The sequence below is a fragment of the Streptomyces sp. NPDC002125 genome, from assembly GCF_053593715.1.
In genome coordinates this window covers 172517-229668 of the sequence record NZ_JBSFDD010000010.1, presented here as the reverse complement: position 1 = coordinate 229668, position 57152 = coordinate 172517, and the positions used below count along the sequence as shown (strand labels likewise).

Annotated in this window: 48 protein-coding genes and 1 tRNA gene (2 of these 49 running past the window's edge); 26 read left to right on the top strand and 23 right to left on the bottom strand. The window is 71.0% G+C overall.

The genetic code is table 11. The annotated features are described in order from the left end of the window. Together ACWCQM_RS19755 and ACWCQM_RS19750 are read left to right on the top strand one after the other, a co-directional pair. A protein-coding gene (locus ACWCQM_RS19755) for a maleylpyruvate isomerase family mycothiol-dependent enzyme (RefSeq protein ID WP_450916462.1) crosses the window boundary here: on the top strand, positions 1–157 show its final stretch. The gene continues 533 nt to the left of window position 1, outside the view; the window shows 157 of its 690 coding nt (coding positions 534–690); its start codon lies beyond the left edge, outside the window; its stop codon occupies positions 155–157. A 10-nt stretch (positions 158–167) separates the two neighbouring features. Next, a complete protein-coding gene (locus ACWCQM_RS19750; protein WP_450916461.1) occupies positions 168–824 on the top strand; it encodes an MBL fold metallo-hydrolase in 657 nt (218 codons plus the stop codon). A 67-nt stretch (positions 825–891) separates the two neighbouring features. Here the strand turns inward: ACWCQM_RS19750 and ACWCQM_RS19745 are convergent, their stop codons facing one another. The 5 genes from ACWCQM_RS19745 to ACWCQM_RS19725 all read right to left on the bottom strand — a co-directional run bounded on the left by ACWCQM_RS19745 (position 892) and on the right by ACWCQM_RS19725 (position 7979). Next, complete coding sequence (locus tag ACWCQM_RS19745; protein ID WP_450916460.1) at positions 892–1899, bottom strand: TerC/Alx family metal homeostasis membrane protein; 1008 nt, start codon at positions 1897–1899, stop codon at positions 892–894. Positions 1900–2165: 266 nt separating this feature from the next. After that, positions 2166–4109: a TerD family protein gene (locus ACWCQM_RS19740; protein ID WP_450916459.1), complete on the bottom strand. Its 1944-nt coding sequence runs from the start codon at positions 4107–4109 to the stop codon at positions 2166–2168. A 121-nt stretch (positions 4110–4230) separates the two neighbouring features. Beyond that, entirely contained in the window at positions 4231–4809 is a 579-nt protein-coding gene (locus tag ACWCQM_RS19735; protein ID WP_104789925.1) for a TerD family protein, read from the bottom strand. A gap of 131 nt (positions 4810–4940) precedes the next feature. After that, on the bottom strand, positions 4941–7070 hold the full coding sequence (gene uvrB / locus ACWCQM_RS19730; RefSeq protein ID WP_450916458.1) for an excinuclease ABC subunit UvrB: 2130 nt from the start codon (positions 7068–7070) through the stop codon (positions 4941–4943). A gap of 39 nt (positions 7071–7109) precedes the next feature. Then, complete coding sequence (locus tag ACWCQM_RS19725; RefSeq protein ID WP_450916457.1) at positions 7110–7979, bottom strand: MHYT domain-containing protein; 870 nt, start codon at positions 7977–7979, stop codon at positions 7110–7112. Positions 7980–8193: 214 nt separating this feature from the next. Between ACWCQM_RS19725 and ACWCQM_RS19720 the strand changes: the two genes are divergently transcribed. The 4 genes from ACWCQM_RS19720 to ACWCQM_RS19705 all read left to right on the top strand — a co-directional run bounded on the left by ACWCQM_RS19720 (position 8194) and on the right by ACWCQM_RS19705 (position 11765). Continuing rightward, entirely contained in the window at positions 8194–9066 is an 873-nt protein-coding gene (locus ACWCQM_RS19720; RefSeq protein ID WP_450916456.1) for a glycerophosphodiester phosphodiesterase, read from the top strand. 47 nt (positions 9067–9113) lie between these two features. Then, complete coding sequence (locus ACWCQM_RS19715; protein ID WP_450916455.1) at positions 9114–9659, top strand: methylated-DNA--[protein]-cysteine S-methyltransferase; 546 nt, start codon at positions 9114–9116, stop codon at positions 9657–9659. A 208-nt stretch (positions 9660–9867) separates the two neighbouring features. Then, the gene (locus ACWCQM_RS19710; RefSeq protein ID WP_450916454.1) at positions 9868–10815 is read left to right on the top strand and encodes a pseudouridine-5'-phosphate glycosidase; all 948 of its coding nucleotides are present in this window, start codon (positions 9868–9870) and stop codon (positions 10813–10815) included. Next, the gene (locus ACWCQM_RS19705; RefSeq protein WP_450916453.1) at positions 10812–11765 is read left to right on the top strand and encodes a carbohydrate kinase family protein; all 954 of its coding nucleotides are present in this window, start codon (positions 10812–10814) and stop codon (positions 11763–11765) included. Before ACWCQM_RS19710 ends, ACWCQM_RS19705 begins: the two co-directional genes overlap by 4 nt. A 43-nt stretch (positions 11766–11808) precedes the next feature. Here the strand turns inward: ACWCQM_RS19705 and ACWCQM_RS19700 are convergent, their stop codons facing one another. Then, positions 11809–12453, bottom strand: coding sequence for a uridine kinase (locus ACWCQM_RS19700; protein ID WP_450916452.1), 645 nt, complete (start codon positions 12451–12453; stop codon positions 11809–11811). Between the two features lie 34 nt (positions 12454–12487). On the opposite strand from ACWCQM_RS19700, the gene ACWCQM_RS19695 reads away from it, so the two are divergent. Then, a complete protein-coding gene (locus ACWCQM_RS19695; RefSeq protein ID WP_450916451.1) occupies positions 12488–12853 on the top strand; it encodes a nuclear transport factor 2 family protein in 366 nt (121 codons plus the stop codon). Between the two features lie 13 nt (positions 12854–12866). Here the strand turns inward: ACWCQM_RS19695 and ACWCQM_RS19690 are convergent, their stop codons facing one another. Together ACWCQM_RS19690 and ACWCQM_RS19685 are read right to left on the bottom strand one after the other, a co-directional pair. Continuing rightward, positions 12867–13397: a cupin domain-containing protein gene (locus ACWCQM_RS19690; protein WP_450916450.1), complete on the bottom strand. Its 531-nt coding sequence runs from the start codon at positions 13395–13397 to the stop codon at positions 12867–12869. Positions 13398–13464: 67 nt separating this feature from the next. Continuing rightward, positions 13465–14145 carry a winged helix-turn-helix transcriptional regulator gene (locus ACWCQM_RS19685; protein WP_450916449.1) on the bottom strand — a complete coding sequence of 227 codons (681 nt, stop codon included), beginning with the start codon at positions 14143–14145 and terminating at the stop codon, positions 13465–13467. 86 nt (positions 14146–14231) lie between these two features. Here ACWCQM_RS19685 and ACWCQM_RS19680 point away from each other — a divergent pair, with 86 nt between their 5' ends. The 3 genes from ACWCQM_RS19680 to ACWCQM_RS19670 all read left to right on the top strand — a co-directional run bounded on the left by ACWCQM_RS19680 (position 14232) and on the right by ACWCQM_RS19670 (position 16725). Beyond that, positions 14232–15443, top strand: a complete 1212-nt coding sequence (locus ACWCQM_RS19680; protein ID WP_450916448.1) for a pyridoxal phosphate-dependent aminotransferase — start codon at positions 14232–14234, stop codon at positions 15441–15443. Then, positions 15440–16063, top strand: a complete 624-nt coding sequence (locus ACWCQM_RS19675) for a peptidase (RefSeq protein WP_450916447.1) — start codon at positions 15440–15442, stop codon at positions 16061–16063. Before ACWCQM_RS19680 ends, ACWCQM_RS19675 begins: the two co-directional genes overlap by 4 nt. Positions 16064–16224: 161 nt before the next feature. Further along, complete coding sequence (locus ACWCQM_RS19670; RefSeq protein WP_450916446.1) at positions 16225–16725, top strand: DUF3574 domain-containing protein; 501 nt, start codon at positions 16225–16227, stop codon at positions 16723–16725. A 138-nt stretch (positions 16726–16863) separates the two neighbouring features. Here ACWCQM_RS19670 and ACWCQM_RS19665 read toward each other — a convergent pair whose 3' ends face one another. The 3 genes from ACWCQM_RS19665 to ACWCQM_RS19655 form a co-directional block, all read right to left on the bottom strand. Then, positions 16864–18141: an SWIM zinc finger family protein gene (locus ACWCQM_RS19665; RefSeq protein WP_450916445.1), complete on the bottom strand. Its 1278-nt coding sequence runs from the start codon at positions 18139–18141 to the stop codon at positions 16864–16866. Further along, a complete protein-coding gene (locus ACWCQM_RS19660; RefSeq protein ID WP_450916444.1) occupies positions 18138–21131 on the bottom strand; it encodes an SNF2-related protein in 2994 nt (997 codons plus the stop codon). Before ACWCQM_RS19660 ends, ACWCQM_RS19665 begins: the two co-directional genes overlap by 4 nt. 122 nt (positions 21132–21253) lie before the next feature. Next, the gene (locus ACWCQM_RS19655) at positions 21254–22297 is read right to left on the bottom strand and encodes a slipin family protein (RefSeq protein WP_450916483.1); all 1044 of its coding nucleotides are present in this window, start codon (positions 22295–22297) and stop codon (positions 21254–21256) included. A 222-nt stretch (positions 22298–22519) separates the two neighbouring features. Between ACWCQM_RS19655 and ACWCQM_RS19650 the strand changes: the two genes are divergently transcribed. After that, positions 22520–22876 carry a hypothetical protein gene (locus tag ACWCQM_RS19650; protein WP_450916443.1) on the top strand — a complete coding sequence of 119 codons (357 nt, stop codon included), beginning with the start codon at positions 22520–22522 and terminating at the stop codon, positions 22874–22876. Positions 22877–22942: 66 nt separating this feature from the next. Here the strand turns inward: ACWCQM_RS19650 and ACWCQM_RS19645 are convergent, their stop codons facing one another. Both ACWCQM_RS19645 and ACWCQM_RS19640 read right to left on the bottom strand, forming a co-directional pair. Continuing rightward, a complete protein-coding gene (locus ACWCQM_RS19645; protein ID WP_450916442.1) occupies positions 22943–23641 on the bottom strand; it encodes a class I SAM-dependent methyltransferase in 699 nt (232 codons plus the stop codon). 37 nt (positions 23642–23678) lie between these two features. Beyond that, positions 23679–24830 carry an ADP-ribosylglycohydrolase family protein gene (locus ACWCQM_RS19640; RefSeq protein WP_450916441.1) on the bottom strand — a complete coding sequence of 384 codons (1152 nt, stop codon included), beginning with the start codon at positions 24828–24830 and terminating at the stop codon, positions 23679–23681. Between ACWCQM_RS19640 and ACWCQM_RS19635 the strand changes: the two genes are divergently transcribed. Further along, on the top strand, positions 24785–25243 hold the full coding sequence (locus ACWCQM_RS19635) for a DUF6343 family protein (protein WP_450916440.1): 459 nt from the start codon (positions 24785–24787) through the stop codon (positions 25241–25243). The genes ACWCQM_RS19640 and ACWCQM_RS19635 overlap by 46 nt on opposite strands. Positions 25244–25374: 131 nt before the next feature. On the opposite strand, the gene ACWCQM_RS19630 is transcribed toward ACWCQM_RS19635, so the two are convergent. The 4 genes from ACWCQM_RS19630 to ACWCQM_RS19615 form a co-directional block, all read right to left on the bottom strand. Further along, positions 25375–25743 (bottom strand): tetratricopeptide repeat protein, encoded by a 369-nt coding sequence (locus tag ACWCQM_RS19630; protein ID WP_073747787.1) that lies wholly within the window; start codon positions 25741–25743, stop codon positions 25375–25377. Between the two features lie 72 nt (positions 25744–25815). Next, positions 25816–26418, bottom strand: a complete 603-nt coding sequence (gene coaE / locus ACWCQM_RS19625; protein ID WP_450916439.1) for a dephospho-CoA kinase — start codon at positions 26416–26418, stop codon at positions 25816–25818. 38 nt (positions 26419–26456) lie between these two features. After that, on the bottom strand, positions 26457–27395 hold the full coding sequence (locus tag ACWCQM_RS19620; RefSeq protein WP_073747785.1) for a PAC2 family protein: 939 nt from the start codon (positions 27393–27395) through the stop codon (positions 26457–26459). Between the two features lie 82 nt (positions 27396–27477). Beyond that, the gene (locus tag ACWCQM_RS19615) at positions 27478–29001 is read right to left on the bottom strand and encodes a flavin monoamine oxidase family protein (protein ID WP_450916482.1); all 1524 of its coding nucleotides are present in this window, start codon (positions 28999–29001) and stop codon (positions 27478–27480) included. Between the two features lie 390 nt (positions 29002–29391). On the opposite strand from ACWCQM_RS19615, the gene ACWCQM_RS19610 reads away from it, so the two are divergent. Then, entirely contained in the window at positions 29392–30351 is a 960-nt protein-coding gene (locus ACWCQM_RS19610; RefSeq protein WP_450916438.1) for a right-handed parallel beta-helix repeat-containing protein, read from the top strand. A gap of 97 nt (positions 30352–30448) precedes the next feature. Here the strand turns inward: ACWCQM_RS19610 and rpsA are convergent, their stop codons facing one another. Then, positions 30449–31960 carry a 30S ribosomal protein S1 gene (gene rpsA / locus ACWCQM_RS19605; RefSeq protein WP_014156844.1) on the bottom strand — a complete coding sequence of 504 codons (1512 nt, stop codon included), beginning with the start codon at positions 31958–31960 and terminating at the stop codon, positions 30449–30451. A gap of 397 nt (positions 31961–32357) precedes the next feature. Here rpsA and ACWCQM_RS19600 point away from each other — a divergent pair, with 397 nt between their 5' ends. Continuing rightward, the gene (locus ACWCQM_RS19600; protein ID WP_450916437.1) at positions 32358–33182 is read left to right on the top strand and encodes a class I SAM-dependent methyltransferase; all 825 of its coding nucleotides are present in this window, start codon (positions 32358–32360) and stop codon (positions 33180–33182) included. A 46-nt stretch (positions 33183–33228) separates the two neighbouring features. Continuing rightward, complete coding sequence (gene hrpB / locus ACWCQM_RS19595; RefSeq protein WP_450916436.1) at positions 33229–35793, top strand: ATP-dependent helicase HrpB; 2565 nt, start codon at positions 33229–33231, stop codon at positions 35791–35793. Between the two features lie 142 nt (positions 35794–35935). Here hrpB and ACWCQM_RS19590 read toward each other — a convergent pair whose 3' ends face one another. Further along, positions 35936–37624: a lytic transglycosylase domain-containing protein gene (locus tag ACWCQM_RS19590; RefSeq protein WP_450916435.1), complete on the bottom strand. Its 1689-nt coding sequence runs from the start codon at positions 37622–37624 to the stop codon at positions 35936–35938. 184 nt (positions 37625–37808) lie between these two features. On the opposite strand from ACWCQM_RS19590, the gene ACWCQM_RS19585 reads away from it, so the two are divergent. Further along, the gene (locus ACWCQM_RS19585; protein ID WP_450916434.1) at positions 37809–38684 is read left to right on the top strand and encodes a DUF4184 family protein; all 876 of its coding nucleotides are present in this window, start codon (positions 37809–37811) and stop codon (positions 38682–38684) included. Positions 38685–38806: 122 nt separating this feature from the next. On the opposite strand, the gene polA is transcribed toward ACWCQM_RS19585, so the two are convergent. After that, complete coding sequence (polA, locus tag ACWCQM_RS19580; protein WP_450916433.1) at positions 38807–41518, bottom strand: DNA polymerase I; 2712 nt, start codon at positions 41516–41518, stop codon at positions 38807–38809. 230 nt (positions 41519–41748) lie between these two features. Between polA and ACWCQM_RS19575 the strand changes: the two genes are divergently transcribed. From ACWCQM_RS19575 to ACWCQM_RS19545, 7 genes are all read left to right on the top strand, one after another. Then, positions 41749–44019, top strand: a complete 2271-nt coding sequence (locus tag ACWCQM_RS19575) for an FdhF/YdeP family oxidoreductase (protein ID WP_450916432.1) — start codon at positions 41749–41751, stop codon at positions 44017–44019. 88 nt (positions 44020–44107) lie between these two features. Then, positions 44108–44578: a PaaI family thioesterase gene (locus tag ACWCQM_RS19570; RefSeq protein ID WP_450916431.1), complete on the top strand. Its 471-nt coding sequence runs from the start codon at positions 44108–44110 to the stop codon at positions 44576–44578. A gap of 608 nt (positions 44579–45186) precedes the next feature. Next, a complete protein-coding gene (locus tag ACWCQM_RS19565) occupies positions 45187–46392 on the top strand; it encodes a branched-chain amino acid ABC transporter substrate-binding protein (RefSeq protein ID WP_450916481.1) in 1206 nt (401 codons plus the stop codon). Between the two features lie 104 nt (positions 46393–46496). Then, positions 46497–47426, top strand: a complete 930-nt coding sequence (locus ACWCQM_RS19560) for a branched-chain amino acid ABC transporter permease (protein WP_450916430.1) — start codon at positions 46497–46499, stop codon at positions 47424–47426. Positions 47427–47431: 5 nt separating this feature from the next. Beyond that, positions 47432–49216 carry a branched-chain amino acid ABC transporter permease gene (locus ACWCQM_RS19555; RefSeq protein ID WP_450916429.1) on the top strand — a complete coding sequence of 595 codons (1785 nt, stop codon included), beginning with the start codon at positions 47432–47434 and terminating at the stop codon, positions 49214–49216. A 5-nt stretch (positions 49217–49221) separates the two neighbouring features. Beyond that, positions 49222–50178 (top strand): ABC transporter ATP-binding protein, encoded by a 957-nt coding sequence (locus tag ACWCQM_RS19550; RefSeq protein WP_450916428.1) that lies wholly within the window; start codon positions 49222–49224, stop codon positions 50176–50178. Then, on the top strand, positions 50175–50891 hold the full coding sequence (locus tag ACWCQM_RS19545) for an ABC transporter ATP-binding protein (protein ID WP_450916427.1): 717 nt from the start codon (positions 50175–50177) through the stop codon (positions 50889–50891). The genes ACWCQM_RS19550 and ACWCQM_RS19545 overlap by 4 nt, the downstream gene beginning before the upstream one ends. Before the next feature lie 78 nt (positions 50892–50969). Here the strand turns inward: ACWCQM_RS19545 and ACWCQM_RS19540 are convergent, their stop codons facing one another. After that, the gene (locus ACWCQM_RS19540) at positions 50970–51626 is read right to left on the bottom strand and encodes an ANTAR domain-containing response regulator (RefSeq protein ID WP_104789892.1); all 657 of its coding nucleotides are present in this window, start codon (positions 51624–51626) and stop codon (positions 50970–50972) included. Between the two features lie 95 nt (positions 51627–51721). Between ACWCQM_RS19540 and ACWCQM_RS19535 the strand changes: the two genes are divergently transcribed. Both ACWCQM_RS19535 and ACWCQM_RS19530 read left to right on the top strand, forming a co-directional pair. After that, positions 51722–51804, top strand: a tRNA-Leu gene (locus tag ACWCQM_RS19535). 85 nt (positions 51805–51889) lie between these two features. Next, positions 51890–52678 (top strand): helix-turn-helix domain-containing protein, encoded by a 789-nt coding sequence (locus ACWCQM_RS19530; RefSeq protein ID WP_450916426.1) that lies wholly within the window; start codon positions 51890–51892, stop codon positions 52676–52678. Positions 52679–52688: 10 nt separating this feature from the next. Here the strand turns inward: ACWCQM_RS19530 and pyk are convergent, their stop codons facing one another. Further along, on the bottom strand, positions 52689–54122 hold the full coding sequence (gene pyk / locus ACWCQM_RS19525; RefSeq protein ID WP_450916425.1) for a pyruvate kinase: 1434 nt from the start codon (positions 54120–54122) through the stop codon (positions 52689–52691). Positions 54123–54392: 270 nt separating this feature from the next. Here pyk and ACWCQM_RS19520 point away from each other — a divergent pair, with 270 nt between their 5' ends. After that, the gene (locus tag ACWCQM_RS19520; RefSeq protein WP_450916424.1) at positions 54393–56204 is read left to right on the top strand and encodes a bifunctional metallophosphatase/5'-nucleotidase; all 1812 of its coding nucleotides are present in this window, start codon (positions 54393–54395) and stop codon (positions 56202–56204) included. Between the two features lie 116 nt (positions 56205–56320). On the opposite strand, the gene ACWCQM_RS19515 is transcribed toward ACWCQM_RS19520, so the two are convergent. Then, positions 56321–57152, bottom strand: partial view of a lysine N(6)-hydroxylase/L-ornithine N(5)-oxygenase family protein gene (locus ACWCQM_RS19515; RefSeq protein ID WP_450916423.1) — the 3' portion only. Its footprint extends 602 nt past the window's final position; the window shows 832 of its 1434 coding nt (coding positions 603–1434); the start codon falls outside the window, past its right edge; the stop codon is at positions 56321–56323.

Here is a 57152-nt window from a genome sequence, read left to right as displayed (position 1 = left end):
GGACGGCCGGATCTGGACCACGGGAGGCGGCTCCGACGGCCCTCCGGTCACCGTCCGGGGCACGGCCACCGACATCCTCGGCTGGCTCTGCGGCCGCCGTGACGGCTCCGGGCTCACCGCGGAAGGCGGCATCCTCCCCACGCTTCCCCCGCTATAGGCTGCGCGGCATGACGTACAGCGGAACGGTCAAGGTCGGCGGCCCTGCGGATGTGCACGAGCTGACGGATCTGATGATCTCCAAGGTCGCCGTCGGCCAGATGAACAACAACGCGTACCTGCTGCGCTGCCGGGCGACCGGCGAGCAGCTCCTGATCGACGCGGCCGCCGAGGCCGGGGTCCTGCTGCGGCTGATCGGCGAGGACGGCATCGCGTCCGTCGTCACGACGCACCGGCACGGCGACCACTGGCAGGCACTCGGCGAGGTCGTGGCGGCCACCGGGGCACGGACGTATGCCGGGAGGTACGACGCCGAGGGCATCCCGGTCCCCACCGACGAGCTCGTGGAGGACAACGGCACGATCCGGGTGGGGCGGGTCTCGCTGACCGCCCGGCATCTGACCGGGCACACCCCGGGGTCGATCGCCCTGGTCTACGACGACCCGCACGGAGCGCCGCACCTGTTCACCGGGGACTGCCTCTTCCCCGGCGGCGTAGGCAATACGCACAAGGACCCGGAGGCTTTCGCGAGCCTGATCCACGACGTGGAGACCAAGCTCTTCGACGAGCTGCCGGACGAGACGTGGGTCTACCCGGGCCACGGTCACGACACCACGCTCGGCGCCGAGCGTCCCCATCTGCCCCAGTGGCGCGAGCGCGGCTGGTGAACCGGTGAGACGCCCGACGGCCGGGTGCCCCTCCTGGGGCCCCGGCCGTCGGTGTGTCGGTCCTGCGCTACTTCTCCGCGCCGACGTTCTCGCTGTCGTCCTTCTGCTCGCCCTTCGCCGCGGCCTCCGCCGCCGCCGTCTTCTTGTTGGCGACGAGGCTGGTGATCGTGGTGACCACCAGGACCGCGCAGATGAAGGAGAGGGAGAACGCGATGCTGATCTCCGGGACGTGCACCCCGGACTCGTGCAGCGCGTGCAGCACCAGCTTGACGCCGATGAACCCGAGGATCACCGAGAGCCCGTAGCTGAGGTGGACCAGCTTCTTCAGCAGACCGCCGATGAGGAAGTACAGCTGACGCAGGCCCATCAGGGCGAAGGCGTTCGCGGTGAAGACGATGTACGGGTCCTGGGTCAGGCCGAAGATCGCCGGGATCGAGTCCAGCGCGAACAGGATGTCGGTGGTGCCGATGGCGAGCATGACCACCATCAGGGGGGTCATGACGCGCTTGCCGTTGTTCCGGATGAAGAGCTTGGTTCCGTGGTAACGGTCGGCGACACCGAAGCGGTGCTCGATCGACTTGAGGAGGCGGTTCTCCTCCCAGTCGTCCTCGTCCTCGTCGGCCCGTGCCTCCTGGATGAGCTTCCAGGCGGTGAAGATCAGGAACGCGCCGAAGATGTAGAAGATCCACGAGAAGTTGGCGATGACCGCGGCACCGGCGGCGATGAAGATCGCACGCAGTACCAGGGCGATCAGCACGCCGATGAGCAGAACCCTCTGCTGCAGGTGCGAGGGCACCGAGAACTTCGCCATGATCAGGATGAAGACGAAGAGGTTGTCGACACTGAGCGACTTCTCGGTGATGAATCCGGCGAAGAACTCGCCCGATGCCTGGCTCTCGCCGAACAGCAGCAGGCCGAGCCCGAAGAGGCCGGCCAGCGCGATCCAGACGATGGTCCAGATTCCGGCTTCCTTGGTCGAGACGTCATGGGGCTTGCGCCCGATGAAGAAGTCGACGGCGATAAGGGCGATGAGACCAAGAATGGTCAACACCCAGACAGTCCATGAAACGTCCACTGCGCCTCCGGCAGTTCGCTACGGCTATAGATCAGCGTCGTCGCTGCCGGAGGTCTCTTCCACCCGGGAGCGCGGGATGCGCGCCGGGCCGACGCCCCGGGACCGGTCACAGTCCGTACTGACGGGAACGCCGCGATCGGGAGTACTCCCCTCCGCACCAAGAACAGTACCCGAAGCACCAAGAAAAGGTAAAGTCATCCCCAAGGCGTGATCAAAATGCCTGGTCGGAGGCTATGCGACAGGTATCTGACCACCGTCGTCCTCGCTCAGCGGTAGCCGGCCCGCCGGGCCGCGGCCACCAGCGCGAGGACCTGTTCCAGGACCCGGCTGCCCTGCGGTGCCCTCAGCGGCTCGTACGTCCAGGCCTGGCCCACCCAGGGGTCGGCGAGGTGGTCGTCGGCGACGGGGGTGATCCGCAGGAGGGAACGCCACAGCGGGTCGAGGACCGGGCCGTAGGCGCTCGCGTCCTCTCGGTCGGCCACCATCAGCAGGTGTACGCCCACGGAGGGACCCTCGTCGGCCAGATACCGCAACTGGGTGACGGCCCGGTCGTCGAAGCCGTGCGGGAAGTCGTTGACGATCAGCAGCTGCTCGCCCGTGTCGAGGTCCGGGGGCAGCGAGTCCGCGGCGCCGGCCCGGATCGCCATCTGCACCAGGTCGACGCGGCGGGTCAGCCGGGCCAGGACCGTGGAGACGCCCGCGGCCCCCGCGGCGGGCGGAGCGGCGAGGGCCCCGGAGCTCACCAGCGGGGAGAGCGCGGCGGCGGCCGAGCCGGCCGGGTCGATGACGTGCACCGAGAACTCGTTCGCGGGATAGACCGCCAGCAGCCTCGCGGCCAGCGCGACCGCCGTCTCCATGGCCAGCCTGCGCAGCTGGTCCCCGTGCGTCGAGGCGGCCGCCTCGGAGGCCGTACGGCCGCTGTCGACCCAGATTCCCCGCTCCAGGGGCAGCCGCACCAGCAGCGGGATGCGCAGATCGGTGCGCTCGGGCAGATGGAGGTCTCCGATGCGCAGGGCCATCGGGATCTCCATCGGGACGCGGTAGGCGTGCCAGACGGGGTTGTCCCAGCCCGCGTACGAGGCGGGGAGGGCCGGTTCGACGACCGCGGACTCGGCGGCCAGCTGGGCGAGGTCGCGGTCGAGCGCCTCGCGCGCCCGGCCGGTCAGCTCGTCGCGCTTGGCCCTGGCCTCCTCACGGACCCGGTCGCCCGTGCCCCCGATGCGGCTGCGCGGGTCGGAGAGGGCCCGGTCGAGCTCCTGGTCCATCCGGGAGTCGGCGAAGTCGACGGCGCTGCGGTAGGCGGCCACGGCGCGCGCGAGGTCCTCGAACATGCCCCAGATCTGGTTGTAGAGCCGCTCGTCCATGGACCAGCCCGTGGCGTCACCGGCGACGGGCCGCGCGGGCTGCCCCGGCTCGGCGGGCGGGGCCGTGGGAGGCGGCGGGGGCGGCGCCGAGGTCTGGCGCCTGGGGTGCGCGTAGTCGATGGGCCCGCCGGGCGCGGTGGCCGGGGGCGGCGGTGTGCCGTCGCCCAGCGGTTCGGGGGCGGGCGCCGGGGCGGGCGGCTGTCCGCCGCCTCCGGACGTCGTGGGGCCGGCGGAGTGCCGGACCCGCTCCCCCTCGGGGGTGCGGGGCGGCGGCGGGGGCGCCACGGAGCGGGCGAGGCCCGAGGCCACGGCCTCCTGTATGGAGGCGGCAAGCTCCGCCGCCTCCGCCACGCCCTGGTCGGCGAGCATCTCGGCGAGACCCGCGGAGTATCCCTGGCCGACCGCGCGGACCTTCCAGACGCCCTGGCGGCGGTAGAGCTCCAAGGCGGACACGGCGGACTCGGTGTCCAGGCCGGTGAGCGTGAACGTGGCGATCTCGGTGCCGTCGAGTCCGGTGACCGCGACGAACGGCGCGGCGACCGCGCCGAACCTGCCCGGCCGGCCGGGCCCGGTGGGCAGGGCGAGGAGCACGGTGACGCGGTGCACCGCGTCGGGCAGGGCGTCCAGGTCCACGGCCAGCCGGTGGTCGGCCGCCGCCTGCCGGGAGACCTCCAGCCCGGGCAGCCGGGGCGAGCCGGGATGGGCGATCCACTCGGCTCCGCGGACCGTGCCCCGCTCGTCCCCGAGCGTGGCCCCGGCCACGACGGGAGAGCCCGCCGACACCCTGATCTCCAGACGTGTCTGGGGCAAGGTGTGGTTCTGCCCCCGGACCAGCTCGGCCGTCATGCCCTGTCCCCTCGACGTTCGGTGTGGTGCCCTGCCATGGGCGCAGCTCCCGGCGGCAGGTGCCTCCGGGAGCTGCTCGTACGGATCTGCGGGCCGGGTCGGGCCCGTGGCGCCGCCTCGCCTACAGGTGCGGCAGGATCGCCGGCATCAGGTCCTGGAAGGTCCGGCCGTTGGCCGGGTTGCCCAGGGCGGTCATCTGCCATCCGCTGCCCGCGCGGTGCACCTTCGCCATGATCTGCGCCGTGTACTGGCCGCCACCGTCCAGCGTGTAGCGGGCGAGCTCCTGGCCGTTGGTCTCGTCGACGATGCGGCAGAAGGCGTTCTGCACCTCCTGGAACGTCTGGCCGGTGAACGAGTTCACCGTGAAGACGATCTGGTCGATGTGGACCGGGACCCGCTGCAGGTCGACCAGGATCGCCTCGTCGTCCCCGCCCGAGCCCGCGCCGCCGACGAGGTTGTCGCCGGTGTGCTTGACCGAGCCGTCGTCACTGACGAGGTGGCGGAAGAACACGACGTCCACGGGCTGCTTGTCGGCGAAGAGAACCGCCGAGGCGTCCAGGTCGATCTCCCGGGTGCGCGAGCCGAAAAGCCCGCGGCGCGGGGCCGCCTGCCAGCCGAGCCCCATCCGTACCGCGGTCAGGGTCCCCCCGTCGCTCTTCTGCAGGCTGATGGCCTGGCCCTTGGTCATGTTGACCGTCACGCGCTGTCCCCTCTCCGCTTGCCCCGCAACCGTCGGTGTGCGGTTTCCCCGCACCCTACGCAGTCCCCGGGGGCGGGAAGGAGTGATGGGCCGTTTTTGTGTCGGTCCTGCAACACTGCGGGTCCCACCGGTCAGGCGAGTCCCGCCTCCCTCATCTGACGCAGCTCCTTCTTCAACTCCCCCACCTCGTCACGGAGTCGCGCGGCGACCTCGAACTGCAGGTCGGCGGCGGCCGCGCGCATCCGGTCCGTCATCTCCTCGATGATCCCCGCGAGCTCCGTGGCGGGCCGGTCGGTGACCGCCGCGGCTTCGCCCTTCCTGCCCTTCGCCTTGGCACCGGGCGCTGTCTGCGTGCCGAGGGTGGGCACCGGGGCCTTGGCTCCCTTGGCCTGCCGGTAGCCCGTGCCGAGGAGCTGCTCGGTGTCGACCTCCTCGCGGGCGATGGACGCCACGATGTCGTTGATCTTCTTGCGGAGCGGCTGCGGATCGACGCCCCGCTCGGTGTTGTAGGCGATCTGCTTCTCGCGGCGGCGGTTGGTCTCGTCGATCGCCTGGGCCATCGCGGGGGTGACCTTGTCGGCGTACATGTGGACCTGCCCGGAGACGTTACGGGCGGCACGGCCGATGGTCTGGATCAGTGAGGTGCCCGAACGCAGGAAGCCCTGCTTGTCCGCGTCGAGGATGGCCACGAGCGACACCTCGGGGAGGTCGAGCCCCTCACGCAGGAGGTTGATGCCGACCAGGACGTCGAATTCGCCGGAGCGCAGCTCGCGCAGCAGCTCGATGCGGCGCAGGGTGTCGACGTCGCTGTGGAGGTAGCGGACCTGGATGCCGAGCTCCAGGAAGTAGTCCGTGAGGTCCTCGGACATCTTCTTGGTGAGGGTGGTGACCAGGACGCGCTCGTCCTTCTCGGTCCGCTTGCGGATCTCGTGCACCAGGTCGTCGATCTGGCCCTCGGTCGGCTTGACGACGACCTCCGGGTCGACGAGCCCGGTGGGGCGGATGATCTGCTCGACGTAACCGTCGCCGCGGGACATCTCGTACTTCCCGGGGGTGGCCGAGAGATAGACCGTCTGGTCGATCCGGCCCAGGAACTCCTCCCACTTCAGCGGGCGGTTGTCCAGGGCGGAGGGCAGCCGGAAGCCGTGGTCGACGAGCGTCCGCTTGCGGGAGGCGTCGCCCTCGTACATCGCGCCGATCTGCGGGACGGTGACGTGCGACTCGTCCAGGACGAGGAGGAAGTCCTCCGGGAAGTAGTCGAGGAGGGTGTTGGGGGCGGTGCCGGGCGAGCGGCCGTCGAAGTGCATCGAGTAGTTCTCGACGCCGGAGCAGGTGCCGATCTGGCGGAGCATCTCGATGTCGTACGTCGTGCGCATCCGCAGCCGCTGGGCCTCCAGCATCTTGCCCTGCTTCTCCAGCTCGGCGAGGCGCTCCCCCAGCTCCTGCTCGATACCGCTCACCGCCTTCTCCATGCGCTCGGGTCCCGCGACGTAGTGGCTGGCGGGGAAGACGTGGAGCGAGGCGTCCTCGCTGATCACCTCGCCGGTGAGCGGATGGAGCGTGGAGAGCGCCTCGATCTCGTCGCCGAACATCTCGATGCGGACGGCGAGCTCCTCGTACACCGGGAAGATCTCGATGGTGTCGCCCCGCACCCGGAAGGTGCCGCGGGTGAACGCCAGGTCGTTGCGGGTGTACTGGATCTCGACGAAGCGGCGCAGCAGCTGGTCGCGGTCGATCTCGTCGCCGACCTTGAGCTGGACCATCCGGTCGACGTACTCCTGCGGGGTACCCAGGCCGTAGATGCAGGAGACGGAGGCGACCACGACGACATCGCGCCGGGTGAGCAGCGAGTTCGTCGCGGAGTGCCGCAGCCGCTCGACCTCCTCGTTGATCGAGGAGTCCTTCTCGATGTAGGTGTCCGACTGCGGGACGTACGCCTCGGGCTGGTAGTAGTCGTAGTACGAGACGAAGTACTCCACGGCGTTGTTCGGCAGGAGCTCGCGGAACTCGTTGGCCAGCTGGGCGGCAAGGGTCTTGTTCGGTGCCATCACCAGGGTGGGGCGCTGCAGCTTCTCGATCATCCAGGCGGTCGTCGCCGACTTTCCGGTGCCGGTCGCGCCGAGCAGGACGACGTCCTTCTCACCGGCGCGGATGCGCCGGTCCAGCTCGGCGATGGCCGCGGGCTGGTCACCGCTTGGCTGGTAGGGACTGACGACCTCGAAAGGCGCCACCGAACGTTCGATCTTCGAAACTGGCCGCATGCAACCACCGTACGACCCCCCACTGACAACGGCCGGGGATCAGCGGTTCCGCTGCTGCCGGTACTCCTTGCGGACGGCCGTGGCGTACGGCCGGCGCCCGCGCTGGACCGGGATGGCGGCCATCTGCCCGCCACGCCGCACGGTGAGGTTCCGCCGCCGCACCGGGCCCGCGGGAGCGCCCGTCACCACCAGCGGGTCGATCATCACGACCACCGCGGCGAGCAGCAGGAAGCAGCCAGGCCCGATCATCATCGGCAGGAGCAGCGAGGTGGGTGCCTCACCGGGCGGGACCGGCACGGCGTCGGCGTGCAGGTGCACCCGGAGCGCGGCCATTCCCGTGTAGTGCATCCCGCTCACCGCCACCCCCATGACCACACTCGCGCCGAGGCTGGGCAGGAAGCCGTGGATGGAGACGGTCGCCCACAGGGCCGCCGTCGCCGCCACCACGGCGATGACGACGGAGAGCGAGACGGTGAGCGTGTCGTATTCGAACACTCCGTCGAAGGTCATGCCTGCCATGCCGAGGTAGTGCATGGAGGCGACACCGAGGCCCGTTATCGTCCCGCCCGTGACCAGCGCCATGGGGGTGGCGCCCCGGTAGCCGACGAGGAAGATGCCGATCCCCACCATCAGGATCGCCACGGCGAGGCTGGCGAAGGTGAGGGGCCTGTCGTAGCTGACCGGCGCCTCACGGACGCTGAAGCCCAGCATCGCGATGAAGTGCATCGTCCAGATGCCCGAGCCGATGGAGGTCGCCCCGAGGGCCAGCCAGCCCGCTCTGGACGAGCCGCGGGTGCGCAGGGAGCGGTTGGTGCAGCGAAGACCCAGAGCCGCGCCGAGGCAGGCCATGACGAACGCCGCGACCGGCGTGACGAGGCCGTAGGTGAATCCGTCAACTGTGCCCTGCATGCTGGTACGCCCTTCGCGGTGGCCCGGGTTCGGGGGTGACCCTAAAGGGCAAGGCCCGGCAAGCAAACGTAAGAACGGCATTTTATCCGCTTCTGGAGGGGACCGGGATCCGGTACCCGACAATCCGTTCACATCATGGCCACCATCGTCCTGCCGTCCGTTGGGTAACGGCTGAGAGTCTCTGCATGTCGCCACCCCGATGCGAGGAGTACACGTGTCCGTACGCACAGCCACCACGTCCGCCGCCGTCACCGCCCTGCTCGGCACCTGCGTCCTGCTGCCCGCCACCCAGGCGCAGGCCACGGGCAGCCAGGACAGCCCGGTCGTCTACGCCCACCGCGGAGCCTCCGCGTACGCCCCGGAGAACACCCTGGCGGCCGTGGACGCGGCCGACGATCTGGGCATCGCGTGGGTGGAGAACGACGTGCAGCTCACCAAGGACGGTGTGCTGGTCGTCGTGCACGACACCACCCTGAACAGGACCACCGACGCCGAGGAGGTCTACCCCGACCGCGCTCCCTGGGCGGTCAAGGACTTCACCGCCGCGGAGATCGCGAAACTTGACGCGGGCAGCTGGTTCGGCGCCGGTTTCGAGGGGGCCCGGGTGCCGACGCTGGAGCAGTATCTGCACCGAGTCGAGCGCAACCGCCAGAAGCTGCTCCTGGAGATCAAGAGCCCGGAGACCTACCCGGGGATCGAGAAGGAGACCCTGCGCGTCCTGCGTGAGGAGGGGTGGCTCGACCTCTCCCACGTCAAGCAGCGGCTGGTCATCCAGAGCTTCGGTGCAGAGAGTGTGAAAACTGTCCACGCCCAGCGTCCGGACGTCGTCACCGGCTTCCTCGGCACCCCGGCGGTGGCCGATCTGCCGTCCTACGCGGCGTTCACCGACCAGATCAATCCGTCGTACACGTCGATCGGTGCCGACTACGTCGCCGCGGTGCAGAAGCTGAAGGGCGCCCACGGCAAGCCGCTGCGCGTCAACACCTGGACGGTGAACGACGCGGCGAAGGCGGCGGAGATGGCCGGCTTCGGCGTGGACGGCATCATCACGAACAACCCGGACGTGGTGCGGGACGCCACCCGCTGACCTCCGGCCCCGGGGGCATTGTCGGTGGCGGGCCGTACGGTGGTCGCATGGAGAGCAGCGAGCAGGTCGTGGAGTGGTCCGTCGTGCCGAGCGGCATCGGGCCGCTGCTGCTCGCCGCGACCCGCGCGGGCCTGGTGACCGTGGTCTTCCACGCGCGCCCCGACGTCCGGGAGAAGGCCATCGGACAGTTGCGGACACGCCTGGGCGCGGAGCCGGTGGAGTCCCTCGGTTCCGCGCTGCTGGCCGGGCCCGTCCGGCAGCTCACGGCGTATTTCGACGGAGAGCTGCGGGAGTTCTCGCTCGACCTCGACTGGTCACTGACCTCCGGTTTCCACCGCGAGGTGCTCCAGGAGCTGGCCGCGGGCGTGCCCTACGGGACAGTCGTGGGCTACGGCGACCTGGCGGCCCGGGTCGGCCAGCCTGGCGGGGCCCAGGCCGTGGGGGCGGCCATGGGATCCAACCCCCTCCCGGTGGTGGTGCCGTGCCACCGGGTGGTGGAGAGCGACGGGGGCCTCGGCGGGTTCGGCGGCGGGCTGGAGACGAAGCGGCAGCTGCTGGCACTGGAGGGGATACTTCCGCAGCCCCTGTTCTGAGGGGCTGCCTTCCGAGGGCTGTGTTCCGACGGCTGTGGTCCGCGAGGAAGCGGCCCGGGGGTCTTCGGCCCGAAGGGCCGTGGTCCAGGAGTCCTCGAACCGGGGGTCTCGGTCCGAGGAGCTGTGACCCGGGACTCTGTGGCCGGGCCCCGGCGAAAGACTCCGATGCCCGGGTTTGCGGCCACGGCGGCTGCGACAGGGATGGGGCATGCCTCAGAATCCAGCACTCCCCTCGCAGGAAACCGGCCACCACGCGTCCGTGCTCTCCGAGGAGGTGCGGGAGGCCCTCGGTGAGCGGCGGCCCGTCGTCGCCCTGGAGTCGACGATCATCGCGCACGGTCTGCCGCGTCCCCGCAATCTCCAGGTCGCCCAGGAGCTGGAGGAGACCGTACGGAAGGCGGGCGCCGTGCCCGCCACCGTCGCCGTGCTGGACGGCCGGGCCCATGTGGGCCTGTCGACCGGTCAGTTGGAGCGGATCGCCGGGGACCCCGCCGTGCGGAAGCTGGGTCACCGCGACCTCGCGCCCGCCCTCGCCCAGAAGGCGAGCGGGGCGACCACCGTCTCCGCGACCGCCTTCCTCGCGGCGCGGGCGGGGCTCGGCGTCTTCGCGACCGGCGGGCTCGGCGGCGTACACCGGGAGTGGGCGCTGACGCAGGACGAGTCCGCTGACCTGCGGCTGCTCGCCCGGACCGGGATCACGGTGGTGTGCGCGGGCGTGAAGTCGATCCTGGACGTGCCCGCCACGCTCCAGCGGCTGGAGACGCTCGGCGTCGGGGTGCTCGGTTACGGCACGGAGTATTTCCCCGGCTTCTATCTGAGCAGTTCGGGCGAGCCGGTCGACTGGACCGTGCGTACGCCGCAGGAGGTCGCCGACGTGATGCGGGCCCGGGAGGAGCTCGGCGGCCCGCCCGCGGCGCTGATCGTGGCCAACCCCGTGCCGGAGGAGGAGCAGTTGGACCCCGCCGTGCACGACCGGGTGCTCGCCGGGGCCCTGGAGGCCTGCCGGGAGCGCGGGATCACCGGGCAGGCCGTCACCCCGTTCCTCCTGGAGTATCTGATGCGGGAGACCGGGGGCGCGTCCCTGGAGGCCAATCTCGCCGCCGTACGCGGAAACGTGGCGCTGGCGGCCCGGATCGCCGTGGCGGCGGCGCGATGAGCGGCGGCGCGGTGAGCGGCGGCGCGGTGAGCGGGGGCGCGGTGAGCGGGGGCGCGGTGAGCGGGGGCGCTCTGCTCGTCGTCGGGGAGGTGGTCACGGATGTGGTCGTCCGGCACGGTTCCGCGCCGCTCCACGGCACGGACACGCCGGCGCGGATCACCACGCTGCCGGGCGGTTCGGGGGCCAACGTGGCCTGCTGGGCGGCGCGTTCGGGCTGCCGGGACGTACGGCTGCTCGCCCGGGCCGGGGCCGGGTCCGCCGTCTGGCACCGGGACGCGCTGCTGCGGGCGGGGGTGCGTCCCGTCCTGGCGGTCGACGAGGAGGTCCCGACCGGCACGGTGGTGGCGCTGGTCGACCCGTCGGCCGAGCGCACCTTCCTCACCGACAGCGGGGCGGTCGTGCGCCTCTCCCCCGGCGACTGGGACGCGTCGCTGCTCGACGGTGCGGCCCGGCTCCATGTGTCCGGCTATCTCCTCTTCGCGGCGACGAGCAGGGCGACGGCGGCCCTCGCGCTGGCGGAGGCGCGGCGGCGGGGCGTACCGGTCAGCGTGGACCCGGCCTCGGCAGGCTTCCTGGCCGGTCTGGGCGCCGGGGCGTTCCTCGGCCTGGTAGAAGGCGTGGACCTGCTGCTGCCCAACGCCGACGAGGCACGGGAGCTGACGGGGCTGCCCGATCCCGCCGACGCGGCGGCCAAGCTGAGCCACCACGTCGGCCGGGTCGCCGTCACGCTCGGGGACCGGGGCGTCCTGCTGGCGACGGGAGGCACGGTGACCACGCGCGTACCGGCGGCGGCGCTCCGCGCCCGGGTCGACTCGACGGGCGCGGGTGACGCCTTCACCGGCGGCTTCCTCGCCGCGCTCATCGCCGGGGCTGACGATGCCTCGGCCGCCGCGGCGGGCTGCCGGGCGGGAGCGGAGGCGGTCGCCACGGTCGGGGGTCGCCCGGCCTGAGCCGGACGCGCCGGCCTCGCCGGGGCGAAGGCCCGGACCGCCTTCAGGCAGTGGCGAGCCCGGTCCAGGCCGGGTGGTGCGGGTCATCGGCCCGGACCACCGTGTCCGCTCGTTCCGCGGGGCCCACCTCGTCCTCGTAGCGGGCGAAGGCGGGCAGCGTCCACCGCTCGCCCTCCTCCGTACGCCGCCGCAGCGCGCCCGGCGACAGGCTCAGGTGGATGCCGAGGTCGAAGGGGAACCAGTGCCCGAGGAGCAGCGGGCCGTGGAGGACCAGCACGCCGCCTTCGGGCAGTTCCTGGTACGGGCTGCGGGTGGCCCGGTCCGTCACGGGGTTCCACAGGTCGGGCAGTACGCGTCCGCTGCCGCCGGCCTCCAGCGGGCGGAAGACCTCGCGCCACAGCGCACCGGTGTCGAACCAGCTGTCGGCATAGGAGTCCGGGTCCTCCTTGCCGTACTCGTAGCGCAGGCTGGCCGGGCGCAGGAAGCCGCTCGTGGAGACGGTAAGAACGGGCCGCCCGCGGGCCCGCAGCGCCTCGGCGAGCCGCTCGGCGGGCTCTTCGGGGCGGGCGGCGGGAGCGCCGTCGACGCCGATCCGCAGCCAGGACCCGCCGTCGGCGGGTTCGAGTCCGTCGGCGTGGACGGCGAGGGCCCGGGCCAGCCGCGCCCAGGTGATGGGTTCGAATCGCACACGTCCATCATCGCTCTGCGCCATGATGATCAGTATGGATCTCGACTTCGCCCGCCGGTTCGCCGCCCAGTGGCAGGACGACTGGAACTCCCACGACCTGGACCGCGTCCTGGCGCACTACCACGAGGACGTGACCTTCAGTTCGCCCATGATCGCCCGGCTGACGGGCGACAGCGCCGGGACCGTGCACGGCAAGGAGGCCCTGCGCGCGTACTGGGCGGCCGGCCTGGAGCGCATCCCGGACCTGCGGTTCGAGGTGATGGACGTCCGGGCGAGCGTCGACGCGCTGGTGATCGACTATCTCAACCAGATCGGCGGCAGGGTGAGTGAGGTGCTGACCTTCCGTGACGGCCTGGTCGTGGCGGGCTTCGGCGCGTACGGCGAGACGCCCGCCAACTGACCCGGCCTCCGGGCTACTTCTCCCCCGGGCAGTCCGCCGCTTCGGCGTCGTAGGAGAGTTCGCTTCCTTCGGGGAGCAGATAGGTCACCCACAGGACCACGGGTTCCGTCCCCAGGTTGCGCCCGATGTGCCGGTGGCCGGCCCCGGCCGGTTCGATGAAGGACGTTCCTGCGGGCGTCACCTCGACCGAGCAGTCGTCGAGGGTCCGGGTGAGCGTCCCGGCCTTGACGACGGCGATCAGCTGCCCGCTGTGGGTGTGCCAGCCGGTGGAGCCGCCCGGCTGCACGGTGATCTCCCGGAAGGTCACGTCCGTGGGGCCGTTCGGGGGCTTGATCTTGAGCTTGGACTCGGAGGTGCCCTTGGCGACGACGGTGCCGCTCACCCCGCTGCCCGGTGTGGCGACGGCAGCAGCGGGCACCAGGCCGAGCGCCGCGACGCAGACCCCCACCAGCGCGGCGTTGCGCAGCGCCCCCCGCTTCCTCGGGCCCTTCCCGCTCCCGCCGCTCCTCGCGCTCCTGACACCGACCATGCCGCCGAACCTCATGAAGGACTCCCTCAGCACCGGGGACCGATGAACGCCCCTACGCTACCGGCGGGTTGACCGCCCGGGGTCAATGACGCGGCTGTTGGCCGCCACGGAGTTCCACGGCGAGCGGCCCCTCGCCGAGCACCTCGGCCCGGCCGTCCCCGACCGCCTCGGCCAGGGTGCATTCACCGCGCCCGAGCGCGAGGGCGACGTCCGTGCCGAGCACGAGGCACGCGTCGGGGCGATCCGCCGGACCGTATCCGTACGCCTCCGCCCCGGCGGCCACAACCCCCGTGCGCATGTGGAACTCGCCCTCGGCCAGACGGACTTCGACCACCCCCGCGTGGGTGAGACCGTCCAGGGCGCGCAGCAGCGGCAGCGCGAACCAGTGGGCCCTGACCGCGTCCGTGGGGCGGCGCTCGTCGAGCGCGGGCGCGCCCCAGCCCGCGAGCGCGGTCAGGACCGGGAGCAAACCCCGGCCGTGCTCGGTCAGTTCGTAGACCGAGGCGGCGGCGGGAGGCGGGAGCCGGCGCCGCACGGCCAGGCCGCCCTGCTCCATGTCCTTCAGCCGGGAGGCCAGCACATCGGTGCTGACACCGGGCAGATCGGCGAGCAGATCCGTGTAGCGGCGGGGGCCTGCCAGCAGTTCACGGACGATCAGCAGCGTCCACCGGTCGCCGACGGAGTCGAGGGCACGGGCGGTGGCGCAGAACTGGTCGTAGCTCCGGCGGCGGGCTGGGCGTGCGGGCTGCTGCTGACGTGGCATGCGACGCAGTCTAGACATGTTGTTGGACTTTCCAAGCCCAAGCTTGGTAAAACCAAGTATCGCAATTCGGGTCGGGGAGGCACCGCATGGAGTTCCGGCAGTCCAGCAAGCTCAACGAGGTCTGTTACGAGATCCGGGGCCCGGTCATCGAGCAGGCGAACGCCCTGGAGGAGGCGGGCCACAGCGTGCTCCGTCTCAACACGGGCAATCCGGCGCTCTTCGGCTTCGAGGCGCCGGAGGAGATCGTCCAGGACATGATCCGGATGCTCCCCCAGGCCCATGGCTACACCGACTCGCGCGGCATCCTGTCCGCCCGCCGCGCCGTGGCGCAGCGCTATCAGGCGATGGGCATGACCGAGGTCGGCGTGGACGACATCTTCCTCGGCAACGGGGTGTCCGAGCTGATCTCCATGGCCGTGCAGGGACTCCTGGAGGACGGCGACGAGATCCTGATCCCGAGCCCGGACTATCCGCTGTGGACCGCCGTGACCACGCTCGCGGGCGGGAAGGCCGTGCACTACGTGTGCGACGAGGGGGCGGACTGGAACCCCGACCTCGCCGACATGGCCTCGAAGATCACCGACCGCACCCGCGCCATGGTGATCATCAACCCGAACAACCCGACGGGTGCCGTCTACTCCCGCGAGGTCCTGGACGGCATGCTCGACCTGGCGCGCAGGCACGGCCTGATGGTGTTCGCCGACGAGATCTACGACCAGATCCTCTACGACGACGCGGAGCACCACAGTGTGGGCGTCCTGGCGCCGGATCTGCTCTGCCTGACCTTCAGCGGGCTCTCCAAGACCTACCGTGTCGCCGGTTTCCGCTCCGGCTGGATGGTGGTCTCCGGCCCGCGGCAGCACGCCCGCAGCTATCTGGAGGGGCTCACCATGCTCGCCTCCATGCGGCTGTGCCCCAACGCCCCGGCGCAGTACGCGATCCAGGCGGCGCTCGGCGGCCGGCAGTCGATCCACCAGCTCACCGCCCCCGGCGGCAGGCTGCACGAGCAGCGCAACCGGGCCTGGGAGCGGCTGAACGAGATCCCCGGGGTGTCGTGCGTGAAGCCGAAGGGCGCGCTGTACGCCTTCCCGCGCATCGATCCGAAGGTCCATGACATCGTCGACGACGAGCGCTTCGTCCTGGACCTGCTGCTGCGGGAGAAGATCCAGGTGGTGCAGGGCACCGGCTTCAACTGGCCGCGCCCGGACCACTTCCGCATCCTCACCCTCCCGCACGCCGACGACCTGGACGCCGCGATCAGCCGCATCGGACGCTTCCTGAACGGATACCGCCAGTGACCTGCCCGGCCTGCCGCTTCCCCGCGCACACACAGTTCGCCTCGCCGGATCTGGTGGGGGCGATCGTGGAGGGCGGTCTCGATCCGGCCGACGACCCCGGCTGGGCGGACTCGGGTGCGGCGTCACCGGCGGAGTACGCGCGCTGGGCGGGCCATCTGTGCGGGATGACCTGTCTGCGCATGGCGCTCGGGGCCGGCGCGCCGTCCCTGTTCGCGCTGCGGGACGGTGCGCTGGCCTACGACGCGTACACCGAGGACGCCGAGGGGGTCATCAAGGGCCTGGTCTACGCCCCCTTCGCCCGGTACGCCGCCGAGGTCCACGGCCTGGACGCGGTCGTCCACCGGGAGCTCACCCCCGCCGGAATCCTGGATCTGGTGGACGGGGGCAGGACGGTGATGGCCTCGGTGCACTACGGCATCCGGCACCCGGACCGGCCCGCTCCGGGGCGCGGTGGCCATCTGGTGCTGGTGACCTCGCGTACGGCGGACGGCGCGGGCGTGCACTTCCACAACCCGTCCGGGACGACGGCCCGGACGCGTACGGCCGCCCTCCCCGTGCCCGTCTTCGAGCAATTCTTCGCGGGCCGCGGGGTGTCCCTGCCCGCCCCGGCACAGGCGTAGCCGGGCGCCCGGGCGCGGGCGTGGTCGGCTCCCCGGCGCAGGTTTAGTGGCTCATCATTACGGGTGGGTCCGGGCGTGATCCGGATGTCCCGGCACACGGGCGCGGGGCTCCCGTGCCACGGTGGGCGCCGACCTCGTCCGACCGCACCCGGGAGACCATCATGCCGCGTCCGCGCACACTGACCGACCCGCGTCCCGAGCGTTCCGGGCGGCGCACCGCGGTCATGGCCGCCGTCGCGGCCTGCGCCGTACTCGCCGCCGGTACGCCCCTCGCGTACGCCACCCTCGGCGACACCGCGCCCCGGAGCACCGCGGCTCCCGCCGCGCGCGGCACCGCCTACGTCGAGACCCGTCTCTTCTTCGGCACCGAACGGCCGGACGGCGGTGCCGATGTGACGGATGCGCAGTTCCAGTCGTTCATCGACCGCGAGGTCACCCCGAGTTTCCCCAGCGGCCTGACGGTCCAGGAGGGCCGGGGGCAGTGGCGCGACTCCAACGGGGTGATCGAGCGGGAGCGTTCGTACGAACTCATCCTGCTGTACCCGGCGTCGGAGGCCCGTCCGCGGGACCCGCAGATCGAACGGATCCGCGCCGCGTACGAGACGGCCTACGCCCAGGACTCGGTGGCCCGGCTGGACGAGCGCACCCTCGCCGACTTCTGAGCCGCTGAACGAGCGCACTCGCCGGCTTCTGAGCCGGGGGACGGTCGCACCCTCGCCGACTTCTGAGCCGCTGAACGAGCGCACTCACGGGACGGCCGCGGCGTCATCGGGAGGCCGGCGCCGGCGGGCCGGGCGGCGTCAGCTCCGCAGGCCGGCGAGCGCGGCGACCGGGTCCGGGTCCGGTGCGGCTCTGGGCCACCAGTCGTCCTCGCCCGGGTCGGACTCGTAGCCGTACCACCGGCTGTCGTGGCCGAAGCGGAGCTGGAGGGTGCCCCCGGCGTTGGTGAGGTGGTTGCGCCACGGCTGGAAGCGCGGGAAGTCGGCGGCGGCGAGAGCGGGACGGGCCCGGTCGAAGGGGCCGGCCGGCGGGTCCCACGGATTCTCCAGGACGTCGAGGCCCTCCGCGCCGCCCTGCCGCCAGGCCGCGACGGCGCGGGCCAGGTCGGTGGTGGTGCGGCCGGTGGCGAAGGCCAGCTCGCGGTAGAGGGCCCTGGTCGTGGCGGTGAGGCCGGCGGTGGGGCGGGACGCGGCGATCCGGACGGCGTCCTGCCAGGTGCTGAGCCCGGCGAGCGGGTCCTCTCCGGTGGTGAGCATCGCGTGGGCGCGGGCCGCCGCGTCCGTGGCGAGGTGGTCGAGGCCCAGCGGGTCACGGGCGCCGGACAGCTCGGGGTAGGACGGGGGCTCGCCGGGATACGGCGGCACCGGCAGCGGCGGGGGCAGCGGCGGCAGGAAACGCTCGGCGAGGGCCTCGGCCGCCGGGACCGAGGGCATGGCGGCGGTCTCCGGGCGCTCACGCGCGGAGTGCTCCGCGTTGCGGCGGCCGAGCTCGTCGAGGAGTTCGCGCTCGCCCCGGCCGCGCATCAGCAGGAGGACGAACGGGTCGCTGTCCAGGAGCCGTGCCGTCTGGTAGCAGAGGGCGGCCACGTGCTTGCAGGGCCAGCCCCGGTCGGGGCAGGAGCAGTCCGGGTCCAGGTCGCCGGCGGCGGGCAGCAGCCGGATGCCGGTCTCGCCCGCCGTGTCCACCAGGGAGTGCGGCATCTCCTTGTCGAGCAGGGCGGACAGGTGCCCCGGCCTGGCGGCCACGGCGTCCAGGAAGGTGTCCCAGTCGGCGGCCGAGAACGAACGCAGGCGCAGCTCCGCGCGGTAGGGGCGGGGGCGGCTGCCGTGGACGTAGGCGATGACCCGGCCGGGGGTGACGGTGATCGCGGCGACCTGGCCGCCGTCGGCGTACGAACGGCCGCGGGCGAGGCGTCCCTCGTCCATCGACAGGGACTCCAGGGCGTCCACCCAGGCCCGGCCCCACCAGCTGTCGGCGAAGGGGCCGTCGGCGTCGGTGGCCCGCGCGGGCACCGCTTCGAACGTACGCCGCAGATCGTCGGGGCCGGGGCGGGCCGCGGGGCTCCCACCGGGGCTCATGACGTCCTCCGGAGCGAGACGAGGTCGGCCAGGTCACGGTCGCTGAGCTCGGTCAGGGCGGCCTCGCCGGACCCGAGCACCGCGTCGGCGAGGACCCGCTTGGACGCCAGGAGTTCGCTGATCCGGTCCTCGACCGTGCCCTCGGCGATCAGCCGGTGCACCTGCACCGGCTGGGTCTGCCCGATGCGGTACGCCCGGTCGGTGGCCTGCTCCTCGACCGCGGGGTTCCACCACCGGTCGTAGTGGATGACATGGGCGGCCCGGGTGAGGTTCAGTCCCGTGCCGGCCGCCTTGAGGGAGAGCAGGAAGACGGGGACCTCGCCGGACTGGAAGCGGTCCACCATCCGCTCGCGCTCGGGCACCGGCGTGCCGCCGTGCAGCAGTTGGGAGGGGATGGCGCGGGAGGCGAGGTGGGCGGAGAGGAGCCGGGCCATCGAGACGTACTGGGTGAAGATCAGGACGGAGCCGTCTTCGGACAGGATCGTGTCGAGGAGCTCGTCGAGCAGGGCGAGCTTGCCGGAGCGCCCGGTCAGCCGGGTCGGCTCCTCCTTCAGATACTGCGCGGGGTGGTTGCAGATCTGCTTGAGCGAGCCCAGCAGCTTCATGATCAGCCCGCGTCGCGCGATGCCCTCCGACTGCTCGATGAACGCCATGGTCTCGCGGACCGCGGCCTCGTAGAGCGTGGCCTGCTCGCGGGTGAGGAAGACGGGGTGGTCGGTCTCGGTCTTGGGCGGCAGCTCGGGCGCGATGCCGGGGTCGGACTTCTTGCGGCGCAGCAGGAAGGGGCGGACCAGCCGGGAGAGCCGTTCGACCGCCTCCTCGTTGCCCAGGCCGGCGGCGGTGCCGGTGTTCTCCACGATCCGGGCGTGCCGGGCACGGAACGCCTTGAGCGGTCCGAGCAGACCGGGGGTGGTCCAGTCGAGCAGCGCCCAGAGCTCGGAGAGGTTGTTCTCCACGGGCGTGCCGGTCAGGGCGACCCGCGCCGGGGCGGGGATGGTGCGCAGGGCCCTGGCCGTGGAGGAGTGCGGATTCTTCACGTGCTGCGCCTCGTCGGCGACGACCAGGCCCCAGGTGTGCGCGGCGAGCTGCTCCGCGCTGGAGCGCATCGTGCCGTACGTCGTGAGGACGAAGCCGCCGTCCGCGCCCGTGAGGCTGCGGTCGGTGCCGTGGAAGCGGCGCACGGGGACTCCGGGGGCGAAGCGGTTGATCTCGCGGTGCCAGTTGCCGAGGAGGGAGGCGGGGCAGACGACGAGGGTGGGGGCGGCGTGGGCGCGGTGCAGGTGGAGCGCGATGACCGTGATCGTCTTGCCCAGGCCCATGTCGTCGGCGAGGCAGCCGCCGAGGCCGAGCGAGGTCATCCGGTCCAGCCAGGCCAGGCCGCGGAGCTGGTAGTCGCGGAGGGTCGCGTCGAGGCCGGGCGGCGCGGGGAGGGTGGTGTCCTCGTCCAGGATGCGCGCGCGGAGCGCGGCGAGGGCTCCGGCGGGCACGGCCTCGACCTGCTCGCCGTCGACCTCGGCGGTGCCGGTCAGGGCGACGGCGAGGGCGTCCACGGGGTCCAGGAGGCCGAGCTCCCGCTTGCGCGCCTTGCGGACGAGCGCGGGATCGACGACGACCCACTGGTCACGCAGACGCACCACGGGGCGGTGCGCCTCGGCGAGCGTGTCCATCTCCGCCTCGGTGAGGTGGTCGTCGCCGAGGGAGAGCTGCCAGTTGAACGCGAAGAGCTGCTCGGCGTCGAAGAACGAGGTGCCGTCGGTGGCCGAACCGGGCGCGGGCCGGACGACGGCCGCCGCGGTGAGCGAGCGCGCGAGCTCCCGGGGCCAGTGGACCGCGACCCCGGCCGCCGCGAGCCGCGCTCCTGCCTCGCCGATCAGTTCGTAGAGCTCGTCCTCGGTGACAGCGAGGACGTCGGGGACGGGCTGGTCCAGCAGGCGCTCCAGGGGCGGCCAGACGCGGGCGGCGCGGCGCAGCGCGAGTACGGCGTCGATCCTCGCCCTCGGCCCGAAGGGCTCGCCCGCGCCGCCGGCCCACAGGGTGGCCGCGTCGGTGACGTACGTCGGGTCGGCGAGGCTGTGCACCTGGGTGATGGCGGCGGCGGCATGGCGCGCGGCGGACGGAGCGGCCCGCACGTCCTCGCTTCCGGCGGCCTCCGCACCATCGCCGGTGCTGTCGCCGTCGCCGGTGCTGTCGTCGCCGCTGTCGAAGAGGTCGTACGCCGACAGGTCGAGCCGGAGCGACACACGCACCCCGGCGTCGAGTCCGGCGGCCACCTCGACGGCCCAGGCACGGGCGTCCGGCAGATGCTGTGCCTCGCGGGCGGCGAAGGGCGCCCCCATCGCGTGGGCGGCGGCGGGCGTCCGGGGAAGGACGTCGGCGACGGCATCGAGGAAGGCGCCGATCAGCGCCCTGGGTTCGGGAACCCGCAGGGGTGTGCCGTCCAACGGGACCGCGTGTCCCTCGGGCGGCATCGAGGCGGCTACGGCTCTCAGATGCGCGATGTCCTCGGCGTCGCGCGGCCCCGCGCGCCAGGCGTCGTGGTCGTCGGCCGTGAGCCCGGGCAGCAGTCTTCCGCGTGCGACGAGGGTCAGCGCGTGCACGGCCGCCGCGCCCCAGGCGCGGGTCGCGGGGTGGGCCACGGCGCGGTGGCGGGCGCGGGCGAGCAGCGGCACCGCGTCCTCGACGGGAAGCACCACGGCGGGCACCGTGCGGGAGCGGACGCCGTCCGTGCCCGTGCTGCCCGTACCGGCGTGGCGCCCGACGACCGTGAGCCCGGTCAGGGCGTACGCGGACTCCCCGGGGGACTCGCCCGCGGGCTCTCCCGCAGCCGGAAACGCCCCGCCGGGCGACGCCGTGCCGGAGCCGCCGAGACCGGCGCTCCCGTCCGGGTCCCAGAAGGCGATCCGGCCGTCCCGGGGCAGTGCGCCCGGCAGGAACACCGCGGCGCACCGGAGCAGCCGCTCGTAGGCCCCGTCCCGCGTCTGCCGCGCCATGCCACTGCCCCCTTCCGCCTCGGTCCTGTCACGTCTCCCCCCGCCCTGGTGAGTCTAGGCGGGGGGTGTGACAGCGCCCGCCCCGGCCGTGTTTCCACAGGTGGGACGGGCTGAGGAGGGGGTCAGTGACGGGTGAGGGGCTTGGCGTGGGTCCCGTCGGTCAGCTGCTCGGGGTCGAACTCCGGCAGCCCGTCCGGATCGAACTCCGGCACCGGCCCGGACCCGGTCAGCGCCTGACCCCGAACGGGCCGCTCCGGGACGGACTCCTCCACGACGGACTTCTCCGCGACGGGCTCCTCCGGGACCGGTTCGTCCGCCGCGGCCTCGCCCGGCGCGGGACGCTCCTCCACCGCACGCTGCTCGGCCGACGCGTTCTGCGGCTCGCCCGCGCCTGCCGGCTGCGGCCCCTGCTGGGCGCGCTCGAGGAAGCGGAGCAGCTCCACGGGGAAGGGCAGCACCAGCGTGGAGTTCTTCTCGGCCGCGACCGCGACCACCGTCTGCAGCAGTCGTAGCTGGAGCGCCGCCGGCTGGGTCGACATCTCGCTGGCGGCCTGGGCGAGCTTCTTCGACGCCTGGAGCTCCGCGTCGGCGTTGATGACCCGGGCGCGCCGCTCACGGTCGGCCTCGGCCTGCCGGGCCATCGAGCGCTTCATCGTCTCCGGCAGCGACACGTCCTTGATCTCCACCCGGTCGATCTGCACGCCCCAGCCCACGGCGGGGCTGTCGATCATCAGCTCCAGGCCCTGGTTGAGCTTCTCGCGGTCGGACAGCAGATCGTCCAGGTCGCTCTTGCCGATGATCGACCGCAGCGAGGTCTGCGCCATCTGGGAGACCGCGAACCGGTAGTCCTCCACCTGGATCACGGCGCTCGCCGGGTCCACGACCTTGAAGTAGATGACGGCGTCCACACGCACCGTCACGTTGTCCCGCGTGATGCCGTCCTGGGCGGGGACGGGCATCGTCACGATCTGCATGTTGACCTTACGAAGCCGGTCGACACCCGGGACGATCATGGTGAAGCCCGGGGCGCGCACCTGGTCGTGCAGCCTGCCGAGCCGGAGCACCACGCCCCGCTCGTACTGTTTGACCACCCGCGCCGCGGCCAGGGCGTACAACAGGCAGCACGACACCACGGCCACCAACGCGACCACCAGCTCCTGGACCATCACGGCCCCCTGCGTCCGGGAATGCGTCACCGCACCCACTCGCCATGCCTCTATTACCACGATATGCCCGATCCGCCCACCTTCGAACCTCTGTCCGGGTGTCCATGGCCCCGGCCGGCCGCGCACCGGATGCCGGTGCCCGGGGGAACGGGCAGGGTGGCCAGCGCCAGCACGTCTCTGTGACGTACCGATGAGCCGGACGAGCAGACGAGGACCCCGCCCATGTCCGTCACCGCGCCCCCCACCGTTCTCCGCCGACGTATCCGCACCGCCGCCGGTGCGGCCCTGCTCACCCTGGCCGTCACCGGCTGTTCCGGCCTGGGGCGCACCGCGGTGGGGCCGGTCTCCTACACCACCGAGCGGGAGAAGGTCATCACCGTGCACAGCCCATCGGTGAAGGGCTGTCACCGGATGGCTCCGGCCGGGGCGAACAAGGTCGCCAACGAGACCCTGATCGACATGATCCTGTACCGCACCGTCGACTGCACCGGGGGCGGCACCACCTACGTGGCCACCACGTTCACCGACGAAAACTCCCCGCGCAGCCTGCCCTGGCGCAGCTACCGGTTCGTCCACTGACCGGCGCGGGGTGCCCGGCCCCGCCCCCGCAGCAGGCCTGCCCGCTCCGCCGCCCGCTCCTGCTGCTCAGGGCTTCCCGGGACGCGCGAGCACCCAGACGCCGTCCGGGGTGAGAGAACGGTCGACGGCGAGCCCGGCCTTCCCCAGATACGTCTCGAAGCGCTCCGCGGAGAGTGCGCGGGAGCGGAAGGTCTGGGTCCAGCGGGCGTCCTCGAAGACGTACTCGGCGCGCACCTCGTCCACCCCGTCGCCCAGCGGCTCCGCCGAGAGGATGCGTATGGTGCAGCCTGCCTGCCGGTCCTCCCGCTCGCGGGGCAGGTCCGAGTGGTAGTCGGCGCCCTCGCGCTGGATGAGCACGACCCCGTCGTCCTTCACATGCCTGCGGCAGGCCCCGAGCAGCCCCTCCCTGACCCGGTGGTCGCTCGTGTGCACCAGGAAGGACCCGAGCACCACCGCGTCGAACCGCTCCTCGCCGAGGTCCAGCTCCTCGATCGGGCTCCGCACCGTGCGTGCTCCGTGGACGCGCTCCAGCATCTGAGCCGACTCGTCCACCGCGGTCACCGCGAAGCCGAGCTCCACCAGCGGATGTGTCACCCGGCCCGCGCCGCAGCCCAGTTCGAGCACGCTCGCACCGGGTGGCAGGACCGACCGGATCACCTCCGGTTCGGTGCCGGCGGACAGGCGCGCGTAGAGCTCGACCGCGCAGCCGTCCGGTGTGATGGAGCCGGGTCCCGTCCCTGTGTGTCCCTCACGTATCAGGCTCATGCCGGCACAACGCCCGTGCGGGGTGAGGCGTTCCGCCTCAGTTCTGCGGGTAGCGCCCTTTCGGCCACGCGACCGGGTGCTCGAACTCCATGCAGAGGTCGTCCGCGAGTTCGGCGATCACGGACCGCCCCTCGGTGGCCACGAGCCATGCGGCGGGCAGCCGTACGTCCCCGTGGTGGGCACCCAGCAGATTGCCGCAGACCGAACCGGTGGAGTCGCTGTCGCCCGAGTGGTTGACCGAGAGCAGCAGCGCCTCGGCCACGTCGTCGGCCCCCGGGAGCGCCAGCGCGCAGTACGCGGCGATGGCGAGGGCCTCCTCGGCGACCCAGCCCGCGCCCAGCGACTCGGCCCGCTCGGCCGTCGGCCGGCCGGGCGCGGCCGCGAGGTCGACCGCCGCCCGCAGCGCGGCCGTCGTCTCCTCGTGGCCGTGGTGGCGGCCCAGCAGTTCCATGGCGCGCAGCACGGCACCGGCCGGTGAGTCGCCCTCCAGCAGATACGTGACGATCGCGGCCAGCGCGCCCGCGGCGTACGCCCCGGTGGGGTGGCCGTGCGTGATCAGCGCGCACCTGGCGGCCAGGTCGAAGCCCGTCGCCGCGTCCTCGCCGAGCAGCCCGAAGGGGGCCGACCTCATGACCGTGCCGCAGCCCTTGGAGTGCGGATTGACGGGGCCGGGCTGTCCGAGCGGGGCGTCGGGCGCTGGGGCCTGCCCGGATGCCAGGCCCGTGAGACAGGCGTTGCCGGGCGCCCGGCGCGCGTACAGCCAGTGCTGGTGCCTGAGCCATCCGGTGCGTACGGGGTCGTCCCCGTCGGGCGCGGGCGGGGAGGGGTGGTTCTGGGTGTCGAGCCAGCGCAGATAGGCGTTGCGGACGATCTCGGTCTCGGCTCCGCCGATCCCCTTGGCGGCTGCCCTGGAGTGGGCCCTGATCAGCCCTTCGACCGTGAACAGCGTCATCTGGGTGTCGTCCGTGATCCGCCCGACCGCCCCGTCCTGGTCGGCGACGAGCCCTCGGACACCGGCCTCCCCGTGGGCGCGGCGGATGCCGTCGAGGGAGAGGAACTCGACCGGGTTGCCCAGCGCGTCCCCGATCGCACCGCCCAGCAGCGCGCCCCGCACCCTGGACCGCCGGGCAGTGCCCGCGTCCCATGACGCGGCGCCCCTCGTCGCGTAACCCCGTCCCGTCGTCGTCACAGTCCGCTCCCCGTCGTCCTCATCGGTTTCCGTATGCCGCGCCGCGGGTTCATGCTGGAGAAGAGGCGATGGTGATGCGTACCGGAAATGAACCGTCCACCGCACGCAGCCCCCTGCGGATGCGGCTCTCACTGAGTGTATGGGGCATGATCTGGGCCGCGTTCGGCCTGACGGCCTTCGTGGTGGCTGGGCGCCCGGGCTGGGCGACGGCCTGCGGTGTGGTGCTGGCGATCGCCGTCACGGACTTCTGCTTCGTCCTGCGCCACATCCGGCAGGGCCCGCAGTACCAGCCGGGCCGGAACATCCCGCCGTACGAACCTGACAGGGACGGGCCCGACGGGGGCGCACCACGGCGGAACGCCCGGCCGCACGAGCCCCGCCGGAGCGACTGGGGGCCGTACGACAGACACTGAGCCCGCCCGAAAGGCCAGGGGCCCGCGCCTGTCAGGACCGGTTGCCCCCGGCTGTCAGGAGCGGTTGCCCCCGGCCCGCGCCCCACACGGCCGGTCGTCCAAGCGGACCGGTTATCCCTGGCCCGCGCCCGTCACGGCCGGTCGTCGAAGCGGGCGGCCCGCAGGTATTCGGGGTTCGGGTCGAGCGCGGCGGCCAGCCGGAAGTGGCGGGTGGCCTGTTCCGGCCGGCCGGCGCGCTGGAAGGTGCGGGCGAGGGCGAAGTGGGCGAAGGCGTTGTCCGGCTCGCGCTCCAGGACCAGCTCGAATTCGAGCTCGGCCGGGCGGAGTTGGGCTGCGGCGAAGAAGGCCCGGGCGCGCAGCAGCCGGGCCGCGGTGTTCTCCGGGTGGGCGGCGATCACCGAGTCGAGCAGCTTGACCGCACCGCGCGGATCCCGCGCGGCGAGCAGTCGCTCCGCGGCACGGAAATCGATGACGTGTGTTTCCGGGTTCCTCTCGGGCACGGCCGTGTCCTTCCCTTCGCCTTCCGCTCTTCAACATCCGGCCGGGTGGCCGTATTCCGGCAGGCCGCGGGGTCAGCCGGCGGCGGCCCGGGCGGTCAGCTCCGACCAGAGCTTCCGGACCTGCGGTTCCAGGTTCTCCAGCGGCCCGTCGTTGTCGACGACGAGGTCGGCGACGGCCAGCCGCTCCTCACGGGTGGCCTGGACCGCCATCCGGGCGCGGGCGTCGGACTCCGTCATGCCGCGCAGCCTCAGGAGCCGGTCCAGCTGGGTTTCGGGGGCCGCGTCCACGACCACGACCAGGTCGTAGAGGGGGGCGAGGCCGTTCTCCGTGAGCAGCGGGACGTCGTGGACGACGACGGCGCCGGGGCCTGCGGCCCGCTCCAGCTCGGCGGAACGGGCGCCCACGAGCGGGTGCACGATGCCGTTGAGCGTGGCCAGGCGTGCAGGATCGGCGAAGACGATCGTGCCGAGCGCCGAGCGGTCCAGTGAGCCGTCGGTGTTGAGGATGCCGGGCCCGAAGGCCTCGACGACGGCGGTGAGCCCGGGGGTGCCGGGCTCCACGACCTCGCGTGCGATCCGGTCCGCGTCGATCAGTACGGCTCCGTAGCGTGCGAGCAGCCGTGACACTTCGCTCTTGCCGGCGCCGATCCCGCCGGTCAGGCCCACTTTCAGCATGCGCCCGAGCCTAAGGGATGTCCCGGCGGCCCCCGGCCTCAGGAATCGCCCTCGCGTTCCGCGAGGAAGCGCTCGAATTCGCGGCCGATCTCGTCCGCCGACGGCAGATCGACCGGTTCCGCGACGAGGTTGCCCCGCGTCTCGGAGCCCGCGACCGCGTCGTACTGGTGCTCAAGCCCTTCGACGAGCGAGACGAGCTCCTCGTCCCCCTGGCCGATCTGCCGGTCGATCTCGGTCTGGGTGCGGTGCGCCTCGGTGCGCAGCGTGTGCGCGACGCTCGGCAGGACCAGTCCGGTCGCCGCCGTGATCGCCTCCAGGGCGGTGAGCGCGGCGTCCGGGTAGGCGGACCTGGCGACGTAGTGCGGCACATGGGTGGCCACACCGAGGACGTCGTGCCCGGCCTCCATCAGCCGGTACTCCACGAGCGCCTCGGCGGAACCGGGCACCTGCGCCTCGTCGAAGGGGCTGCGGTGTCCGGGCATCAGGTCGGTGCGGTTGCCGTGCGGGGTGATGCCGACCGGGCGGGTGTGCGGGACGCCCATCGGGATGCCGTGGAAGTTGACCGAGAGGCGGACACCGAGCCGCTCCACGATCTGCTCCACCGCGGCGGCGAACCGCTCCCACTCGACGTCGGGCTCGGGGCCGGACAGCAGCAGGAAGGGTGCGCCCGTGGCGTCCTGCACGACGCGGACGTCCAGGGTGGGCGCCTCGAACGCCGTCCACCGGTCGCGCCTGAAGGTGAGCAGCGGGCGGCGCGCCCGGTAGTCGACGAGCCGGTCGTGGTCGAAGCGGGCGACGATCTGGTGCGGCAGCGTCTCCAGGAGGCCGTCGACGATCTGCTCGCCCGTCTCGCCCGCGTCGATGTATCCGTCGAAGTGGTAGAGCATGACCAGGCCGGCCGACTCCTGGGCGAGCGCCATGTCGACGACTGCCAGGCCCTTCGGCTCCCATTCGTACAAACTCTGCGGATCAGGCACGGTTACCGCTCCTCCTCGTGTTCCTCGACAAGAACACCCCGCCCGGCCACGGCATTCCCGCTCCCGCGCGTTTCACATGTCGTTACGCGAGGACACGGCTGTGCAGGGCCGTCACCGCCTTCCGCGCGGAGGTGAAGGCTCCGTGCTGCCAGGCGTCGGTGTGGCTGAGGTGGTCACCGGCGAAGTACACGTGTCCGGCGGGGCTGTTGAGCGGTGCGAACACGGCGGCGTCGGGTCCGCCGGACAGGGAGTGCCAGGCGGTCTCCAGATGGGGCGTCTGGCGCCAGTGGTGGGAGAACGACGAGGCCAGCTCCGTACGGTACTTCTCACCGTGGATCTTCACGCCCTGGGTGACGGCCCTCGCCTCCCTGTCGCGTGGGGCGAGTGCGGCGTAGGCGTCCGCCTGGGAGCCGTAGTTGTAGTACCCGATGAGGAGTCCGCGCTGGCCGTGGTGGCCGTACGAGGGGTACCAGATGTGGGAGAGGTCCATGTCCGTCTCGGTGATGCCCCCGTAGATCCGGTGGTCGGTCTCCCACCAGCGGCTGCGGTACTCCAGGCCGATCTTGCCCGCCGAGGCGGGCTTGCAGGCCTCCAGGGCGGTCTGGACAGCCGGTCCGAGGTTGTGGGCCGTCTTGGCCAGGATGTTGGGAGGCAGCGCGGCGACGCAGTAGTCCGCCTCGATGCGCTGGGTCCGGCCCGACCGGGTGTAGGTGACGGTGACGCCGTGGGCCGTGTCGGTGATGTCGGTGACGACCGCCCCGGTGCGTATCCTCCGCTCTCCTATCGCCCGGGTGAGGGCGGCGGGTATCCGGTCCATGCCGCCGACCGGCTGGAACATCAGCATGGCCTGGTCGTACTCGAACTCGAAGGAGAAGTAGCGCCCGACACCACTGGCGAAGACCTCGGACGCGGTGGGTACGGAGCCGAGCTCCTCGCCCGGGGTCCCGGCGGCGGCCGGGTCGACACGGTAGCCGCGGCGAGGGCTGCCGGTGTAGTCGAGCGTGTCGCCGATGTCTCCGAAGTCCTTGAGGAACTCCAGGAGCCGTTCCTGGTCGTCGGCGGTGATCTGCCGGTCCAGCGCGCCCTTGTCCGTGGCCTTGGCCAGGAGCTCGGCGACATAGCCGTAGACGTCGGCCTTCGCGGTGCGGTAGCGCACCGGGGCCTTCATGCCCGCCCGCTCGTTGTAGAGGTAGGCGTTCGCGTTCGTGTTGGTGAACACCTCGACGGGGACGCCGAGTTCACGGCAGTAGTCGAGGGTGACCATCCACTGCGGGATGCGGCCGGGCCCGGCGTTCATGTACTGGCCGTCACTGAAGCGGGCGGTCTGCTTGTTGCCGTAGGTGTCGGTGGTCGAATCGCCGCCCCGGACGGTGAAGTTGCGCCCGCCGGTGCGGCCCCTGGCCTCCAGGACCGTACAGTCGTACCCCGCCTTGCCCAGCTCGTACGCGGCGGCGAGACCGGCGATGCCTCCGCCCACGACGACGACCTTCGCCGCAGCCCTCCCCTTCAGCGAGAAGTCGCTCGCGCTCGGCGCCCGGAAGGCGGGTTCGCGGGCCGCCGCCTGCGCGGTGGGAGCGAGGCCGAGCGCGCCCATGGTGGCGAACATGGCGCCGGCGCCGCCGGTGATGCCGACGCTGCGCAGAAAGCTCCGGCGGCTGGCGCCCGTCGGCACGGGAGAGGCGTGCGAGACGCGTGAGGTGTTCGACGTGTGAGTCATTCCCGGGCTCCCCTGAGTGATCCTGACGTTGCGCCGGATCCTGACAAGGGCGTGTTACGGGGTGTCAGTTATTCGTGTATCCCACATGTTTCTTCTTCCGCTCCCCGGCAGTCGACCCGTCAGCCCGGATCACGGCGACCTGGAGCCCATCGGACCGGCTCATTGGTCCAGACCTTGACATGCTCACCACCCGTCCCTACCGTCACGGGCAGCTCCAGAGCCTCGACCTGCGTTCACGTACGAGAACTCCTGGAACTCCTCCGACGGGAAGGCACCCCCATGCGCACCCGCACACTGATCCCCGCCCTGCTGACGGCCGTACTCTGCACGGGCCTCCTGCCCGCCGCCTCGGCCGGAGCGGCGCAGACGGCGGTCATCGAGGTCACAACGGCGGCGCAGCTCAAGGCCGCGCTGGCCGCCGCCGCTCCCGGTGACACGATCCGGCTCGCCGACGGCACGTACACCGGGAACTTCAAGGCGACCGTCCCGGCCTCCCCGGCCGCGCGCATCACCCTCACCGGCTCCTCGCGGGCGGTCCTGACGGCGGGTGGCGGCTACGGCCTGCACCTGAACGGCGCGGACCACTGGACGGTCCGGGGCGTCACGGTCACCGGCGGCCAGAAGGGGATCGTGACCGACGCGGCGGACGGGGTCGTCATCGACTCGGTGACCGTGCACGACCTCGACATGGAGGGCGTCCACTTCCGCGCGTCGAGCCGGGACGGGACCCTCATGAACTCCTGGATCCACGACACGGGGCAGGACGGGCGCGGGATGGGTGAGGGCGTCTACGTCGGCTCGGCGGGCAACCTGACCGACCGCAGCGACAGGGCGAAGATCATCGGCAACACCATAGGCCCGGGGGTCGGCGGCGAGAACGTCGACATCAAGGAGGGCACCACCGGCGCCCAGATCATCGGCAACACCTTCGACGGCGGCGGGCTGACCGGCGCCAACTACGACGACTCGTGGGTCGACGTGAAGGGCAACGACGTGCTGGTCGAGAACAACCAGGGCGTGCACACCACCAACAACGGATACGAGACGCACACCCAGCAGAGCGGCTGGGGCTGCGGCACCGTCTTCCGGGGGAACGCCTCGGACCTCACCGGCGCCACCGGCGGCGGGCAGCTCGCCGTCAACGTCACGAACCGGAGCGCGGACTGCCCCACCACCGTGCACGCGAGCAACACGGTCACCGGTGGAAGGGGCCTGACGAACATCCCCGTCACGCCCTGATCGCCGTCCGGGTACGCATGAGGCCCGCCCCCCGGAGGGGACGGGCCTCATTCACAGCTCTACAGCTCTACGCCGATGAGCGGCTGAGGTCGGAGCGTCAGCTCTGGCCGCCGGCCAGCTTCTCGCGCAGGGCAGCCAGGGCCTCGTCCGACGCCAGAGCGCCGGAGTTGTCCGCGGACTCCGAGGAGTACGAGCCGCCACCGCTGCCGCCGGAGGCAGCCGGGGCAGCGCCGGCCGGGGCGGCAGCACCCTCGGCAGCGGCAGCCTCGTCGGCCTCGCGGGACTTGATGACCTGGGCCTGGTGCTGCTCGAAGCGCTGCTGCGCCTCGGCGTACTGGGTCTCCCAGACCTCGCGCTGCGCCTCGAAGCCCTCGAGCCAGTCGTTGGTCTCGGGGTCGAAGCCCTCGGGGTAGATGTAGTTGCCCTGGTCGTCGTAGGACGCGGCCATGCCGTACAGGGTCGGGTCGAACTCGACGGAGGCCGGGTCGCCACCGAAGGCCTCGTTGGCCTGCTTCAGCGAGAGGCTGATGCGACGGCGCTCGAGGTCGATGTCGATGACCTTGACGAAGATCTCGTCGTTGACCTGGACGACCTGCTCCGGGATCTCCACGTGGCGCTCGGCCAGCTCGGAGATGTGGACCAGACCCTCGATGCCCTCGTCGACGCGCACGAACGCACCGAAGGGAACGAGCTTGGTGACCTTACCGGGAACGACCTGCCCGATCTGGTGCGTACGGGCGAACTGCTGCCACGGGTCTTCCTGCGTCGCCTTGAGCGACAGCGAGACGCGCTCGCGGTCCATGTCGACGTCGAGGACCTCGACGGTGACTTCCTGGCCGACCTCGACAACCTCGGAGGGGTGGTCGATGTGCTTCCAGGACAGCTCGGAGACGTGCACGAGACCGTCGACGCCACCCAGGTCCACGAAGGCACCGAAGTTGACGATCGAGGAGACGACGCCGGAGCGGACCTGACCCTTCTGGAGGGTCGTGAGGAACGTCTGGCGGACCTCGGACTGGGTCTGCTCGAGCCAGGCACGGCGGGACAGGACCACGTTGTTGCGGTTCTTGTCCAGCTCGATGATCTTGGCCTCGAGCTCCTTGCCCACGTAGGGCTGGAGGTCGCGGACACGACGCATCTCGACGAGCGACGCCGGGAGGAAGCCGCGGAGGCCGATGTCGAGGATGAGACCACCCTTGACGACCTCGATGACGGTACCGGTGACGATGCCGTCTTCTTCCTTGATCTTCTCGATGGTGCCCCAGGCACGCTCGTACTGAGCGCGCTTCTTCGAGAGGATCAGGCGGCCTTCCTTGTCCTCCTTCTGGAGAACCAGGGCCTCGATCTCGTCGCCGACCTTGACGACCTCGTTCGGGTCGACGTCGTGCTTGATCGAGAGCTCGCGGCTCGGGATGACGCCTTCGGTCTTGTAACCGATGTCGAGGAGAACCTCGTCCCGGTCAACCTTGACGATGACACCGTCAACGATGTCGCCGTCGTTGAAGTACTTGATCGTCTCGTCGATCGCCGCGAGGAACGCGTCCGCGTCGCCGATGTCGTTGACCGCAACCTGCGGAGTGGTGGCGGTGGTCTCGGTGCTGCTCGTCATGTGGGAAAGGGCTCCGGTACGGACAGTGAGTCGTAGGTACTGCTACGCCGAAAGCCCGTATCGCCTCTGCAGAAGCCGGACAGCCTGGAGGGCACCCAACCTGTACCGGATAGGCACCTCGACAACCGAGGGGACATGCAACAGACGCGAGCGCGGCCTGCTAGGTCTGAAGCGCGCAGGCTCGCAGCGCAACTTGTAGCATACGGGGGCAGCCGGACAGGGTCAATGCGCGAAGGCGCACACCCGGGGCACACCACCCCATTCCCGGCACAACTCACGTTCACCGAGGCCACATCGGTCGCAGTGGTGTGGTCCGCGCACACGAGCGTACTCACCCGTACGGCCCGTGGAGGCACCCGCGCGAGGCGGGTGAAGGCAAACTACAACGACGGGCACGATGAGCCAAGAGATCTACGGGTCCGAACCCGAAGCGACCCGGCGGAACGCCGGCGAGGCGGAGAGCAGCCGGGCGAGCCGCGGCTGGTGGGACCGGAACGCCGACGAGTACCAGAGCGACCACGGGGCCTTCCTCGGGGACGACCGCTTCGTCTGGGGCCCGGAGGGGCTCGACGAGGCCGAGGCCTCGCTGCTGGGGCCCGCGGCCGGGCTGAAGGGCCTGGACGTCCTGGAGATCGGCGCGGGAGCCGCGCAGTGCTCCCGCTGGCTCGCCGCCCAGGGCGCCCGCCCGGTGGCCCTGGACCTCTCGCACCGCCAGCTCCAGCACGCGCTGCGCATCGGCGGCGGTGTCCCGCTGGTGGAGGCGGACGCGGGGCGGCTCCCCTTCCGGGACGGCGCCTTCGACCTGGCCTGTTCCGCCTACGGCGCGGTGCCCTTCGTCGCCGACCCCGTCCAGGTGTTCCGCGAGGTGCGCCGGGTGCTGCGGCCGGGCGGCCGCTGGGTCTTCTCGGTGACGCACCCGATCCGCTGGGCGTTCCCCGACGAGCCGGGGCCCGAGGGCCTCTCCGTCGCCGCCTCCTACTTCGACCGCGTGCCGTACGTGGAGCAGGACGAGCACGGTGACGCGGTGTACGTGGAGCACCACAGGACGCTGGGCGACCGGGTGCGGGACGTGGTGGCGGGCGGCTTCAGGCTGGTCGACCTGGTGGAGCCGGAGTGGCCCGACTGGAACGACCAGGAGTGGGGCGGCTGGTCCCCGCTGCGGGGGCACCTGATCCCCGGGACGGCGATCTTCGTCTGCGAGCGGGACGGCGCGGCCTCCTGAGGCACCGGCCGTCCTGCCGGGACCGGGGGCGTACGAGACTGGGGGCGTGATCCGTACCGACGCGCTGGACCAGTTGCCCGTACGCACCGCTGTGCCCGCCCTGGAGCGGGCGCTGGAGGAGCGGGGGGCCGCCGTGCTCTGCGCCCCGCCCGGGACCGGCAAGACGACGCTCGTGCCGCTGGTGCTCGCCGGGCTGACCGGCCGGGGCCCGGTGCGCCGGGTCCTCGTCGCCGAGCCCCGGCGGATCGCGGCTCGCGCCGCCGCGCGGCGGATGGCGTGGCTGCTCGGCGAGCGGACCGGCGGCCGGGTCGGCTTCACCGTGCGCGGGGAGCGGTCGGTGGGGCCGGACACGGTGGTGGAGGTCGTGACCACCGGGGTGCTGCTCCAGCGGCTCCAGCGCGACCAGGAGCTGGCCGGGGTCGACGTGGTGATCATCGACGAGTGCCACGAGCGCCATCTGGACGCCGACACCGCCGCCGCGTTCCTCCTCGACGTACGGGCGACGATCAGGCCCGAGCTGCGGCTGGTCGCGGCGTCGGCGACGACGGACGCCGAGGGCTGGGCCCGGCTGCTCGGCGGGGCTCCGGTCGTCGAGGCGCAGGGCGTGGCCCACCCGGTGGAGGTGGTGTGGGCCCCGCCGGCCGGTCCGGTGCGGCCTCCGCACGGGATGAGGGTCGATCCGGCCCTGCTGGGTCATGTGGCGGCGGTGGTGCGCCGGGCGCTCGCGGAGCGGGACGGCGACGTGCTGTGCTTCCTGCCCGGCGTCGGCGAGATCGGCCGGGTGGCGGGACACCTCGCGGGGGTGGACGCCGAGGTGCTCCAGGTACACGGGCGGGCCCCGGCGGCGGTGCAGGACGCGGTGCTCGCCGGGTCCTCGGAGGGCCGCCGGGTGGTGCTGGCGACGTCCGTGGCCGAGTCCTCCCTGACGGTGCCCGGCGTGCGGGTCGTCGTGGACTCGGGCCTCGCCAGGGAGCCGCGTACGGACCATGCCCGGGGGCTGAGCGCGCTGACGACCGTGCGCGCGTCGCGGTCGGCCGGCCGCCAGCGTGCGGGCCGCGCGGGGCGCGAGGCGCCGGGCGCGGTGTACCGCTGCTGGGAGCAGGCGGAGGACGGGCGGCTGGCCGCCTTCCCCTCCCCCGAGATCAAGGTGGCCGATCTGGCGGCGTTCGCGCTGCAGGCGGCCTGCTGGGGCGATCCCGGCGCCTCGGGTCTCGCGCTGCTGGACCCGCCGCCGGCCGGGGCCATGGGCGCGGCCCAGGAGGTGCTGGGCGCGGTCGGAGCGGTGGACGGCGCGGGGCGGGCGACGGGCCGGGGCGTGCGGATGTCCCGCCTGGGCCTGCATCCCCGGCTGGCCCGCGCCCTCCTGGACGGCGCGGACGAGGTGGGCGGGCGCCGGGCCGCGGAGGTGGTGGCGCTGCTGAGCGAGGAGCCGCCCCGGGAGTACGGCGACGACCTGGCGCACGCCCTGCGCACGGCGCGACGGGGCGGTGACGCCTACGCGGCGCGCTGGAGGCAGGAGGTGCGGCGGCTCTCGGGGTCCCTGGGCTCGGGCTCTTCGAAGGGCGCGGAGAGCGGGGCCGGGCAGGGCTCCACAGGCGCCGCCGCGTCCTCCGGAGGGCCGGACGACGCGGCTGTGGGCCTGGTGGCTGCGCTCGCCTTCCCCGAGCGGGTGGGGCGGGCCCGCGGCGAGGGGGCGTTCCTGATGCTGTCGGGTACGGGCGCGGAGCTGCGGGACGGCTCGCGGCTGCGCAGCGCTCCGTGGCTGGCCGTCGCGGTCGCCGACCGGCCCGCCCACGCGGCGTCGGCCAGGGTGCGGCTGGCGGCCGTCGTCGACGAGGGCACGGCGCGGCTGGCCGCCGGGCACCTGGCGTTCTCAGGAGAGGAGGTCCACTGGGCGGACGGCGATGTGGTGGCCCGCTCCGTGGAGCGCCTGGGCGCCGTCGAGCTGTCGGTGCGCGCGCTGCGCGCGCCCGCCCCGGAGCTGGTGCGCGGGGCGCTGCTGGAGGGGCTGCGCCGCGAGGGCCTGGGGCTGCTGCGGTGGAACCGGGACAGCGAGCAGCTGCGGCTGCGGCTCGCGTTCCTGCACCGGGTGGTGGGGGCGCCGTGGCCCGATGTGTCGGACGGCGCGCTGACCGCGCGCGCCGATGAGTGGCTGGAGCCGGAGCTGTCGCGGGCGCGGCGCCGCTCGGACCTGGCGCGGATCGACGCGGGTCAGGCGGTGCGGCGGCTGCTGCCGTGGGCGACGGGCGAGGCCGCCAGGCTGGACGAGCTGGCCCCGGAGCGGATCGAGGTGCCGAGCGGCTCCAGGATCCGGGTGGAGTACGGCGGTGAGCAGCCCGTGCTGGCGGTGAAGCTCCAGGAGCTCTTCGGGCTGCGCGAGACGCCCAGGGTGGCCGGGGTGCCGGTCCTGGTCCATCTCCTGTCCCCCGCCGGGCGCCCGGCCGCGGTGACGGCGGACCTGGCCTCGTTCTGGCAGGACGGCTACAAGGGCGTACGGGCTGAACTGCGCGGCCGGTACCCGAAGCACCCGTGGCCCGAGGACCCGACGACGACGGAAGCCACCCGCTTCACCTCGGCGCGGCTGCGCCGGGACCAGGACCGCCGGGGCTAGAGGTTGTCCGTCCGGGCCCGGGCCGCCGGGGCCAGGAACCTTCCTTCGGACCGCTCCGGGCCCGCCCGGACCACCGCGACGGGAGCCCGGGCCGGGACCAGGGGTGCCGGGCGCCCGCCGGGCACCCCTGGTCCCGCGCGGGTCAGGCCGCGGGGGCCTCGACCTTCAGCTCGATCGTCAGCGTGGCGCCGCTCGCGGTGGTGAGCCGCAGCTTGAAGGTGCCCTCGGTGGTGTCGGCGAAGATCGCCGGGAGCGTCAGGAGCCCGTCGGGGCCGGTCTCCAGGTCCAGGGTGCGGACGGGATCGCCGTTCCCGTCCTTGAAGTACGGTCCCTTGTCGTTCTCGGCGGGCGTCTCCGCGTCGGTGATCATCGTCGCGGTGACGGCGGTACTCGCGACACCCGTGCCCTTGTAGGACGTACGGATCTCGGGGCTGTCGGCGAACTCGGCGCCGGGGGCGGCCGTGAGCGCCTTGTCGTCGGTGCGGGTGACGGTGTCGGCCACGCGGGCGGTGACCTTCGCGCCGAAGCTGAGGCTGCGCTGCACGACGGTGCCGGCGACGGCCGTCACCTTGAAGCTGCCCGCCTTCTCGCCCGCGGTCAGGACCGGCGCGGTGACGGTGCCGTCGGCTGCGGTGGGCAGCGTGACGATGGTCTTCCCGCCGGCGAAGCGGGTGTCGGTGTCGCCCACGATCGAGAACGTGACCGACGCCTTGGCGAGCGCGGCACCCAGGGTGTTCCTCGCCCGCACCGTGACCCGCTCGGAGAACGCGTCGCCCGCGGTGGCGGCGAGGATACCGGTGCCCGCGTTCTCCAGGCTGCCGAGCGTCTGGGACGGGGTGGGCGTGGGGGTCGGCGGCTTCGTCGTGGGCGGCGTCGACGGCGAGGGATCGACGGGCGGCTTGGTGCTCCCGCCGGGCTTGGGCGGCGTCGGGCCGGGGCTCGGCGTCGCACCGCCGGAGGTGCTGGGCGAGGGAGAGGGGGAGGGAGAGGTGGAGCTGGTGTCCGTACCCGTGCTCGTGTCCACCGGGAGTACACCCGTGCCGTCCGGGACCTCGTGGGTGCCGCGCTTGTAGAACTCGAACCAGGAGCGGACCGTGCGGAGGTACTCCGTGGAGTGGTTGTAGCTCAGCACCGCCCGGTCGAGGTCCGTGGCCAGGGACAGGTCGCGGGTGCCCGCGCAGAGGTAGCGTCCGGCGGCCAGCGCCGCGTCGTAGATGTTGTTGGGGTCCTTGCGTCCGTCGCCGTTGCCGTCCTGGCCCCAGGTGGCCCAGGTGGACGGGATGAACTGCATCGGGCCGACCGCGCGGTCGTGGGTCGCGTCGCCGTCGAAGGCCCCGCCGTCGGTGTCCTTGATCAGCGCGAAGCCCTGGCCGTTGAGAGCCGGGCCGAGGATCGGGGAGTACGTGGTGCCGTTCGCGTCGACCTTGCCGCCGCGGGCCTGGCCCGACTCGACCTTGCCGATGGCGGCGAGCAGCTGCCACGGCAGACGGCACGCGGCGTCGGTGCCCGCGACTTCCTGCTCCGCCTTCTTGTACGCGGCCAGGATCGAGGCGGGTATGCCCGATTCGGCGCTGCCGGCCACCGGCAGATTCACGTCCGTGCCGGGCTTGTTGGGCGTGTTGAGCGGCGGCAGGTCGGTGTAGTAGGGCGAGTTGCCGGTGGCGGCGCCCTCCCCCGACGGTGTGGCACCGGCCGAGGTCTGGTCCCCGGTGGCGGTGTCGGGGTGCGGTGCGGCGGGGGCCTGCGAGGCGGAGAGGGCCGCTACGGCAGCGGCGGCCACCGCCGTGGTGGTGGCTCCCCTGCGCAGCCTGCGGCCGAATTGCGCTGCCATACGATCTGACCCTCCCCGTCGACGGCGCTCGCGCTCCCCAGCGCGAGGACTCAGGCGACCCTACGGCAACTCCCGCCGCCCGGACACCGGCCCCCGACCGGTTCTTACCGATTCTTCAGCTTCGCGTCCGTCAAGTCACCCGTGCACCCGGGCGGGTGATGCGAACTCACGCATACTTGCCGCCATGCCGTTCACGCTCAGCCATGCCGCCGCCGTGCTGCCGGGGATCCGCAGGTCCGGCGAGGGCCGCGGCCCTCTGCTCGCATCCGCGCTCGTCGCCGGGTCGTTCGCACCCGATATCACCTATTACGCGGACACCGTGGTGCCCGGGGCGATGGAGTTCGGCGAGGTGACACACGCCGTGTGGGGAGTGTTCACCGTCGATGTCCTCATCACCGGCGCGGTGCTGGCACTCTGGCTGATGCTGCGCGAACCGCTGGTCGCCCTGCTGCCCCGGGCGGCGCAGGGTCGTGTCCACACCTTCGTACGGGGGCGGCGCCGGGAGCCCGGTGGCCTGGACCCGGCCGAGGCGGGGTGGTTCGTCCTGTCGGCCGTGATCGGTTCGGGCACCCACGTCGTGTGGGACGCGTTCACCCATCACGACCGGTGGGGCACGGAGCTGCTCCCCGTGCTCAACCGGTCCGTCGGCGGCTTCCCGGTGTTCCAGTTCGTCCAGTACGGCAGTTCGGCCGTGGCGCTGGCGGTCCTGGCGTGGTTCACGTACACCGGGCTGCGTCGGACCGGCGCGGTGCCGGCGCCGGAGTCCGTGCCGGTGCTGGGCCGCCGGGAGCGCCGCTGGGCGGGTGCGTTCCTCGCGGTGTGCGTCCTGCTGGGCGTCGTCCACCGGTGCGCCCGCTGGTACGCCTGGTTCGGGCACATCGACACACCGCTCGACATCATCCCGACCGCGTGCTTCGGGGCCGGGGCGGGCCTGGCGGCCGGGCTGGTGCTGTACGGGGCCTGGATGCGCCTCCTGCGGAAGCCGTCCGGCCCCCGGCCGCCGGAGGACCCGGGTGCGGACACCGCACGGCCCCGGCCGGCCGGGCGGGACACGGCCTGAGGCGTCACGGGGTGTGGCTCCCGCAGGGGTTGTGACCAGCCGCGGTCCCCCACGGCCGGTCACCGTCGCGGCCGGGACCGCCGGCAGCGCGACGGTCCCGGCGACAGCTCCTGGCGCGTCGCTCAGTGCGCGGCCGTCTCCCAGTCCTTGCCGACGCCCACCGACACGTCCAGCGGCGCACGGAGCTCGACCGCCGTGGACATCTCGCGGCGCAGGATCTCCTCGACCTGCTCCCGCTCGCCCTTCGCGATCTCCAGGACGATTTCGTCGTGGACCTGGAGCAGCATCCGTGATGTCAGCTCCGCCGCCGTCAGCGCACGGTCCACCTTGAGCATCGCGACCTTCACGATGTCGGCGGCCGTCCCCTGGATCGGGGCGTTGAGCGCCATCCGCTCGGCGGCCTCGCGCCGCTGGCGGTTGTCGCTGTTGAGGTCGGGGAGATAGCGGCGGCGGCCGAGGATCGTCTCGGTGTACCCGGTGGACCTGGCTTCCTCCACGACCCGGTGCAGATAGTCGCGCACCCCGCCGAACCGCAGGAAGTAGGTGTCCATCAGCCCACGCGCCTCGCCGGCTTCGATGTTCAGCTGCTGGGAGAGGCCGAACGCGGACAGCCCGTAGGCGAGGCCGTAGGACATGGCCTTGATCTTGCGGCGCATCTCGGCGTCGACCGCCGACTTCTCGACGCCGAACACCTGCGAGGCGACCGTCGTGTGCAGGTCCTCGCCGGAGGTGAACGCCTCGATCAGACCGGCGTCCTCGGAGAGGTGGGCCATCACGCGCAGCTCGATCTGGCTGTAGTCGGCCGTCATCAGCGTCTCGAAGCCCTCGCCGACGACGAAGCCCCGGCGGATCGCCCGCCCCTCGTCCGTGCGGACGGGGATGTTCTGGAGATTCGGGTCGGTCGAGGAGAGCCGGCCCGTCGCCGCGACCGTCTGGTTGAACGTGGTGTGGATACGGCCGTCCGCGCCGATCGTCTTGATCAGCCCCTCGACCGTGACCCGCAGCTTCGCCTGCTCGCGGTGGCGCAGCATGATGACCGGCAGCTCGTGCTCGGTCTGCGCCGCCAGCCACGCCAGCGCGTCGGCGTCGGTCGTGTATCCCGTCTTCGTCTTCTTCGTCTTGGGCAGGGCCAGCTCGCCGAAGAGGACCTCCTGGAGCTGCTTGGGCGAGCCGAGGTTGAACTCACGGCCCACCGCGGCGTGCGCCTCCTTCACCGCCTGCTGCACCGCGCCCGCGAACTGCTGCTCCATGCCCTCCAGATGGGCGCGGTCGGCGGCGATGCCGTGCCGCTCCAGGCGGGCCAGCATGATCGAGGTGGGCAGCTCCATGTCGTACAGAAGCCCGGTCGCCCCGACCTCCTTCAGACGCGCCGTGAACGCGTCCCCGAGGTCCAGCACCGCGCGGGCCTGCGCCATCAGCGCGTCGGCCTCCGCGCGGTCGTCGGCGCCGAAGGCCAGCTGCCCGTCGGACGCGGCGGCCGGGGCCAGCTCCCGGCCGAGGTACTCGACGGCCAGCGCGTCCAGCGCGAAGGAGCGGCGGCCAGGCTTGACGAGATAGGCGGCGAGCGCGGTGTCCATGGCGATGCCGTCGAGCCGCCAGCCCTGCTCGGGGAAGACCCGCAGGGCGTTCTTGGCGTTGTGCAGGACCTTGGGACGCGCGGGGTCCGCGAGCCAGGCGGCGAACGCCCGCTCGTCGGCCTCGTCGAGCTCGGCCGGGTCGAGCCAGGCCGCGGACCCGTCGGCGGCGGCGAGCGCGATCTCGGTGACCGAGCCGGTGCCCAGCGACCAGGTGTCGACGCTCATCACGCCGAGCGGCTGCCCGCCGTGCGCCTCCAGCCACGGGGCGACCTCGCCCTGTCCCAGCACCGCGCCGTCCAGCTCGACACCGGCCGCGGGCTCCGGCGGACCGGCCTCCTCCGCACCCGGGTCGACGGCGAGCAGCCGCTCGCGCAGGCTCGGGTTGCGGATCTCCAGGATGTCCAGCACACCGGTGACCGCCGAGCGGTCGTAGGCAGCGCGCTCCAGCTCGGCCGGTGCCTTCGGCAGCTCGACGTCACGGACCATCTCGGTCAGCACGCGGTTCATCTTCACCGCGTCCAGGTGGTCACGGAAGTTCTGACCGGCCTTGCCCTTCACCTCTTCGGCCCGCTCGACGAGCTCCGCGAACGAACCGAACTGGTTGATCCACTTCGCCGCCGTCTTCTCACCCACACCGGGGATACCCGGAAGGTTGTCCGAGGGGTCACCGCGCAGCGCCGCGAAGTCCGGATACTGGGCCGGGGTGAGGCCGTACTTCTCCTGGACCTTCTCCGGGGTGAAGCGCGTCAGCTCCGAAACGCCCTTGGTCGGGTAGAGCACCGTCACGTTGTCCGTGATCAGCTGGAACGAATCCCTGTCACCCGTGACGATCAGCACCTCGAAGCCCGCCGCCTCGGCCTGCGTGGCCAGCGTCGCGATGACGTCGTCCGCCTCGAAGCCGTCCACCGCGAACCGGTCGGCGTGCATCGCGTCCAGCAGCTCGCCGATCAGCTCCACCTGCCCCTTGAACTCGTCGGGGGTCTTGGAGCGGTTCGCCTTGTACTCCGGGAACTCCTGCGCCCGCCACGTCTTGCGGGACACGTCGAAGGCCACCGCGAAGTGCGTGGGCGCCTCGTCGCGCAGCGTGTTCGCCAGCATCGACATGAAGCCGTACACGGCGTTCGTCGGCTGCCCCGTCGCCGTCGTGAAATTCTCCGCGGGCAGGGCGAAGAACGCCCGGTACGCCAGGGAGTGCCCGTCCATGAGGAGCAGGCGCGGTCGGTTGTCTGCCGTCTTCTTCGATGCCGTCTCAGCCACGCCCCCGATCCTGCCACGGACCACTGACAATCCGGACCGCCCGCCCCACGGCCCCCTACCACGCCCCCGGCGCCGCCCCTGGGGCCTCCCCGCTTCCCGCGGAGCGCTCCGGCGCGCGTGCATGACAGGATCGAAAGACAGTGAAGGCGTAAGAACGCGACAGGACGCCACGGCACGCACGGACGCGACCCCGTACGCGCGAAGGCGCCGAAGGCTCGAAGGGGAGCACCATGGCCACCAAGCCCCCGACCGGTGACCCGGTCCAGGACGCGCCGCGGATCGACGCGGCCCAGCACGCCGCCGCCGGACTGCCCGCCGTCGCACACACCCTGCGCATCGCCCAGCAGCAGATGGGCGTGCGGCGCACCGCGCAGACCCTCCTCAAGGTCAACCAGAAGGACGGGTTCGACTGCCCCGGCTGCGCGTGGCCCGAGGGCGACAAGCGGCACACGGCGGAATTCTGCGAGAACGGCGCCAAGGCCGTCGCCGAGGAGGCGACCCTGCGCCGTGTCACCCCCGACTTCTTCGCCGCCCACCCCGTCGCCGACCTGGCCGGCCGCAGCGGCTACTGGCTCGGCCAGCAGGGACGCATCACGCAACCTGTGTATCTGCCCGAGGGCGCCGATCGGTACGAGGCCGTGACCTGGGAGCGCGCCTTCGGGATCATCGCCGAGGAGCTGACCGCCCTCGCCTCCCCCGACGAGGCGCTCTTCTACACCTCCGGGCGCACCAGCAACGAGGCCGCGTTCCTCCTCCAGCTCTTCGCGCGGGAGTTCGGCACCAACAACCTGCCCGACTGCTCCAACATGTGCCACGAGTCATCCGGCTCGGCGCTCACCGAGACCATCGGGATCGGCAAGGGCAGCGTCAGCCTCGAAGACCTCCACCAGGCCGACCTGATCATCGTCGCCGGGCAGAACCCCGGCACCAACCACCCCCGGATGCTCTCGGCCCTCGAACAGGCCAAGTCCGCCGGAGCGAAGATCATCTCGGTGAACCCGCTGCCCGAGGCCGGGCTCGAACGGTTCAAGAACCCGCAGACCGCCCGCGGCATGCTCAAGGGCGCGGCCCTCACCGATCTCTTCCTCCAGATCCGCATCGGCGGCGACCAGGCGCTCTTCCGCCTCCTGAACAAGATGATCATCGAGGCCGACGGGGCCGTGGACACCGGCTTCATCGCCGAACACACCCATGGCTACGAGGAGTTCGCCCGCGAGGCACGCGCGGCCGCCTGGGACGAGACCCTCACCGCGACCGGCCTCGACCGCGCCGCCATCGAAGAGGCGCTCGCCATGATCCTCGCGTCCGAGCGCACCATCGTCTGCTGGGCCATGGGCCTCACCCAGCACAAGCACTCCGTACCGACCATCCGCGAGGTCGTCAACCTCCTGCTGCTGCGCGGCAACATCGGCCGCCCCGGCGCGGGCGTCTGCCCCGTGCGCGGCCACTCCAACGTCCAGGGCGACCGCACCATGGGCATCTTCGAACGCCCCTCCGCCGCCTTCCTCGACGCCCTCGACCAGGAATTCGGCATCACCTCGCCCCGGCACCACGGCTACGACGTCGTACGGTCCATCGAGGCGCTGCGCGACGGCGACGCCAAGGTCTTCTTCGCCATGGGCGGCAACTTCGTCGGCGCCACCCCCGACACCGCCGTCACCGAGGCCGCGATGCGCCGCGCCCGCCTGACCGTCCACGTCTCCACCAAGCTCAACCGCTCGCACGCCGTCACCGGCACCCGCGCCCTGATCCTGCCCACCCTCGGACGCGCCGACAAGGACGTCCAGGCCGGACAGAAGCAGTTCGTCACCGTCGAGGACTCCATGGGCATGGTCCACTCCTCACGCGGCAACCTCACCCCCGCGAGCCCTCATCTGCTCTCCGAGCCCGCGATCGTCGCCCGCCTGGCCCGCGCCGTCCTCGGCCCCGCCTCCACCACACCCTGGGAGGAGTTCGAGAAGGACTACGGGACCATCCGCGACCGCATCTCCCGCGTCGTGCCCGGCTTCGAGGACTTCAACGCCCGCGTCGCGCGGCCCGGCGGCTTCACCCTCCCCCACGGCCCCCGCGACGAACGCCGCTTCCCCACCGCCACGGGCAAGGCCAACTTCACCGCCGCACCCGTCGAATACCCCGAGCTCCCCGAAGGCCGGCTGCTCCTGCAGACGCTGCGCTCCCACGACCAGTACAACACCACGATCTACGGCCTCGACGACCGTTACCGCGGCATCAGGGGCGGCCGCCGCATCGTCATGGTCAACCCCGAGGACGCCCTCGCCCTCGGCCTCGACGACGGCTCCTACACCGACCTCGTCAGCGAGTGGAAGGACGGTGTCGAACGCCGCGCCCCCGGCTTCCGCGTCGTCCACTACCCCACCGCCCGGGGGTGCGCGGCCGCGTACTACCCGGAGACCAACGTCCTCGTCCCGCTCGACGCCACCGCCGACACCAGCAACACCCCGGCCAGCAAGTCGGTCGTCGTCCGCTTCGAGACGGCCTGAGCTCCCGCGCGCTAAGCGCACGCTCAGCCGTCTGATAAGAACAGTGCACACAGCAACGGACGACCGCACACGATCGGAGCCGGACCCCATGGGCGAGCACACCGCACCCACGTTCCCCCAGGAGATCATCGACGAGTACGCAGCGCTCGGCGTCGACCTCCCGGCACTCTTCTCCGCCGGACACCTCGGCGAGCGCATGGGTGTCAGGATCATCGAGGCCTCCGCCGACCGCGTCGTGGGCACCATGCCCGTCGAGGGCAACACCCAGCCCTACGGACTGCTCCACGGCGGCGCCTCCGCCGTCCTCGCCGAGACCCTCGGCTCCGTCGGATCCATGCTCCACGGCGGCGCCACCAAGATCGCCGTCGGCGTCGACCTCAACTGCACCCACCACCGCGGCGTCCGCAGCGGCGTCGTCACGGGCACCGCCACCCCCGTCCACCGCGGCCGCTCCACCGCCACGTACGAGATCGTCGTCACCGACGAGGCGGACAAGCGGGTCTGCACCGCACGCCTCACCTGCCTGCTCCGCGACGCGCCCCGCCCCGACGCGGACTGACACCGCACGCCCAACCTCCCTCTGCCCGGCCGGAATCGCACCGCATTCCGGACCGGGCAGACCCATATCCGGAATATTTCAGGCGTGTTGACGAACACGCACGGTCAACACCCTTGACCGGCGCACCCGTTCCATGACCCACTTCAACAGCCAGACCATCCTCGCGCCGGATCAAACACATTCCACGGATGTAACACTCCGTAACATGTGTGCAATACACGAAAAAGGTGGCGCCCCTCGCCCCGGCACACCCCGCCGACCGCCACCGCGCCCCTTGCGCCCCGATTCGGGCGACAGCACCAAGATCACCCCAAGCCCCTTAGCAGAGCTGCGGGTTCTCACCATGCGGTCACTTCACCGTCCGGGCAAAAGCCGTACACCTCCACACTGCGACCAACAAGCCTTCCCCACGGCATAACAAGACAGTCACATCATCACCGGACCCGTCCCGGACCCCCTCACCTGCCCTTAGAGTCACGGCCAGTCACCGCGCCGCCGGGCGCGTCTGCTGCACGGCCATGAATCGACCAGTACGGCCCGGCGAACGTCACGGCACCTCAGCAGAGGAGGCCGCGCCAGGGAAAGGACCTTTCGTGCGTAACCGCTCCTTGATCATTCTCACCTCGGTGTTGACCACCGGAGCCCTCACCCTCACCGCCTGCGGTTCGCGCGACGATGACAAGGGCAGCAGCGACGGCGGGAACACCACCGTCGTGATCGGTGTCGACGCTCCCTTGACCGGCGACCTCTCCGCGCTCGGACTCGGCATCAAGAACTCCGCCGACCTTGCCGTGAAGACCGCCAACAAGGAAAAGACCGTCGACGGCGTCACCTTCAAGCTCGTGGCGAAGGACGACCAGGCCCAGCCCTCCGTCGGCCAGGCCAACGCCCAGTCGTTCATCAACGACAAGGAAGTTCTCGGCGTCGTCGGCCCCCTGAACTCCAGCGTCTCGCAGTCGATGCAGAAGCCCTTCAACGACGCCAAGCTGGTCCAGGTCTCCCCGGCCAACACCGGTACCGAGCTGACCCAGGGCGACGACTGGAAGAGCGGCACGAAGGCCCGTCCGTTCGCGACGTACTTCCGCACCGCCACCACCGACGCCATCCAGGGCGCCTTCGCCGCGACCTACCTCTTCGAAACGGCGAAGGTCAAGGACATCTACCTGATCGACGACCAGAAGACCTACGGCGCCGGCCTCGCCGCCTCCTTCAAGGAGACCTTCACCAAGCTCGGCGGCAAGATCGTGGGCACCGACCACGTGAACCCCGAGGAGCGCGACTTCAACGCGGTCGCCACCAAGGTCAAGAAGTCGGGCGCCAAGGCCGTCTACTACGGCGGCGAGTACCCCGCCGCCGGTCCGCTGAGCCAGCAGATCAAGGACGCCGGCGCCAACATCCCGCTCATGGGCGGCGACGGCATCTACAGCGCCGACTTCATCAAGCTGAACAAGAAGGCCGAGGGCGACCTCGCCACCTCCGTCGGCGCGCCGACCGAGAAGCTCGACACCGCCAAGAAGTTCATCGCCGACTACAAGACCGCCGGCTACAAGGAGGCGTTCGAGGCGTACGGCGGCGGCACCTACGACGCCACCTGGTCCATCATCCAGGCCGTGAAGATCGCCCACGAGAAGAACGACAACAAGGTCCCCAGCCGTGAGCAGGTCCTCGAGGCCATGGCCGAGGTCAAGTTCACCGGCGTGACCGGAGACGTCTCCTTCGACGAGTACGGCGACACCACCAACACGATGATGACCGCCTACCAGGTCGAGAGCGGCGCCTGGAAGGACAAGAAGTCCGAGGCCGTCAAGCCGTAACCCGGTCGTCCTCCCGGCACCACAGCATTACCCCTGACCGCGCGGGAGCGCTACCAGCGCTCCCGCGCGGCGCCATATCCGAACCACTCCACGGAGGCCTTGCGGTGAACGAACTGCCGCAGCAGCTTGCCAACGGACTCATCCTCGGCGCGATGTACGGTCTCATCGCGATCGGCTACACGATGGTCTACGGCATCGTCCAGCTCATCAACTTCGCCCACGGCGAGATATTCATGATCGGAGGCTTCGGGGCGTTCACGATCACGCTGTGGATGCCCTCCAGCACCCCCCTGCTGGCCCTGATCCCCTTGATGCTGGTGTTCGGCATCTTCTGCTCGGTCACCGTAGGTGTCGCGGCGGAACGGTTCGCCTACCGCCCCCTGCGCGGCGCGCCTCGCCTGGCACCCCTGATCACCGCGATCGGCCTCTCCCTCTTCCTGCAGCAACTCGTCTGGTGGAAGTACCCGGACGCCAAGAAGGACATCACCTTCCCGCAGTTCTCCGGCGACGCCATCTCCTTCCTCGGCGCCAACATCAACCGGAACGACCTGTTCATCCTGATCGCCGCACCCCTGTGCATGATCGCCCTCGGCTGGTTCGTCAACAAGACGCGCTCCGGCCGCGGTATGCAGGCCACAGCCCAGGACCCCGACACCGCCAAGCTCATGGGCATCAACACCGACCGCATCATCGTCATGGCCTTCGCCATCGGTGCCACGTTCGCTGCCGTGGCGGCCATCGGATACGCCCTGCACTTCGGCCAGATCGGCTTCAAGATGGGCTTCCTGATGGGCCTCAAGGCCTTCACCGCAGCCGTACTCGGCGGCATCGGCAACATCTACGGAGCCATGCTCGGCGGCATCGTCCTCGGCCTCGCCGAGGCACTCTCCACCGGCTACATCGGCCAGATCCCGGGCCTCGAACAATTCGGCGCGCAGACCTGGGCCAACGTGTGGGCCTTCGCCCTGCTGATCCTCTTCCTGCTGTTCAGGCCACAGGGCATGCTCGGCGAACGCGTCGCGGACAGGGCGTGATCCCCATGACGACCACCGCCAAGAACCCCAGCCCCCCCGTCCTCCCGCTCCCCGCCGGCGCCGCCCGCATCGGCGTCCTGGCCGGAGCCGTCCTGGTCATCACCGGCACGATGATGCCCTGGACCTGGACCAGCGCCTACCCCGGCGACCTCACGGTGTACGGGTACCCCGCCGAACTCCAGGTCGTCACCCTCGTAGGAGCCCTGCTCACCGCCCTGTTCACCCTCTCCGGCTACGGCCTCAGAGGCCTGAAATGGCTCACACCGGCCTCCAAGAACGCGCCCGTACGGCTGATCGCGCTCGGCACCCTCGGCACCGTCGGCTACGCCATGGGCTCCATCGCCGCCGAACTCGGCGGAGTCGTCAACCTCGAACCCGGCGCCTGGATCTCCGGCGTCGGAGCCCTCATCGGCGTCGTCGCCGCCCTGGGCCTGCCCACCGAGGTCGCCGACGAACACCCCGACCCCACACTCTGGCAGCGCCTGCGCACCGCGACCAAGGCCCCCGAGGCCAAGCGCAGCGCCAAGGAACTCCCGGCCTGGGTCGAGATCATCGTCATCGCCGTCTCCTTCGCGATCGGCCTGTACGTCTTCGCGTACGGCATCGCCGCCGAGGCCGAACTCTTCATCGGCACCCTCATCGCCACCTGCTTCGGCGCCGCGGCCATCTCCAAGTCAGGGCTCCTCGCCCGGCTCAACCACCTCACGGCCAAGCACCGCAACGTCACGATGGCCTCGGCCATCGTCGCCGCCGCCTGCTTCCCCTTCACCCAGAGCGACGACACCTACGCCCTCATCGGGGCCAACATCCTCATCTTCACCACCGTCGCCCTCGGCCTGAACATCGTCGTCGGCCTCGCGGGCCTGCTCGACCTCGGCTACGTCGCCTTCCTCGGCGTCGGCGCCTACGCCGCGGCCCTCGTCTCCGGCGCCCCCACCTCCAGCATCGGCGTCCAGTTCCCGTTCTGGGCCGCCGTCCTCACCGGAGCCGGCGCCTCACTGATCTTCGGCGTCCTCATCGGCGCCCCGACCCTGCGGCTGCGCGGCGACTACCTCGCCATCGTGACCCTCGGATTCGGCGAGATCTTCCGCATCACCATGCTCAACCTGAACGGCAACACCGGACCCGACGTCACCAACGGCTCGAACGGCATCCCGAACATCCCTGACCTCGAGTTCTTCGGGTTCAACTTCGGCGAGTCGCACGACCTCGGCGGATTCACCCTCGGCCGGCCCAGCAACTACTTCTTCCTCATGCTGCTGGTCCTCGTCTTCGTCGTCCTCGTCTTCCAGCGCTCCGGCGACTCCCGCATCGGCCGCGCCTGGGTCGCCATCCGCGAGGACGAGACCGCCGCCACCGCCATGGGCATCAACGGCTTCCGCGTCAAGCTGATCGCCTTCGCCCTGGGCGCCACCCTCGCCGGCGTCGCCGGCACCGTCCAGGCGCACCTGCAGTCCACGGTCACCCCCGAGCAGTACCAGTTCGCCAACACCGTGCCGCCCAACTCCGCCTTCCTGCTCGCCGCCGTCATCCTCGGCGGCATGGGCACCATCAGCGGACCCCTCATCGGCGCCGCCCTGCTCTACCTCATCCCCAAGAAGCTCGAGTTCCTCGAAGAACTCCAGCTGCTCCTCTTCGGTCTCGCGCTCGTCCTGCTCATGCGCTTCCGCCCCGAGGGCCTCGTCGCGAACAAGCGGGCCAAGCTCGAGTTCCACGAGACCGACCAACTGGACGTACCCGAGCAACGGCTCCCCGAGAACACCGTCGGCGCCACGAAGGCGGGGGCGTAACCACCATGACCACCACCACATCCACCACGGTCCTCGACGCCAGCGACGTCACCATGCGCTTCGGCGGCCTCACCGCCGTGCGCTCCGTGTCCCTCACGGTCAACAGCGGCGAGATCGTCGGCCTCATCGGCCCCAACGGCGCCGGCAAGACCACCTTCTTCAACTGCCTCACCGGCCTCTACGTCCCCACCGAGGGCAAGGTCAGCTACAAAGGCAGCGTCCTGCCGCCCAAGCCCCACCTCGTCACCCAGGCAGGCATCGCCCGTACCTTCCAGAACATCCGGCTCTTCGCCAACATGACCGTCCTGGAGAACGTCCTCGTCGGACGCCACACCAGGACCAAGGAAGGCCTCTGGTCCGCCCTCGTGCGCGGCCCCGGCTTCAAGAAGGCCGAAGCCGCCTCGCACGCCCGCGCCATGGAACTCCTGGAGTTCATCGGCCTGGCCCACAAGGCCGACCACCTCGCGCGCAACCTCCCCTACGGCGAGCAGCGCAAGCTGGAAATCGCCCGCGCCCTCGCCAGCGAACCCGGCCTCCTGCTCCTCGACGAGCCCACCGCCGGCATGAACCCGCAGGAAACCCGCGTCACCGAAGAGCTCATCTTCGCCATCCGCGACCAGGGCACCGCCGTACTCGTCATCGAGCACGACATGCGGTTCATCTTCAACCTCTGCGACCGCGTCGCCTGCCTCGTCCAGGGCGAGAAACTCGTCGAGGGCACCCCCTCCGTCGTCCAGGGCGACGAACGCGTCATCGCCGCCTACCTCGGCACCCCCTTCGAAGGCGCCCCCGGCGCCGAGGAGGCCGCCGAGGTCGAGGCAGCCGAAGCATCCGCAGCAAGCACCGCCAAGGCTGAGGCCCCCGCGAGCGCGGACAAGGCCGGAACCCCGGCCACCACGGCGGAGACCCCCGCCACCGACGACACCGACACCACCCGCACCGAGGAGGAGGACACCCGATGACCGCACTGCTCGAGGTCGAGGACCTCCGCGTCGCCTACGGCAAGATCGAAGCCGTCAAGGGCATCTCCTTCACCGTCGAGGCCGGCCAGGTCGTCACCCTCATCGGCACCAACGGTGCGGGCAAGACCACCACCCTGCGCACCCTCTCCGGACTCCTCAAGCCCTCCGGCGGCCGCATCCTCTTCGAGGGCAAGCCACTGACCGGCATCCCGGCACACAAGATCGTCTCCCTGGGCATGGCCCACTCCCCCGAGGGACGCCACGTCTTCCCCCGGCTGACGATCGCCGAGAACCTCCTCCTCGGCGCCTACCTCCGCAACGACAAGGCAGGCATCGAAAAGGACGTCCAGCGCGCCTACGACCTCTTCCCCATCCTCGGGGAACGCCGGAAGCAGGCCGCCGGAACCCTCTCCGGAGGCGAACAGCAGATGCTCGCCATGGGACGCGCACTCATGTCCCAGCCCAAGCTGCTCATGCTCGACGAGCCCTCCATGGGCCTTTCGCCGATCATGATGCAGAAGATCATGGAGACCATCGTCGAACTCAAGGCCTCGGGCACCACGATCCTGCTCGTCGAGCAGAACGCCCAGGCAGCCCTCTCCCTCGCGGACCAGGGCCACGTCATGGAGGTCGGCAAGGTCGTCCTCTCCGGCACCGGCGCCGACCTGCTCCACGACGAGTCGGTCCGCAAGGCCTACCTCGGCGAGGACTGAGCAGCACCCACGCCCCACGAGAAGGGCCCGCCCCCGGAGGTGTCCGGGGACGGGCCCTTCTCTCGTCTGCGTACGCCCCTACTCGGCGGCCTTCTTCTTCTCCTCGGCGTCCTCGATCAGCGCCTCGGCCAGCTGCTGCATGGACATCCGGCGATCCATCGACGTCTTCTGGATCCAGCGGAACGCGGCCGGCTCGGAGAGCCCGTAATCCGTCTGGAGGATGCTCTTCGCCCGGTCCACCAGCTTCCGGGTCTCCAGCCGCTGCGACAGGTCCGCGATCTCGCTCTCCAGCGCCTTCAGCTCCGCGAACCGGGACACGGCCATCTCGATGGCCGGAACCACGTCGCTCTTGCTGAACGGCTTCACCAGATACGCCATCGCACCGGCGTCCCGGGCCCGCTCCACCAGATCGCGCTGCGAGAACGCCGTCAGCATCAGGACCGGGGCGATGGACTCCTCGGTGATCTTCTCGGCGGCGGAGATCCCGTCGAGGACCGGCATCTTCACATCGAGGATGACGAGGTCGGGGCGGTGCTCCCGCGCCAGCTCGACGGCCTGCTGCCCGTCCCCGGCCTCGCCGACGACGGAGTAGCCCTCTTCCTCCAGCATCTCCTTGAGGTCGAGGCGGATGAGCGCCTCGTCCTCGGCGATGACGACGCGGGTCGTCAGCGGCGGGACGTGCGACTTGTCGTCGTCGACGGCGTCTACGGGCTGGGGCGACTCGGGGGTGGTCACGGGGGCTCCTTGTTCCAGGACAGGACTGCTGCCCCCCGAGCCTACCTAGCTGCGACAAGCGGCAGTGACCCGGTAGACTCAGCGCGGGTTGGCCAGCCGGGTTGGCGGAATGGCAGACGCTGATGTCTCAAACACATCTGTTCGAAAGAACGTGCGGGTTCGAATCCCGCACCCGGCACATGTCCAAGAAGCGGATGTCCACGTTCCCGTGAACATCCGCTTTTTGCTACGCACCGAAGCGCATCAGCACTCAGAGTGCGAGTGTGATCTTTCACGGGACAGATGTCCGCCTAAAAGCACTCGGCCTTCTCAGGTCCGGGACGAGCGGCGCCGAGGTTTCGCGCCAGCTGAACGTTCCTCGCGGCACCGTGTCGTACTGGCTCCACATGGACCGCTCCAAGCGGGGGGAGTGTCCGGGTGCGCACAACGCTACGTGTCATCGGTGCGATGGCGTCGATCTCGACGAGGCCGCATATGCCTATCTTCTGGGGCTTTACCTGGGCGATGGTCACGTGAGCCAGTACTCACAGCATCGAGTGCCGAATCTCATGATCACGCTTGATGACACCTGGCCCGGCATTCAGAATGAGGCCGAGGCAGCGATCCACCGGGTCTTCCCGGGCAACGCCACGTGCCGAGTTCGAAAACCCGGCTGCCACAACATCAAGGTGTACTCGAAGCACCTACTCTGCCTGTTCCCTCAGCACGGTCCGGGGAAGAAGCACGAGCGCGCGATCATGCTGGAGGCGTGGCAACAAAGGACCGTTGACGCAAGCCCCTGGGAGTTCGTCCGAGGCCTCATCCACTCCGACGGCTGCCGAGTCCTCAACTGGACCACTCGACTCGTCGGAGGGGAGCGTAAGCGCTACGAGTACCCCCGCTACTGGTTCACCAACGTCTCCGACGACATCCGCCAGCTCTACACCGACACTCTCGACAAGCTCGGCGTCGAGTGGACGCACTGCACCCGCGCAGGCAAGGAGTACAACATCTCCGTAGCCCGACGGGCGTCCGTAGCCCTCATGGACGCTCACGTCGGGCCGAAGTACTGACGACCGTTGCCTACTTCGGGCTGTCGTCCTCGCCGATGTGGTGCACTCGTACCAGGTTCGTCGAACCCGCGACCCCGGGCGGCGAGCCCGCCGTGATGACCACGATGTCGCCCTTCTGGCAGCGCCCGATCCGCAGCAGCTCCTCGTCCACCTGCGCCACCATCGCGTCCGTCGAGTCCACGTGCGGCCCGAGGAACGTCTCGACGCCCCACGTCAGGTTCAGCTGCGCGCGGGTCTCCTTGTCCGGGGTGAAGGCCAGGAGCGGGATCGGGGAGCGGTAGCGGGAGAGGCGCTTGACCGTGTCGCCGCTCTGGGTGAAGGCGACCAGGAACTTGGCTCCGAGGAAGTCGCCCATCTCGGCCGCCGCGCGGGCGACCGCGCCGCCCTGGGTGCGGGGCTTGTTGCGGTCGGTGAGGGGCGGAAGGCCCTTGGCGAGGATGTCCTCCTCGGCCGCTTCGACGATGCGCGCCATGGTGCGGACGGTCTCGACGGGGTACTTGCCGACGCTGGTCTCGCCGGAGAGCATCACCGCGTCGGTGCCGTCGATGACGGCGTTGGCGACGTCGGAGGCCTCGGCGCGGGTGGGCCGGGAGTTGTCGATCATCGAGTCGAGCATCTGGGTGGCGACGATGACCGGCTTGGCGTTGCGCTTGGCCAGTTTGATCGCGCGCTTCTGGACGATCGGGACCTGTTCCAGGGGCATTTCGACGCCGAGGTCGCCGCGGGCGACCATGATGCCGTCGAAGGCGGCGACGATGTCGTCGATGTTGTCGACGGCTTGGGGCTTCTCCACCTTGGCGATGACGGGGAGGTGGCGGCTCTCCTCCTTCATGACGCGGTGGACGTCGTCGATGTCGCGTCCGGTGCGCACGAAGGAGAGGGCGATGATGTCGGCGCCGGTGCGCAGGGCCCAGCGGAGGTCTTGGATGTCCTTCTCGGAGAGGGCGGGGACGGAGACGGCGACGCCGGGGAGGTTGAGTCCCTTGTGGTCGGAGACCATGCCGCCCTCGATGACGGTGGTGTGGACGCGGGGTCCGTCGACCGCGGTGACTTCGAGGGTGACGCGGCCGTCGTCGATGAGGATGCGTTCGCCGGCGGTGACGTCGGCGGCGAGGCCGTCGTAGGTGGTGCCGCAGGTGTGGCGGTCGCCCTCCATGGGCTCGACGGTGATGGTGAAGTCGTCGCCGCGTTCAAGGAGTACGGGGCCTTCGGCGAAGCGGCCGAGGCGGATCTTCGGGCCTTGAAGGTCGGCGAGGATTCCTACGCTGCGGCCGGTTTCTTCGGATGCTTTGCGTACATGGTGGTAGCGCTCTTCGTGTTCGGCGTAGGTGCCGTGGCTGAGGTTGAGGCGGGCAATGTCCATTCCCGCTTCGACCAGTGCCTTGATCTGGTCGTATGTGTCGGTTGCGGGTCCCAGGGTACAAACGATTTTCGCTCGGCGCATGGTTCGAGCCTAGACCTTACCTGTGGGTAAGTATTTGTCTCCGCATGACTGCTCAACGGCCCTTGGGTTAAGGGTTATTGCTAACTGTTGAATTGTGCGGCGGGGCGCTCCGATGAGCATGCCGAGGGGGTGGCGAGGGTGGCACGGTGGCGCCTCGGCGGGGTGCGCGGTGGCTGCCGGTCACCAGATCGAAACCTGTACGGGGTGTTGCGGGCGGGGGTGGCTGGGTCAGAATCTACGCGCGTTGTTCGCAGACACGAGGAGTCAAGGATGCCGTTGAACCGTAGGTCGTTTCTGGGAAGTTCGGCTGTCGCCGGTGCGGGTGTGGCGCTGGCCGGAGGGGTCGGTGCCGGGCCGGCGGCGGCTTCGGAGTCCCGGGGGCACGGCCACGGCCGGCCGGTGAAGCGGTACTCGTTCACCGTGATGGGGACGACGGACCTGCACGGGAACGTCTTCAACTGGGACTACTTCACGGACAAGGAGTTCGACGACAAGGCGCACAACGATGTCGGCCTGGCGAAGATCTCGACGCTGGTGGAGCAGATCCGGGAGGACCGGGGGCGCCGGAACACGCTGCTGATCGATGCGGGTGACACGATCCAGGGCACCCAGTTGTCGTACTACTACGCGAAGATCGATCCGATCACGGCGAAGCGCGGGCCGGTGCATCCGATGGCCCAGGCGATGAACAAGATCGGCTATGACGCCGCGGCGCTCGGGAATCACGAGTTCAATTACGGGATTCCGGTGCTGCGGAAGTTCGAGGAGCAGTGTGATTTCCCGCTGCTGGGTGCGAATGCGCTGGACGCGAAGACGTTGCGGCCGGCCTTCGCTCCGTATGTGATCAAGCGGTTGCGTACGCCGCACGGTCGTGATGTGCGGGTGGCGGTGCTGGGGCTGACGAATCCTGGTATCGCGATCTGGGACAAGGCGAATGTGGGCGGGAAGATGGTGTTCCCGGGTCTTGAGGAGCAGGCGGCGAAGTGGGTGCCGAAGCTTCGTTCGATGGGTGCGGATGTGGTGATCGTCTCGGCGCACTCGGGTTCGTCGGGTACGTCGTCGTACGGGGATCAGTTGCCGTACGTGGAGAACGCGGCGGGTCTGGTGGCGGAGCAGGTGCCGGGGATCGACGCGATTCTGGTGGGTCACGCGCACTCGGAGATTGCCGAGTACTTCGTGACGAACAAGGAGACGGGGAAGCCGGTCGTTCTCTCGGAGCCGTTGAAGTGGGGGCAGCGGTTGACGCTGTTCGACTTCGATCTGGTGTGGGAGAAGGGCCGTTGGGTGGTCGAGAAGGTCGGCGCCTCGGTGCTGAACTCGAACACGGTGGAGGAGGACCCGCGGATCACGTCGCTGCTCGGTGATGAGCACACGAAGGTCGTGGCGTATGTGAACCAGGTGATCGGTACGTCGGTGGCGGCGATGTCGACGGCGGACGCGCCGTGGAAGGACGAGCCGGTCATCGATCTGATCAATCAGGTGCAGGCGGAGACGGTGAAGGCGGCGCTGGCGGGCGGGGAGTACGCGGCCCTGCCGGTGCTGTCGCAGGCGGCGTGCTTCTCGCGTACGGCGGCGATCCCTGCGGGTGAGGTGACGATCAAGGACGCCGCTGGGCTGTATCCGTTCGAGAACACGCTTGAGGCGCGGCTGCTGACGGGCGCTCAGCTGAAGGACTATCTGGAGTACTCGGCGAAGTATTACGTGCAGACGGCTGCGGGGGCGCCGGTGGACACGTCGAAGCTGACGAATGCGGAGAACATTCCGGATTACAACTACGACGTGGTGTCGGGGGTGTCGTACGACATCGATATCGCGAAGCCGGTGGGTTCGCGGATCGTGGGGCTGTCGTTCGAGGGGGCGCCGGTGGATCCTGCGGCGCAGTTCGTGTTCGCGGTGAACAACTACCGGGCGAGTGGTGGGGGCAACTTCCCGCATGTGCCGGGTGCGAAGCAGTTGTGGGCGAATTCGGATGAGATCCGGAACACGATCATCGGGTGGGTGCAGGCGAAGGGGTCGGTGGATCCGGCGGAGTTCGCGTCGGTGGACTGGCGTCTGACGCGTGACGGGGTGCCGGTGTTCTGACCGGTACGCGGTCCGCTGTAATGCGGGCCGGTGTGGAGCGGCCCCTGTGATGCGGGCCGGTGTGGAGCGGCCGTTCTCCTTCGGGAGGGCGGCCGCTTCTGTGTTTCCGGAGGTGCTCAGTGGCCTTCCGCGAGAGGGGTGAGCGGGCTGCCCTGCCCGGGGACGGTGGGCGTGCGGGCGGTGTGGGGGGTGAGGCCGAAGGTGGTGAAGGCGGTGCGCTGCGGGAGGGGGTACGGGGTGGTGCCGGTGAGGTTGTTGAGGATGGTGGCGCTGCGCCAGGCGGCGAGCCCGAGGTCGGGGGCGCCGACTCCGTGGGTGTGGCGTTCGGCGTTCTGGACGTAGATGTTGCCCGTGAGGGTGGGGCCCAGGTCGAGGCGGAAGTCTGTGTGGATGCGGGGGCGTCCCTGGCTGTCGCGGCGGATGTGGGGGGCGATGCCGGTGAGGAGGGTGTCCAGGGGGCGTTCGCGGTAGCCGGTGGCGAGGACGACGGCGTCGGTGGTGAGGCGGCTGCGGGTGGCCTGCTGGGTGTGTTCGAGGTGGAGCTCGATGCGGTTGCCGCTGCCGGAGAGGCGGCCCGCGGTGCGGACGCTGACGCCGGGGGTGAGGGTGGCGTCGGGCCAGCCCCCGTGGAGGGTGCGCCGGTAGAGCTCGTCGTGGATGGCGGAGATGGTGTCGGTGTCGATGCCCTTGTGGAGCTGCCACTGCTGGGGGACGAGGTCGTCCCGTACGTGCTCGGGGAGTGCGTGGAAGTAGTGGGTGTAGTCGGGGGTGAAGTGTTCGAGGCCGAGTTTCGAGTACTCCATGGGGGCGAAGGCCTGGGTGCGGGCGAGCCAGTGGATCTTCTCGATGCCGCGGGGGCGGGCGCGGAGGAGGTCGAGGAAGATCTCGGCGCCGGACTGGCCGGAGCCGATGACGGTGATGTGGTCGGCCCGCAGGAGTTCTTCGCGG

Excerpts from the sequence above, each read along its gene's own strand:
- ACWCQM_RS19750 (WP_450916461.1), top strand. The coding sequence starts at position 168 with ATGACGTACAGCGGAACGGTCAAGGTCGGCGGCCCTGCGGATGTGCAC.
- ACWCQM_RS19740 (WP_450916459.1), bottom strand. The coding sequence starts at position 4,109 with ATGACGGCCGAGCTGGTCCGGGGGCAGAACCACACCTTGCCCCAGACA.
- uvrB (WP_450916458.1), bottom strand. The coding sequence starts at position 7,070 with ATGCGGCCAGTTTCGAAGATCGAACGTTCGGTGGCGCCTTTCGAGGTC.
- ACWCQM_RS19725 (WP_450916457.1), bottom strand. The coding sequence starts at position 7,979 with ATGCAGGGCACAGTTGACGGATTCACCTACGGCCTCGTCACGCCGGTC.
- ACWCQM_RS19715 (WP_450916455.1), top strand. The coding sequence starts at position 9,114 with ATGGAGAGCAGCGAGCAGGTCGTGGAGTGGTCCGTCGTGCCGAGCGGC.
- ACWCQM_RS19710 (WP_450916454.1), top strand. The coding sequence starts at position 9,868 with ATGCCTCAGAATCCAGCACTCCCCTCGCAGGAAACCGGCCACCACGCG.
- ACWCQM_RS19705 (WP_450916453.1), top strand. The coding sequence starts at position 10,812 with ATGAGCGGCGGCGCGGTGAGCGGCGGCGCGGTGAGCGGGGGCGCGGTG.
- ACWCQM_RS19695 (WP_450916451.1), top strand. The coding sequence starts at position 12,488 with ATGGATCTCGACTTCGCCCGCCGGTTCGCCGCCCAGTGGCAGGACGAC.
- ACWCQM_RS19690 (WP_450916450.1), bottom strand. The coding sequence starts at position 13,397 with ATGAGGTTCGGCGGCATGGTCGGTGTCAGGAGCGCGAGGAGCGGCGGG.
- ACWCQM_RS19685 (WP_450916449.1), bottom strand. The coding sequence starts at position 14,145 with ATGCCACGTCAGCAGCAGCCCGCACGCCCAGCCCGCCGCCGGAGCTAC.
- ACWCQM_RS19680 (WP_450916448.1), top strand. The coding sequence starts at position 14,232 with ATGGAGTTCCGGCAGTCCAGCAAGCTCAACGAGGTCTGTTACGAGATC.
- ACWCQM_RS19670 (WP_450916446.1), top strand. The coding sequence starts at position 16,225 with ATGCCGCGTCCGCGCACACTGACCGACCCGCGTCCCGAGCGTTCCGGG.
- ACWCQM_RS19665 (WP_450916445.1), bottom strand. The coding sequence starts at position 18,141 with ATGAGCCCCGGTGGGAGCCCCGCGGCCCGCCCCGGCCCCGACGATCTG.
- ACWCQM_RS19660 (WP_450916444.1), bottom strand. The coding sequence starts at position 21,131 with ATGGCGCGGCAGACGCGGGACGGGGCCTACGAGCGGCTGCTCCGGTGC.
- ACWCQM_RS19655 (WP_450916483.1), bottom strand. The coding sequence starts at position 22,297 with ATGGTCCAGGAGCTGGTGGTCGCGTTGGTGGCCGTGGTGTCGTGCTGC.
- ACWCQM_RS19650 (WP_450916443.1), top strand. The coding sequence starts at position 22,520 with ATGTCCGTCACCGCGCCCCCCACCGTTCTCCGCCGACGTATCCGCACC.
- ACWCQM_RS19645 (WP_450916442.1), bottom strand. The coding sequence starts at position 23,641 with ATGAGCCTGATACGTGAGGGACACACAGGGACGGGACCCGGCTCCATC.
- ACWCQM_RS19635 (WP_450916440.1), top strand. The coding sequence starts at position 24,785 with ATGACGCGGCGCCCCTCGTCGCGTAACCCCGTCCCGTCGTCGTCACAG.
- coaE (WP_450916439.1), bottom strand. The coding sequence starts at position 26,418 with ATGCTGAAAGTGGGCCTGACCGGCGGGATCGGCGCCGGCAAGAGCGAA.
- ACWCQM_RS19615 (WP_450916482.1), bottom strand. The coding sequence starts at position 29,001 with ATGTTCGCCACCATGGGCGCGCTCGGCCTCGCTCCCACCGCGCAGGCG.
- ACWCQM_RS19610 (WP_450916438.1), top strand. The coding sequence starts at position 29,392 with ATGCGCACCCGCACACTGATCCCCGCCCTGCTGACGGCCGTACTCTGC.
- rpsA (WP_014156844.1), bottom strand. The coding sequence starts at position 31,960 with ATGACGAGCAGCACCGAGACCACCGCCACCACTCCGCAGGTTGCGGTC.
- ACWCQM_RS19600 (WP_450916437.1), top strand. The coding sequence starts at position 32,358 with ATGAGCCAAGAGATCTACGGGTCCGAACCCGAAGCGACCCGGCGGAAC.
- ACWCQM_RS19590 (WP_450916435.1), bottom strand. The coding sequence starts at position 37,624 with ATGGCAGCGCAATTCGGCCGCAGGCTGCGCAGGGGAGCCACCACCACG.
- ACWCQM_RS19585 (WP_450916434.1), top strand. The coding sequence starts at position 37,809 with ATGCCGTTCACGCTCAGCCATGCCGCCGCCGTGCTGCCGGGGATCCGC.
- ACWCQM_RS19575 (WP_450916432.1), top strand. The coding sequence starts at position 41,749 with ATGGCCACCAAGCCCCCGACCGGTGACCCGGTCCAGGACGCGCCGCGG.
- ACWCQM_RS19570 (WP_450916431.1), top strand. The coding sequence starts at position 44,108 with ATGGGCGAGCACACCGCACCCACGTTCCCCCAGGAGATCATCGACGAG.
- ACWCQM_RS19555 (WP_450916429.1), top strand. The coding sequence starts at position 47,432 with ATGACGACCACCGCCAAGAACCCCAGCCCCCCCGTCCTCCCGCTCCCC.
- ACWCQM_RS19550 (WP_450916428.1), top strand. The coding sequence starts at position 49,222 with ATGACCACCACCACATCCACCACGGTCCTCGACGCCAGCGACGTCACC.
- ACWCQM_RS19545 (WP_450916427.1), top strand. The coding sequence starts at position 50,175 with ATGACCGCACTGCTCGAGGTCGAGGACCTCCGCGTCGCCTACGGCAAG.
- pyk (WP_450916425.1), bottom strand. The coding sequence starts at position 54,122 with ATGCGCCGAGCGAAAATCGTTTGTACCCTGGGACCCGCAACCGACACA.
- ACWCQM_RS19520 (WP_450916424.1), top strand. The coding sequence starts at position 54,393 with ATGCCGTTGAACCGTAGGTCGTTTCTGGGAAGTTCGGCTGTCGCCGGT.